49 protein-coding genes (2 of these 49 cut by a window edge) are annotated in these 57,671 nt (G+C 47.3%); 22 read left to right on the top strand and 27 right to left on the bottom strand.

The features are described from left to right. The 3 genes from H608_RS0118335 to H608_RS0118345 all read right to left on the bottom strand — a co-directional run. Nucleotides 1-566, bottom strand: partial view of an MbnP family protein gene (locus tag H608_RS0118335; protein ID WP_028788962.1) — the 5' portion only. Its footprint begins 241 nt before the window's first position; the window shows 566 of its 807 coding nt (coding positions 1-566); the start codon lies at nt 564-566; the stop codon falls past the left edge of the window. An 84-nt stretch (nt 567-650) separates the two neighbouring features. After that, nucleotides 651-1,025: a hypothetical protein gene (locus H608_RS23870; RefSeq protein ID WP_155990247.1), complete on the bottom strand. Its 375-nt coding sequence runs from the start codon at nt 1,023-1,025 to the stop codon at nt 651-653. A 57-nt stretch (nt 1,026-1,082) separates the two neighbouring features. Further along, nucleotides 1,083-3,608 (bottom strand): PAS domain S-box protein, encoded by a 2,526-nt coding sequence (locus tag H608_RS0118345; protein WP_028788963.1) that lies wholly within the window; start codon nt 3,606-3,608, stop codon nt 1,083-1,085. A gap of 310 nt (nt 3,609-3,918) precedes the next feature. Between H608_RS0118345 and H608_RS22960 the strand changes: the two genes are divergently transcribed. The 3 genes from H608_RS22960 to H608_RS0118360 all read left to right on the top strand — a co-directional run bounded on the left by H608_RS22960 (nt 3,919) and on the right by H608_RS0118360 (nt 5,955). Beyond that, complete coding sequence (locus H608_RS22960; protein WP_051268452.1) at nt 3,919-4,740, top strand: helix-turn-helix domain-containing protein; 822 nt, start codon at nt 3,919-3,921, stop codon at nt 4,738-4,740. Between the two features lie 81 nt (nt 4,741-4,821). Further along, the gene (locus H608_RS0118355; RefSeq protein ID WP_028788964.1) at nt 4,822-5,448 is read left to right on the top strand and encodes an NAD(P)-dependent oxidoreductase; all 627 of its coding nucleotides are present in this window, start codon (nt 4,822-4,824) and stop codon (nt 5,446-5,448) included. A 21-nt stretch (nt 5,449-5,469) separates the two neighbouring features. Further along, a complete protein-coding gene (locus H608_RS0118360) occupies nt 5,470-5,955 on the top strand; it encodes an anthrone oxygenase family protein (protein ID WP_038009078.1) in 486 nt (161 codons plus the stop codon). 142 nt (nt 5,956-6,097) lie between these two features. Here the strand turns inward: H608_RS0118360 and H608_RS0118365 are convergent, their stop codons facing one another. From H608_RS0118365 to H608_RS0118385, 5 genes are all read right to left on the bottom strand, one after another. Further along, nucleotides 6,098-6,700, bottom strand: coding sequence for a DUF3575 domain-containing protein (locus H608_RS0118365; protein WP_028788966.1), 603 nt, complete (start codon nt 6,698-6,700; stop codon nt 6,098-6,100). Nucleotides 6,701-7,030: 330 nt separating this feature from the next. Further along, nucleotides 7,031-7,606 (bottom strand): pentapeptide repeat-containing protein, encoded by a 576-nt coding sequence (locus H608_RS0118370; protein WP_028788967.1) that lies wholly within the window; start codon nt 7,604-7,606, stop codon nt 7,031-7,033. 30 nt (nt 7,607-7,636) lie between these two features. After that, entirely contained in the window at nt 7,637-9,748 is a 2,112-nt protein-coding gene (locus H608_RS22965; RefSeq protein ID WP_162142902.1) for a S9 family peptidase, read from the bottom strand. 85 nt (nt 9,749-9,833) lie between these two features. After that, nucleotides 9,834-11,087: an RNA polymerase sigma factor gene (locus tag H608_RS0118380; RefSeq protein ID WP_081658949.1), complete on the bottom strand. Its 1,254-nt coding sequence runs from the start codon at nt 11,085-11,087 to the stop codon at nt 9,834-9,836. Next, a complete protein-coding gene (locus tag H608_RS0118385) occupies nt 11,071-11,424 on the bottom strand; it encodes a YciI family protein (protein ID WP_028788969.1) in 354 nt (117 codons plus the stop codon). Before H608_RS0118385 ends, H608_RS0118380 begins: the two co-directional genes overlap by 17 nt. 161 nt (nt 11,425-11,585) lie before the next feature. On the opposite strand from H608_RS0118385, the gene H608_RS0118390 reads away from it, so the two are divergent. From H608_RS0118390 to H608_RS0118405, 4 genes are all read left to right on the top strand, one after another. Continuing rightward, nucleotides 11,586-13,082: a T9SS type A sorting domain-containing protein gene (locus H608_RS0118390; RefSeq protein ID WP_028788970.1), complete on the top strand. Its 1,497-nt coding sequence runs from the start codon at nt 11,586-11,588 to the stop codon at nt 13,080-13,082. A 44-nt stretch (nt 13,083-13,126) separates the two neighbouring features. Beyond that, nucleotides 13,127-13,582 carry a GNAT family N-acetyltransferase gene (locus H608_RS0118395; protein ID WP_028788971.1) on the top strand — a complete coding sequence of 152 codons (456 nt, stop codon included), beginning with the start codon at nt 13,127-13,129 and terminating at the stop codon, nt 13,580-13,582. 9 nt (nt 13,583-13,591) lie between these two features. Beyond that, nucleotides 13,592-14,095 carry a DinB family protein gene (locus H608_RS0118400; RefSeq protein WP_028788972.1) on the top strand — a complete coding sequence of 168 codons (504 nt, stop codon included), beginning with the start codon at nt 13,592-13,594 and terminating at the stop codon, nt 14,093-14,095. A gap of 101 nt (nt 14,096-14,196) precedes the next feature. Further along, nucleotides 14,197-17,199 (top strand): sensor histidine kinase, encoded by a 3,003-nt coding sequence (locus tag H608_RS0118405; protein ID WP_028788973.1) that lies wholly within the window; start codon nt 14,197-14,199, stop codon nt 17,197-17,199. Here the strand turns inward: H608_RS0118405 and H608_RS0118410 are convergent. Continuing rightward, nucleotides 17,135-17,776, bottom strand: coding sequence for a response regulator (locus H608_RS0118410; RefSeq protein ID WP_028788974.1), 642 nt, complete (start codon nt 17,774-17,776; stop codon nt 17,135-17,137). The two genes, H608_RS0118405 and H608_RS0118410, sit on opposite strands and share 65 nt — an antisense overlap. A 400-nt stretch (nt 17,777-18,176) precedes the next feature. Here H608_RS0118410 and H608_RS0118415 point away from each other — a divergent pair, with 400 nt between their 5' ends. Continuing rightward, complete coding sequence (locus H608_RS0118415; RefSeq protein ID WP_028788975.1) at nt 18,177-20,528, top strand: autotransporter outer membrane beta-barrel domain-containing protein; 2,352 nt, start codon at nt 18,177-18,179, stop codon at nt 20,526-20,528. A 20-nt stretch (nt 20,529-20,548) separates the two neighbouring features. Then, a complete protein-coding gene (locus H608_RS0118420) occupies nt 20,549-23,659 on the top strand; it encodes a T9SS type A sorting domain-containing protein (RefSeq protein ID WP_028788976.1) in 3,111 nt (1,036 codons plus the stop codon). A 152-nt stretch (nt 23,660-23,811) separates the two neighbouring features. Here the strand turns inward: H608_RS0118420 and H608_RS0118425 are convergent, their stop codons facing one another. After that, nucleotides 23,812-24,270, bottom strand: coding sequence for a GyrI-like domain-containing protein (locus H608_RS0118425; RefSeq protein ID WP_051268458.1), 459 nt, complete (start codon nt 24,268-24,270; stop codon nt 23,812-23,814). A 177-nt stretch (nt 24,271-24,447) separates the two neighbouring features. Between H608_RS0118425 and H608_RS0118430 the strand changes: the two genes are divergently transcribed. Continuing rightward, entirely contained in the window at nt 24,448-25,341 is an 894-nt protein-coding gene (locus tag H608_RS0118430) for a phosphate/phosphite/phosphonate ABC transporter substrate-binding protein (protein WP_028788978.1), read from the top strand. A 199-nt stretch (nt 25,342-25,540) separates the two neighbouring features. Here H608_RS0118430 and H608_RS0118435 read toward each other — a convergent pair whose 3' ends face one another. Together H608_RS0118435 and H608_RS0118445 are read right to left on the bottom strand one after the other, a co-directional pair. Continuing rightward, complete coding sequence (locus H608_RS0118435; protein ID WP_028788979.1) at nt 25,541-26,359, bottom strand: hypothetical protein; 819 nt, start codon at nt 26,357-26,359, stop codon at nt 25,541-25,543. Nucleotides 26,360-26,631: 272 nt separating this feature from the next. Further along, the gene (locus H608_RS0118445) at nt 26,632-27,624 is read right to left on the bottom strand and encodes a hypothetical protein (protein ID WP_155990248.1); all 993 of its coding nucleotides are present in this window, start codon (nt 27,622-27,624) and stop codon (nt 26,632-26,634) included. Between the two features lie 244 nt (nt 27,625-27,868). Between H608_RS0118445 and H608_RS0118450 the strand changes: the two genes are divergently transcribed. After that, the gene (locus H608_RS0118450; protein WP_028788981.1) at nt 27,869-29,299 is read left to right on the top strand and encodes a DUF4932 domain-containing protein; all 1,431 of its coding nucleotides are present in this window, start codon (nt 27,869-27,871) and stop codon (nt 29,297-29,299) included. Between the two features lies 1 nt (nt 29,300). Here the strand turns inward: H608_RS0118450 and H608_RS0118455 are convergent, their stop codons facing one another. Continuing rightward, a complete protein-coding gene (locus H608_RS0118455) occupies nt 29,301-29,852 on the bottom strand; it encodes an STM3941 family protein (protein ID WP_028788982.1) in 552 nt (183 codons plus the stop codon). Between the two features lie 76 nt (nt 29,853-29,928). Between H608_RS0118455 and H608_RS0118460 the strand changes: the two genes are divergently transcribed. Then, the gene (locus tag H608_RS0118460) at nt 29,929-30,300 is read left to right on the top strand and encodes a cupin domain-containing protein (RefSeq protein WP_028788983.1); all 372 of its coding nucleotides are present in this window, start codon (nt 29,929-29,931) and stop codon (nt 30,298-30,300) included. Here the strand turns inward: H608_RS0118460 and H608_RS0118465 are convergent, their stop codons facing one another. The 4 genes from H608_RS0118465 to H608_RS0118480 all read right to left on the bottom strand — a co-directional run bounded on the left by H608_RS0118465 (nt 30,301) and on the right by H608_RS0118480 (nt 34,934). Next, a complete protein-coding gene (locus H608_RS0118465) occupies nt 30,301-30,525 on the bottom strand; it encodes a hypothetical protein (protein WP_028788984.1) in 225 nt (74 codons plus the stop codon). A 67-nt stretch (nt 30,526-30,592) separates the two neighbouring features. Next, nucleotides 30,593-31,834: a PorY family sensor histidine kinase gene (gene porY, locus H608_RS0118470; protein ID WP_028788985.1), complete on the bottom strand. Its 1,242-nt coding sequence runs from the start codon at nt 31,832-31,834 to the stop codon at nt 30,593-30,595. Between the two features lie 9 nt (nt 31,835-31,843). Beyond that, on the bottom strand, nt 31,844-32,524 hold the full coding sequence (locus tag H608_RS0118475) for a response regulator transcription factor (protein ID WP_028788986.1): 681 nt from the start codon (nt 32,522-32,524) through the stop codon (nt 31,844-31,846). A 16-nt stretch (nt 32,525-32,540) separates the two neighbouring features. Beyond that, complete coding sequence (locus tag H608_RS0118480) at nt 32,541-34,934, bottom strand: TonB-dependent receptor domain-containing protein (RefSeq protein WP_038009089.1); 2,394 nt, start codon at nt 34,932-34,934, stop codon at nt 32,541-32,543. A gap of 274 nt (nt 34,935-35,208) precedes the next feature. Here H608_RS0118480 and H608_RS0118485 point away from each other — a divergent pair, with 274 nt between their 5' ends. Next, nucleotides 35,209-35,970, top strand: a complete 762-nt coding sequence (locus H608_RS0118485; protein ID WP_028788988.1) for a rhamnogalacturonan acetylesterase — start codon at nt 35,209-35,211, stop codon at nt 35,968-35,970. 10 nt (nt 35,971-35,980) lie between these two features. Here the strand turns inward: H608_RS0118485 and H608_RS0118490 are convergent, their stop codons facing one another. Genes H608_RS0118490 through H608_RS0118500 form a run of 3 tightly spaced genes read right to left on the bottom strand, consistent with a single transcriptional unit; the run spans nt 35,981 to nt 38,964 of the window. After that, nucleotides 35,981-38,230 (bottom strand): TonB-dependent receptor, encoded by a 2,250-nt coding sequence (locus H608_RS0118490; RefSeq protein ID WP_028788989.1) that lies wholly within the window; start codon nt 38,228-38,230, stop codon nt 35,981-35,983. Then, entirely contained in the window at nt 38,227-38,580 is a 354-nt protein-coding gene (locus H608_RS0118495) for a heavy-metal-associated domain-containing protein (protein ID WP_028788990.1), read from the bottom strand. Before H608_RS0118495 ends, H608_RS0118490 begins: the two co-directional genes overlap by 4 nt. Before the next feature lie 48 nt (nt 38,581-38,628). Next, nucleotides 38,629-38,964 carry a hypothetical protein gene (locus H608_RS0118500; protein ID WP_028788991.1) on the bottom strand — a complete coding sequence of 112 codons (336 nt, stop codon included), beginning with the start codon at nt 38,962-38,964 and terminating at the stop codon, nt 38,629-38,631. A 104-nt stretch (nt 38,965-39,068) separates the two neighbouring features. Between H608_RS0118500 and H608_RS22970 the strand changes: the two genes are divergently transcribed. Further along, nucleotides 39,069-39,689 carry an HPP family protein gene (locus H608_RS22970; protein WP_038009091.1) on the top strand — a complete coding sequence of 207 codons (621 nt, stop codon included), beginning with the start codon at nt 39,069-39,071 and terminating at the stop codon, nt 39,687-39,689. A 132-nt stretch (nt 39,690-39,821) separates the two neighbouring features. On the opposite strand, the gene H608_RS0118510 is transcribed toward H608_RS22970, so the two are convergent. Beyond that, nucleotides 39,822-42,260 (bottom strand): T9SS type A sorting domain-containing protein, encoded by a 2,439-nt coding sequence (locus H608_RS0118510; RefSeq protein ID WP_028788992.1) that lies wholly within the window; start codon nt 42,258-42,260, stop codon nt 39,822-39,824. 608 nt (nt 42,261-42,868) lie between these two features. Between H608_RS0118510 and H608_RS0118515 the strand changes: the two genes are divergently transcribed. Beyond that, nucleotides 42,869-43,501, top strand: a complete 633-nt coding sequence (locus H608_RS0118515; RefSeq protein WP_038009095.1) for a response regulator transcription factor — start codon at nt 42,869-42,871, stop codon at nt 43,499-43,501. A 149-nt stretch (nt 43,502-43,650) separates the two neighbouring features. Here the strand turns inward: H608_RS0118515 and H608_RS0118525 are convergent, their stop codons facing one another. Then, nucleotides 43,651-44,826 (bottom strand): zinc-dependent alcohol dehydrogenase, encoded by a 1,176-nt coding sequence (locus H608_RS0118525; RefSeq protein WP_028788994.1) that lies wholly within the window; start codon nt 44,824-44,826, stop codon nt 43,651-43,653. Between the two features lie 190 nt (nt 44,827-45,016). On the opposite strand from H608_RS0118525, the gene H608_RS0118530 reads away from it, so the two are divergent. Continuing rightward, nucleotides 45,017-45,283, top strand: a complete 267-nt coding sequence (locus tag H608_RS0118530; protein ID WP_028788995.1) for a SemiSWEET family sugar transporter — start codon at nt 45,017-45,019, stop codon at nt 45,281-45,283. 2 nt (nt 45,284-45,285) lie between these two features. Here H608_RS0118530 and H608_RS0118535 read toward each other — a convergent pair whose 3' ends face one another. Further along, nucleotides 45,286-47,415 (bottom strand): tetratricopeptide repeat protein, encoded by a 2,130-nt coding sequence (locus H608_RS0118535; protein ID WP_028788996.1) that lies wholly within the window; start codon nt 47,413-47,415, stop codon nt 45,286-45,288. 138 nt (nt 47,416-47,553) lie between these two features. On the opposite strand from H608_RS0118535, the gene H608_RS23875 reads away from it, so the two are divergent. From H608_RS23875 to H608_RS23880, 4 genes are all read left to right on the top strand, one after another. Beyond that, nucleotides 47,554-48,408, top strand: coding sequence for a helix-turn-helix domain-containing protein (locus tag H608_RS23875; protein ID WP_051268461.1), 855 nt, complete (start codon nt 47,554-47,556; stop codon nt 48,406-48,408). 51 nt (nt 48,409-48,459) lie between these two features. Next, on the top strand, nt 48,460-49,785 hold the full coding sequence (locus tag H608_RS0118545; protein WP_155990250.1) for a hypothetical protein: 1,326 nt from the start codon (nt 48,460-48,462) through the stop codon (nt 49,783-49,785). A gap of 54 nt (nt 49,786-49,839) precedes the next feature. Further along, entirely contained in the window at nt 49,840-50,058 is a 219-nt protein-coding gene (locus H608_RS0118550) for a hypothetical protein (RefSeq protein WP_028788998.1), read from the top strand. A gap of 293 nt (nt 50,059-50,351) precedes the next feature. Continuing rightward, entirely contained in the window at nt 50,352-51,488 is a 1,137-nt protein-coding gene (locus H608_RS23880; RefSeq protein WP_162142903.1) for an extracellular catalytic domain type 1 short-chain-length polyhydroxyalkanoate depolymerase, read from the top strand. On the opposite strand, the gene H608_RS22985 is transcribed toward H608_RS23880, so the two are convergent. The 3 genes from H608_RS22985 to H608_RS0118570 all read right to left on the bottom strand — a co-directional run bounded on the left by H608_RS22985 (nt 51,485) and on the right by H608_RS0118570 (nt 53,837). Beyond that, nucleotides 51,485-52,063 (bottom strand): M23 family metallopeptidase, encoded by a 579-nt coding sequence (locus H608_RS22985; protein WP_051268465.1) that lies wholly within the window; start codon nt 52,061-52,063, stop codon nt 51,485-51,487. The genes H608_RS23880 and H608_RS22985 overlap by 4 nt on opposite strands. Nucleotides 52,064-52,100: 37 nt before the next feature. After that, a complete protein-coding gene (locus tag H608_RS0118565; RefSeq protein WP_028788999.1) occupies nt 52,101-52,922 on the bottom strand; it encodes a GLPGLI family protein in 822 nt (273 codons plus the stop codon). 63 nt (nt 52,923-52,985) lie between these two features. Continuing rightward, entirely contained in the window at nt 52,986-53,837 is an 852-nt protein-coding gene (locus H608_RS0118570) for a hypothetical protein (protein WP_155990251.1), read from the bottom strand. Nucleotides 53,838-54,215: 378 nt separating this feature from the next. Here H608_RS0118570 and ppsA point away from each other — a divergent pair, with 378 nt between their 5' ends. Next, a complete protein-coding gene (gene ppsA / locus H608_RS0118575) occupies nt 54,216-56,795 on the top strand; it encodes a phosphoenolpyruvate synthase (RefSeq protein ID WP_028789001.1) in 2,580 nt (859 codons plus the stop codon). Between the two features lie 3 nt (nt 56,796-56,798). Here ppsA and H608_RS0118580 read toward each other — a convergent pair whose 3' ends face one another. Continuing rightward, nucleotides 56,799-57,299 carry a hypothetical protein gene (locus tag H608_RS0118580; protein WP_028789002.1) on the bottom strand — a complete coding sequence of 167 codons (501 nt, stop codon included), beginning with the start codon at nt 57,297-57,299 and terminating at the stop codon, nt 56,799-56,801. A gap of 191 nt (nt 57,300-57,490) precedes the next feature. Between H608_RS0118580 and H608_RS0118585 the strand changes: the two genes are divergently transcribed. Further along, nucleotides 57,491-57,671, top strand: partial view of a type II toxin-antitoxin system HicA family toxin gene (locus H608_RS0118585; RefSeq protein ID WP_028789003.1) — the 5' portion only. 83 nt of this gene lie beyond the right edge of the window; 181 of the gene's 264 nt are visible here — the first part of the coding sequence; it begins with the start codon at nt 57,491-57,493; its stop codon lies off the right edge, out of view.

Below are 57,671 nucleotides of genomic sequence, written 5' to 3' on the forward strand. Positions count from 1 at the left end.
TAGCCTCCGAATCCGCCGATATGATAACGGAACTTTCGCTGCCCGGATGGATCAACGGGGGCAGAGGGGGAAATGCCTTCAAACTTTACGAAAATATATCCGCTGTTCCAGCCCCAGTACATGCCGTCTTCCATACCGCCTGAGGGGTCGAGCACGCCGGTACGTTTGGTAATGTCCATGGTGCTGCGCAGGCTGTCAACACCGAGTATAAAGCTGAGCTGCCTGTAATCGCCTTCCGGTACTTTTACCCTGGCGAAACGCGTAGCGGCATCGCTTTCACGAATGAGAAAATAGCTGCTGTCCTGGTTTACTACATATTCGGTGCCATCGGCACGACGAAGGCTGATATTGCTGATAAAGTATTGGAACATACTTACGTTGAAGTCTTCTCCCGCCCCATTGGTGTAGGTAACGGTGTTGAGAAAGAGATTTTGTCCCCCAACGATATTGTCAAATTCAACGGAAAGAGGAACCAATTCACTTTCATCAGATGTGTCGTTTACATCTTTCTTACAGGATACGATGAAGAGCATGGCCACGCTGGCCATGAAAACATATTTTTTCATGGAAATATTAATTAGTGTTCAGAGATAAATACACGTCGGCATAGCCGGTCGGACAAACCGGATGCACATGGATAAAAATGAACACTAGGCAGCGGGAGGATGAAAGAAAGAAGACGGTTGATCAACAGTAGCCGCTACCTGGAATACAGCATATTCGCCGGTAGTGTTGTTGGTTGTTTTCAATTCGCCGGTGTGATAGAAGGAACGGGAGGAGAGTACGAGTAAAGGAACTTTGAGTTCTGCTTTTTTCTCCTGGTTTTCCTGCTCTTTCTTTTCTTGCGCCTTGATCTTTTGCATCAACTGACATTTACCGTCGCAATGAAGCTGTGGTCTGGCCTTGTTGACGCAATCTTTGGCGTAAGCCATGCGGTTGGTATAATAGTCAAGGAAGTAAACGCCCCGCATGAAGGTCTGGGCGGTGAATGAAAGGAGCAATATGATAGCGACTATCCTGTACAAAGCGGCACAAAGATACAGGTAAATAATCCTCGGAATAATGATAATGACGGAAAATGTTTAACAGGGAATGTCCAGTGACAGTATCTGCAGGTCGCCAGCGCGGCCGAGCTTTTTCACTTTTCCTTTTACCAGTTCCACGCGTGTGATAATATCGTCCTGCAACATAAGCAGTTCCGTATCATGTTCGGAATGGTCTATGCCATCATCGCTTACGCTAATGTGCAGCAGTTGTCCTTTACTGATGATGATCGATACTTTCTGCGCCTGCCGCCTGGCTGCCGATTTCAGTTGGTTTTCCAGGATGCGGAAAAGATGAAAACCTGTTGCCGGATCGGCGGAACTGACATCGGGATCAAAGTCGTAACGGATCTTCATGCCTGCCTGCCCGGTATAGTTTTCCACCAGGTCGCCGATGAGGCTGAAATAGTCTTCGTTGATCAGTGTGGTAGGAGCAATGGTTTGTGTGAGCGCCTGTATCTGTTGTGTAAGCGTCTCGATGTTCTCAAGGCTTTTTTGTAAAAATGTTTGCCTGTCCTGGTTGCCATCCATCGATAACTCGATGAACATGCGTGTGGCGGCTAAAGTTTGTGCAAAGTTTTCATGCAGTTCATGCGCGATAAAACTATAAGCCTGATCTTGAATCGCGAGACGAAGTTGTGCGAGTTTTTTCTCGTCGGTGATATCATTGATCTGCGATACAAAGTGCAGTGGTTGTCCTTCGGCGCTGCGGATGAGTGAGACGGAAAGCAGCGCCCATACGGTATGTCCCTGTTTGTGGATGTACCGTTTTTCCATACGGTAATAATCGCGCTTGCCTGCGAGCAGTTCTTCCAGCAGGTCAAGATCACCATCGAGGTCTTCGGGATGTGTGATGTCCTGGAAACGAATCTGTAACAATTCTTCTGCGCTGTAGCCGATGAATTTGCAAAGGCTGTTATTGACCTTTAGCCAGTCGCCGCGGAGACCAACGAGCGCCATACCGGTAGTGGAGTTCTCAAAGGCGCCGCGCAGTTGTGCTTCGTTGATGCGCAATTGTTGTTGTACCTGTTTGCGTTCGGTAATATCGGCCGTATACATCAGGATGCCGCCGATTTCGCCGTCGCGGATATACCAGGGCCGTACTTCCCATGCGATCCATTGAACGGCGCCGTTCTGCCGTACGAATCTGGCTTCGTCGCATTTATCGATGGCCCCCATCATGCAAAGCTGGTGGATCTTTTTCCAGCTTTCTCCTATTTCGGGGAATATTTCATAATGCGAACGGCCGATGATTGACTGGCCTTTCAGGCTGTAATCCTTCAGCCATTGTTGTGATGCGGCAATGTAGTGCATGTTGCGGTCAAACATGGCGAGCGCATTCGGGGCCTGTTCTACGAAGATCCGGTTCCGCTCGTCGCTTTCCCTTAGCCGCACCTGTATCATTTTACTTTCATGAATGTCCTGGAACGTTCCATAAAGCCATGCACATCTGCCTTCGGACATTTCGGCAACGCCGATCGCTCTTACCCATTTTTCTTTGCCGGTATATGTGGTGATCTTTAATTCCAGATCGTAAGGCGTTCCGGTTTCAATTGCTTTGGCAAAAGCGGTTGTGATGGCTTCCTTGCTTTTGGGGTCTGTATAAAAGCCGAGTGCGGAGTTGAGCTCCGGAACAAATTCGTCTGGCACTTCATGTATTTCGCGGGTCACCTGGTTCCAGGTGAGGCTGAGACTGACGGGATCAATTTCCCAGGTACCGATGCGCGCGGCCTGATTGGTTTGTTCCTGTCTGTTGCGAAGTGTGATGAGTGCGAGTTCGGCGGTCTTGCGGACGGTAATATCCTGCAAGGTGCCGGATACGCGGGAAGACCGCCCGTTCGCATCGCGTTGTGATACGCGGCCGCGTTCAATCACCCATATCCATCCATCGATAGCGCTTTTGATGCGGTACTCGCATTCATAGGCCGCCGATACGGAAAGGTATTTGCGACGGATGTCTTCGCTTTTTGCGCGGTCATCGGGATGTATATACGCGAGCCAGTCGTTTCCTGAAAAAGTATCGCTTGTTTCAATACCTGCAATGATCTTCCACTGTGTATTGACGGTAAGCCGGTCCGTGGATACATCCCATTCCCAGGTACCGGCGTTGCTGCCGGCAAGAATATCGTTGAGCCGTTTGTTTTGCTGGTAAAGTTCGCCGAGTGCGTCAGGGCCGGTCTGTAATAATCTTACAAGCCCGAGTACTTTAACAACGCGGCCATCTGCATCCGCCACAGGCAATAAAGTGGTTTGCATCGGCAGGCGGAAGCCTGTCTGGTGACGGTAATGAAGGATGCGCGTGAAACTTTTTGTGGTGGATGATGCGCGCAGATCGTTGTCCAGCGCTTTGGTTTCTTCCGGATCACTGAGCTGCGACCATTCAGGTATGCCGGGTAATGAAGGGGCATAACCTAATAGTTTCAACAGGCCTGAATTAGCCCAGCACTCCTGACTGTTTTCGAGAGTCCTGTACCAGCAACCATCGGGTCCTGAATCCTGGAAAAAATCGAAAAGTGTAAAGTCAGTCCTTAACCTTTGATATAGTTCGTCTTTAAGCGGATGCATGCGGTTAGCAGCTTCTTCGTTAAGCCTTAGGTGTCTTTCAATGAAATAAAGGTATAATGTAAAATGAGAAGAAAGAATACCACTCACCTTTTTTAGCTATTTTATGACAAGTGTCAATGAACTCCTTACCGCTTACTCAATCTTTTCTACGGTTCGCTAATTGATACCTCAAGAAGTCGATAAGGGTTTTGTCCTATGTCGGTTCCGTTCTATTTTTTTCCGGCCACATCGCCGAGCTTTGTATTTCCGGCGGAAACCGGACCGGTTTGCCGGCGTCTCCTCCCGTTTTCTTTAACTTTATAATCTGAATATGATAACGCCCCTGCCAGATCATGAATTATATGTGCCGGAACCGGCATTGCGCCCGTATGTAAAATACATCCGTGTGCTGCGTTGTGGCGGGCAAGGTCAGTCGTTCCGCTTCTTTGCCGACGGATGTCCCGGTGTTATCTTTCACCGTTCCGGCAAGCCGCTGGAAGCCGGGGAAAGCCGCGAAGTAACGGCTCCGTTCTTCCTTTACGGGCAAACAGTAAGGCCGATCGATCTGGTGACGGAGGGGTCATCAACGCTGCTCGTTTTTTATTTTTATCCGCACGTGCTGCGGGGTGTTTTCGGTTTCAACGCACAGGAGATAACGGATGCCTGTGTGGATCTTTCATTGCTGCCGGTGGCACCGGGTATGCGAATGGCCGAGCGTTTGCAGGAGTCGGATTCGATGCATCATGACATCGGTCTGATATCCGGTTACCTGTTGCAACTGATCGCGCTGCAGAAAAAAGAAGTCGACGGCGTATTGCAATATGCGGTTACCCATTTGCTGCGCTCCAAAGGTGAAAAATCGCTCCGTTCCCTGCATAAAGAACTTTGCATGACCGAAAGAACCTTCGAGCGGCGATTCAGCCAGTACATTGGTGTGTCGCCGAGGATGTTCTCAAAAATATGCCGCTTCCAGGCATCATTGAATCAATTGAAAGAAAGCCGCTACGATAAGCTCTCCGATGTTGCATTTGAAAACGGTTATACCGATCAATCTCATTTTATAAGAACCTTCCGCGAGTTTACCGGTTTTTCCCCGCTTGAATTTACCAAACAGCCTGCCCTGCCATTCCGCGAGCATACATTGATGCCCTGATTACTTTGTCGGAATCTTACTATTTATCCCCTTGTTGCCACGGTAGTTTTGACTTATTAAATCACAACAAAAATAAGTTTTATGGAACTACTGATCATCGGAGCAACAGGCACTACGGGCCGCGAAGTGGTTAAGCAGGCGCTTTCGCTCGGGCATCGTGTAACGGCATTCTCCCGCAACCCCGAACCTCTCCGCCAAATACGTCATCACAATCTGCAATTGATGAGTGGCGATGTGATGGATGCCATTTCGGTAGAGAAGGCCGTAAGAGGCAAAGATGCGGTGCTGTCGACATTGGGAGCAGGCCGCAAAGGAACGATACGCTCAGAAGGCACGCGTCATGTTATCGAAGCAATGCAGAAAAATAAAGTCCGCCGGTTTATCTGCCAGACAACATTGGGCGCCGGAGATAGTCGTGTTCACCTGAATTTTTTCTGGAAACATATAATGTTTGGCCTGATGCTGCGCGAAGCTTACCGCGATCACGAAATACAGGAGCGTTATATCATGAACAGCAACCTGGACTGGACCATCGTACGTCCGGCTGCATTGACTGATGGACCCGCAACGGGGCAATACCGTCACGGATTTGGTGAAGAGGAACGTGGACTCAGGCTTAAAGTGTCCCGGCAGGATGTAGCGTTGTTCATGTTGATGCAATTGTCGTCTGAACAGTACGTGCATCAGGCTCCGGGTCTTTCTTATTAAAAAAGTCTTTAAAAAATCAGTATGTCAATTCAGCAAATCATTGTCTTCATCACTGCATTTTTTCTTGCGCTGATGGCCGGCGTATTTTACGCATACAGTTGCTCGGTGAATCCCGGTCTTAACAAGTTGCAGGCGAGTGAGTACCTGCGTGCGATGCAGGTCATCAATCGTGCGATTCTGAATCCATTTTTCCTCCTGCCATTTGTAACAACGGTGGTGCTGCTGCCACTCAGCGCGTGGCTGGCTTACCGTGGAGGCATGAGTGTGCAGTTTTATTTGTTCCTGGCGGCTGCGTTGGTCTATGCCGTCGGTGCTTTTGGTGTAACGATCATGGGAAATGTACCATTGAATGAAATGTTGGATAAAGCGGATCTGACGGTCGCGGATATGGAGCAACTGCGTGTAAGTTTTGAAATTCCGTGGAACAAACTTCACACGATACGTACGGTGAGTATTGTGGTGTCGCTCGTGCTCGTGTTGGCGGCGCTGGTGAAGCGTCAATCGTGAATGGTGAATAAGTCAATGGTGAATCGTCAATTGTCAATTGTCAATCGTCAATCGTGAATAAAACAGCCATAGATCCCTGAGGTTCTCGAAGGGCTCGAAGGCGGTTCCTGAGGCCGATTCTTCGGCCTCTCGAAGGAAAAGATCAGGAGCGTTTATTCAGCCAGATACCGATCCCTACATCTGCAATAAGTGTAAACCGGCCCTCGGTACGGCGAACAAAATTATAGTTGATGTCTTCCGTTAAAACGGACGCAAACTGGTAGCCGGCGCCGAGGTTGATATCAAGACTGAAACGTTTGGCATAGTTGCGTTGCATTCCCCAAATGGCGCCGATAGTTGTAACCGGACGGCGTTTGGATTCTTCGAGCTGGTCGCTGTCGAGCCTCACTTTTGACAGATAAGTCTGAACGGTTGCGCCAAAATAGTTGCCACTGTTGAGTCTTGTGAATTTTTCTTTACCGGCTCTTTTTTCCAGGTTGTAATAATAGCGGTATTGGACCATGGCCGCCGGGTCGAGGTAAAAATCGAACTCACTGCCGAGACTGCTCGAATATAAGTATTGTATAGTCGGGCTGGCATATAGCTGTCCGTAAAGGGTATGTTTTTTGCCAATCGATTTTTCGTAGCTGACGCCGGGGCTGAGGATGGTTGCTTTGAGAACGTCTGTTGTTGCCGGCGGGGAATCCTGGGCATTGACAGATAAAGTGGCACCCGCGAAAGCGAGAGCGAGGATAAGCTTGTGCATGATTGTTGGTTTGGGCGAAGATAATAGGCCTGTTATCAGAGAAAAGTTAAAGTCGACGGATGGTGTGAATCGTGAATCGTCAATCGTGAATCGTGAAGCGTCATCCCGAAGCCTCGGGAGTGAATAAGTCAATAGGCGAATGGATGCTGTTTTTTTGTTGTTTCATGTCCTCACGAATGTTAGAGGATGAACGGTGGATGCTTACGCGCCCTGAAGCTCCTGAGGGACCTTCCGCCATTGTTGGTATTAATACCAACAATATTAAGCAGTTTCCCTTTTACCGTTTACCTTAGGCCGAAGCTTCGGCCCGGAGTGTCGGGCCTTCTACCTTCAACCTTCTATCTCCAGCTCATACTTATCCAGCAACTGCAATGCACCCCCGGCACTGAACCTTGCTTTTTTCATTTTATTGATCTCGGGATTGATGGAGAACAGCGTCGCTGTGCGGAAATCGGTTTTTTCCAATACCGTATTTTCAAACCGGGCACCGGATAATGTCGTTTGTGAAAAGATGGCCGCAGTGAGGTCCGCCCCCGTAAAATCAACTTCCTGCAATGTGCAGTTGCGCCAGGAGGTCTTTTTCATTTTTCTGTTACTGAACGAGGAGAAGTTCAGCGTGCAATGCTCAAAGTCGACCTCAAATAAAAACTCGCTGCAGGTATCAAACAACAACCCCATTAACTTGCAATCTTTGAATTTGATGTTCTTGAATGCGGTTTGCAGCAGTTTCGCATTGCTCAGGTTGCAGTGGTCGAACCGGCAATCGGCGAAATGAATTTCCGACATATCCGTGTTGTCGAACTGACAATGCACAAAGCGGCAGTTGTCATACTCCGCCCTGGGTAGCCGGTTCTGACGGAAATCCTGTTTTTCGAATACCCTGTCTTCCACATAAGAGCGATCCATAGCCATTTTCTTTGGTATAAAACTACAGACTTACTTTAAAAAATCAGGGATAGGTTTGTTTAACAGGTAGCGGTAATAAAAACGGGCTGTTTCATTTTTATTGTGCAGCCACTTATCCCCCCGGAAACCATGACCCTGGCCGGGATAAAACGACAGCTCAAAGTGTTTTCCGAGGTTCTGTAAGGTATCGGCAACCTGCAATACATGTTGCGGATGAACGTTGTCGTCGGCCGTGCCGTGTACGATACGCAGGAAACCTTTGTAGCGGTGCGCGTAATGTTCCACCGCAGTGATCTTGTACCCTTCGGGGTTTTCCTCCGGCGAATCCATGTAACGTTCGGTGTAATGGGTGTCGTAAAGTTTCCAGTTTGTATTGGGCCAGTGTGAAAGTCCGTAGTTGAATACATCGGCGCCATAGGTCAATGCCATACAGGTCATGTAACCGCCAAAACTATAACCCATAATGGCCAGTTTTGACGTATCGGCCCAGGATTGTTGTTTAAGCCATCGTCCTACTGCCATGAAATCTTCGATTTCCATGATGCCGGTCCGGCGATGAATTTCATCCATTCCTTTTTTTCCAAAATGGCCACTGCTGCGGTTGTCGGCCGTTACCTGTATCATGCCCTCCTGCGCCCACCAGATATCGGCGAGCGGTGTATTCCATTCGTCATATACTTTGCCTGCATTGGGGCCGCCATAGACATACAACATCATCGGATATTTTTTAGCGCTGTCAAACCCGATCGGGTAGGTGATCACAACGGGCAGCTCATATTTGCCATCCGTAGTTTTAACGCGGTTAAAGGTTTTCCCGGGCAACGCATAGTTGTCGAAATCGGCCCCTTTGGCATTGCCAAGTTCCCGTACGGTCTTTCCCTGGAAATCCAGCACTACCAACTGATCGGGTGTATGAATATTAGAACGTTTTACAACGATGTATTTATTGGAAGGAGAAAAATACACATCCTGTAAATTATAGTCACCTTGCGTTACGCGACGGAGATTTTTTCCATCTGATTTCATTTCATAGATGTCAGTGCGGGCAGAGTTTTCTTTGCGGGCAGTGAACCACAACAGGTTCTTCTTCGGGTCTGTTTTGATGACAAATCCGCAACTGTAGTCTCCACTGGTCAGTTGCCTGATCTCACGGCCGTTCATCTCATGTAAATAAAAATGAGGCCATCCCGAACGATAGGAACGCAATATGAAATGTTTGCCGTCTTCCAGGAAGCGAACGTTAACGCCTTCGCCGATGGCCACCCATGTAGGTTGCTTTTCATCATATACTTCGCGTTTACTACCGCTCAGCGGATCTACGGCGTATAGTTTTAAATTGTTCTGCGCACGGTTAAGCCATTTTACCCACAACTGATTATCGGGGGCAAAAAACGGGATACCGAAATACTGATCATCGTTCTCCCTGAAATCGGCCCAGGTTATTTTGGATGTGGCAACTTCCACAATGCCGATGCGAACCCGCGGGTTGTGGTCGCCGGGCTGGGGGAAACGTTGTTTTTGCCAGTTACCTGTTTTGCCTGGTGACTGATAGAGCATGAAAACCGGAACATTTGATTCATCAAAACGCATGAATGCGAGATAACGCCCGTCCTCGCTCCACCATACACAGGCAGTCTTTCTACCCGTGATCTCTTCTTCATAAACCCATGAGGCAACGCCATTCAGCAACGAATCATTGCCGTCCCGCGTAATGCGTTGTTCTGTGCCCGTCTGCTGATTGCGCATATACAGGTCATTTTTTCTTATAACCGCTGCCCGGTCGCCCGATGGCGACGGCACATAGTATTGTGCGTCTTTAGGAGCGCTGACAGAGGATTGGGTAGCCGGCTCATTGTATGCGCTGCGGTTGCCAGAGGCAACGTGCACGATAAACTGTTTGCCTTTTTCTTTGATCAGCATACTATCATCGCCCAACCATTTTACGAAAGATGGAACCTCTTTGTATATGGCATTCGGCTGACTTTTGAAAGTCTGCTCATACGAAAGTCGTTTTGATTGTCCGTATGAAGACAAAATTCCGATAGCCATCAGTGTGAGCGCACACCGGCGGAGTTGTTTTCCTTTCATAAATAAAAGCGAAGTGATGTTTGTCTGAAGATCAGGATCAAAGATAGACTGCAAAGCGAAGCAGTAGTTTACAAAAGGCTTAACGACCATTTATTCCGTCATATTGCCCGGGCAATAAAATTGACAGACCTGCGTACTGTCAACCGCATGCTTTTATTTTCTTTTCGAGGAAGCGCTGATCGACGGGGGACTGGGCCAGCGATTTGGCCAGCAGGTAGGCGTTTGCAGCGTCGGCGTATAAACCCGCGCGCTGAAGGAGATGGCCTCTGGCGGCTTCGAGCAGGAAGCCGGGAATTTGATGGAGAGAAGCTGTGCTGTTCAATTCGTGCAGGCAATCTGTCGGATCCGAATAATAACTTTCCGCAATGATGCGATTGAGGATAAGTGAAGCATCTTCCGGATGCAATTCTTCCAATTGACGGTAAAGCATTACGATGGATGGCCAATCGGTGTCTTGGAACATTTTTGCGCAGCAGTGAATAGAGGAAATCAGCGCTTCGAAATGATAACGGCTGATTTGCCTGCCCTGAGTGGCTTTGCGCAAATAGGAGAATCCTTCGGTGATCATACGCTGATCCCACAAGTCGCGGTTTTGTTCTTCGAGCGATAACCATTCGCCTGCATCTGTTAGCCTTGCCGGAAACCTGGATAACGTGAGAAACTGCAGCGCCAGCAAGGCGGCAGTTTGTTCACGGTTGATGGTGACGGTGTCAAATACAATGCGCGTCAACCGTATCGCTTCGTAACAAAGATCGGGATCGATGCCTTTTGCTTTTCTCGTAGTCTTGTAACCTTCGTTGAAGAGTAAATAAAGAATGGTGAGTACAAGCGGTAAACGGTCGCCGTCGATCGGGGAGGCCTGTGTGAGCTGTTGCAGTGGTTGTTGCCGGAGTAAAGCCTTGCTGCGTGTCAGGCTTTTTTTGACCGCCTCCTGTTGCATGCGCAATGCGTTGGCTATTTCGGGTACCCCGAACCCGCAGAGAATATGCAGGGTGAGGATAATTTGATTTTTTTCCGATATCACGGGCTGGCAGCAGGCGAGTAACAAGCGAAGCTGGCTGTCGAGTATATGCTGCTCATCGATAACGAAGTCAGGTTGTGTTGTGGTTTCCTGCGTCGTGATCGTTTCTTCCAGGTTCATCCGCGCATTTCTTTGCAATGCATTGATGAGTTTATGGCGGCTCACGGTCATCAGCCAGGCTGCGGGATTATCGGGTACGTTGCCGTAGCGCCAACGGACGAGTGCCGCTTCGAATGTGTCCTGGATACAATCGAGAATCGTGTCGAGTTGTTCCAGGCCGAAGCGGCGGCTGAGCACAGCCGCCATCTTTCCCGCATTTTCCCGGAAAAGATGGGCGGTCAGCTTTTCCAGTTGATTATCCCTCTGCTGCATGTGTTTCGATCACTTCACGGATTTCCACCATGCCTCCATTGTTCAACGCGGGACAGCCGGATGCAATGGTTGTGGCTTCTTCGAGTGAAGAGGCAAGCAGAAAATAAAATCCGCTTATGCATTCTTTACTTTCCACATAAGGGCCATCGGTGACCAGGCGGTTCGCGCCCCTGATGTGGCGGCCTTCGGTATCCAGCGGATTACCAGCCTTGAAGTGTCCCTTTTGTACGAGTTCTTCCATCCATTGAAGGTGCGCCTGCATATCGGCCTGCATTTCCTCCGGCGTCATTTGTGTCAGGTCCGTGCTTTCTCGTAATAACAGCAGAAATTCTTTCATGATTTTGTTTTTATAACGAAGTGACAACTTAACAAAGCATAAGGGGACAAAAAAAGATATTTTTTTTAAATCTTTTTGAAGGAGGGGATCGCCATGTACAAAAAAGAACAAACTGATGCGGCAATAAGATTATTTTTGTGGTCACCCTCTAAACCAAATACATGAAAAAACTTTTACCTGCTCTTTTATTCCTTTCCTTTTTCTCTTTGCAACTCCGGGCTCAGGTCTGGTCAACTTTTACGCCGCAACCGGGCGTGAACACGCTTTTTGATGTTTATGCACCTGATGCCAATACGGCTTATGCAACCGGTAACAACGGTTTTGTGCAGGTCTGGAATGGCAGTACCTGGACGCAAATGACCACCGCGGTGTCTGCGCAGCGGTTTGCCGTATGGGCCGCAAATGGTTCTAATATCTGGGCCGGCGGCGCAAGTACCGGTAACCAGCTTACGTACTACAACGGGACATCCTGGTCGAACGTCACGGCTACTACCGGCTGGGCCGGAGGCTCTATCCGCGGCATCTGGGGAACAGCGGCCAACAACGTGTGGTTTTCCGGATCAGCTGCCAGTTCGCCTACGCGTCCACAACTCGTACATTACAATGGGATTGTTTATACATCACGTACGGCAGGTCTGCCGGCAGACTTTGCGGGATTAAAAATCTGGGGAACCGATGCCAACAACGTTTGGGTGGTAGGTACCTCGGGTCTTAATGGTGTGATCGCAAGATGGAATGCGGGCGCTTCTTCCTGGGATGTGCAGTTGAGCGCTGGGTATACGGCAGTTCGGGGTATCTGGGGTTCTGCCCCCAACAATGTATGGGTGGTAGGAGGCAGCGGCAGTGCCGGTAACACTGGCTTCATCCTTCAATGGAACGGTGTAAGCTGGACCGACCGTACTCCTGCCGGTGGTGTTGTTACACTCAACCAGATAGCCGGCAGCAATGCCAACAATATGTGGGCGGTAGGGAATGCCGGAACAATATTAAAATGGGACGGCACAAGCTGGAGCTCCCAGCCATCCGGTACCACACAGGCCCTCAATGGGGTTGCCGTTGGTAAAACCGGCACCGCCAACCGCTTATGGGCGGTAGCTTTCGGAGACGGTACTACCAGTCCGATGTTCACGGCTACTATTTCCATTACACTTCCTGTTAACTGGCTTTCGTTTACTTATAAATGGCTGGGTTCGGATGTGGAACTGAACTGGGCTACCGCTTCGGAAACCAACAACGACTATTTTGTTATCGAACATCAGTTGGAAAATGGTGATTGGGAGGCGTTAGGAAGAAAAGAGGCCAGCGGTAATGAATTAATACAACAGCAATACCGGTTTGTTCATCGCGCGCCGGGTAATGGCCGTCATCAATACCGCATCAAACAGGTGGATAACGATGGACGTTTTACCTACAGCAATGTTATTTCAGTGCGTGCCGGCGCCGGTTCTGCCCTGATCCTGAATAATCCGGTACGTAATAAAAATCTTTCCCTTCGCCTCGATAATACGCAACAGATCAGGGTCGCCGATGTGTCTGGCCGGGTGTGGTTTGATCAACGGAAGAATGCGGGGTTGATTTCGATACCCTTATCATCCTGTCCTGCGGGGATTTATTTCCTGTCAACAGAAAATGGTGTACAGCGGTTTATTCTTGAATAAGAGAAAATTAAATGCAGGGCAGCAATGCCCTGTTTTTTTATACTATGAATATCATCAAGCTTGCCCGGCATGACCGGCCGCGATTGTCCGGCCTGATAAAACTATATGAACAGGTTTTTGAAATGAAGCCTTTCGCTGTTCCTCCGGCAGAATACCTCGATACTTTATTGACAAACCCGGGCATAATTTTTATTGTTGCGGAGGAGGAGGAAAAGATTGTGGGCGGATTGACCGCGCATGTTCTGCACTCGGTCTATTTTACTTCAGCGGAAGTGTATGTATACGACCTGGCTGTATCCGAAGAACTGCAACGAAAGGGCATTGGTACACAACTGATGAAGGCCGTGCAGGAGTATTGCCGTCAACAGGGCTACCGGGAAGTCTTCGTACAGGCAGACCGTCCAGATCAGCATGCGCTGAATTTTTATCAGAAAACAGGCGGCTTACCCGAGGACGTTATTCATTTTACTTATCCGCTGACAGGAACGTCGGCGACATAAACGAGCTGTATGGAAATAACATCTGTTGCATCTTTTCTTCCTTATTTCGATAAAATACGGTTACGTACACGTAAATTAGTGTCAATTATACCTGCCGACAGGCTCGAATGGGCCTATGCATCTGGAAAATTCACGTTAGGCGATCAGGTCCGTCATATCGCCGCGATCTCAAGATATTTATTTGCTGAAGTAGCCGCGGGACGCCCCAATGCCTACAAGGGTTGCGGCCCCGAACTGGCGGCTGATCTGCCATCACTGTTGCTATACTTCGATGAAATGCACCGGCAGACAAAAGAAGTGATCGCGGGAATAGAGGGGGAAGCACTGAAAAAAATGTGCGCGGGTCCTGGTGGGCATGCCTTGCCATCCTGGAAGTGGCTGCGCCTGATGACAGAACACGAAGTGCATCACCGCGGACAACTGTACGTGTATTTAGGATTGTTGGGTATACAAACACCCGCAGTATTGGGAATGACGGCAGAGCAGGTGCAACAGGATGGAACGCAGCACTAGACGAATTACTTTCCGGCAGGCTTAGTTTTTAATGAATGGCTTAATTGACAAACAATCGTGCAACATCCGTTTTTCCCGGAGCAATCCGATGGCATAGCCATATGAAAAGGCTTTGCTGGCCACTTTTATTTTTTTTTCCCTTACTGTCGTTTGCACAAAGCAGAGATCGCCGCATCACTCATTTCAATACAGAAAACGGGCTTCCGCAAAACAGCGTAAGCAATATCAATTTTGATCAACAGGGCTATTGCTGGTTGAGTACGGAGATGGGACTCGTCCGTTTCGACGGAAAAAATTTCAAAACATTCGATGCGCGTAATATACCCGGTCTCACAACCGAACGTATGCGCAATGCCGTTACCGATAGCCAGCAGCGTGTTTTTATTGTTACCGGTGTCGGTCAATTACTTTCGATAAAATCGGATGACCATACCCGGGCGTCCACACCTCGGGTGGTTGCGGATCTGCCACCGGAAGCAAACGCCAAACCACGGCAGAATAATCAGCATTCCTCATTGTCCTATTCGCTGGCATTTTCCGGTTTGTCCGGGCAATCGTACACGGTAATCGACAGGAATCTTTACTACGGGCATGACGGAACCGGAGAACTGATTTATACTGAACCCGAATTCTGGAACAGCCGCTGGCTTATGTTTGGTGAATATTTTATTTCGCTTAAGAATCCCCGTCAATGGAAACTGTGGTACGGCGGAAAAGTGGTACAAAAAAAAATCAGGCTGGAAGGTCCGCTGGCGGCAGATAAAAATTTTCAGCAGGGAAAATTTATCTGTACCAGTAAGAATCAACAGCATTATGTATATGCCGGAACTACTTTATATGCTGTGCGGCTCGAAAACGATACCATCATCAGCAGGATTGCCTTGCAGAAACTGGCGATTCCTGCCATCAATACCGTTTATTATCATCCCCAGCAACGAAAATATTACATCGGTTCGCTGATATCGGGTCTGTATATTATTCCGGCACCGGGATTTCAATATCTGCAAATGGCGGACAATGCACGGGACGAAGGCTTCTTCGCGCAGGCCGTTACACGCAAGGATGAACTGATCTGTGAACGCTATTTGTATAATAGGGAAAGCGAAAGCTATCGCCGGTTACATCTGGCACATCGCCCGGGCGCTTCGGTGTGCCTGCTGAATGACCGGTTTCTTTATTATGGGGAAAATGCGGTGTTGCGACATTATGATATTCATACAGGCAAAGACACAAAGGTTTCCGATCTGGATACGCGGGCTTCCTCTATTTATACAGATAAATATGACACAACAACGCTGCTGGTAACAACCGGTGGTGTATTGCTGAAAATCCGGGAAGATGAAATAGTTGACAGCCGCAACATACCACGGCCAGCTAATATTATGTCTTCGGTCCAATATGGGCGGGATACATTTCTGCTGGCTACGCAATATGGATTGAAATGGTATGACTATACCCGGAACAAAATTTTCCGGACCATATTGGACTCCTTTACTATAAGAGCCGTGGTGCCGGGGCCTGAAGGCGAAGTATGGGTCTCCACTTATGGGGCAGGTTTTTATTTATATGAAAAAGGGAAAGTGCAACCAGTACCGGTTCCGCAATTCACTGCCATGCGGACGGTGCATGCCTTCATTGACGACGGCAAAGGATTTTTCTGGATGCCGACCAATAACGGGCTTTTCAAAGTGGAAAGAAAGGCGCTGCTTGATTATGCACGCGGAAAAAAAGAAGATCCTTATTTCTATTTGTATAATGTTGCCGACGGCCTGCGTACGAATGAATTCAATGGCGGATCAACGCCTTCCTATGTTTGGCTTAACAACGGATGGCTATCGCTTCCATCGATAGAAGGATTAGTACAATTTGATCCGTTGACATTGCCGGCAGACATTCCTTCCAATAAAATTTATATAGATGAAATAAGGCTCGATGATTCGGTTATAGATTTTGCGGCCGATCACAAGCCGGAACTGTCTTCAGGTTATCGCCGTTTTTCGTTGCGGGTGAGCAGTCCTTATTTTGGCAACCGGGAAAATCTTCGCATTGTGTATCGTGTGAAAGACATCGACAATGCGTGGCTGCCATTACCCGATGACGGACAGGTTCAATTAAACCTGCTGCCTGCCGGCAACTACGAGGTGCAGATAAAGAAAATGACAGGAACGACAGCAGTAGATATGTTGACATTTCGTTTTTCTGTTAAGCGTTCTTTCTTTCAGACCTGGTCGTTTTACCTGCTTGTGCTGGCCTTGCTGATCCTGTTGGTGCTGCTTGTGATAAGGATAAGAATACGATTATTGATACGGCGCAATAAACGGCTGGAAGAAGTGATACGGCAGCAGACCCAAAACCTGGCGGATACGGTTTCACGCCTGCAGGTTTCAGAAGCGGAGCTTTTGCAGAGTAACCGTACAAAAGACATGGTGAATACTTTACTGTTGCATGATCTGCGATCGCCGATACGCTTTATGCATACGATGCTGAGTACAATGGCACGCCGCCATACGGAAATGCCAACAGAAGAAATGGCACAATACCTTTCGCTGCTGGAAGTAAGCACGGCCTCATTGAATGATTTTACTCAACGGTTCTTTACGTGGGCGGGTAGTCAGCACAAAGATTTTAAAATAACGGTATCAGAGTTTTCTATTCGCGAGCTTTTCGAAGAGTCAAGCGAACTGTATGGGCCGATAGCTGAGTTGAGTGGCAATAAACTGGAAGTTGCGGACGCTGATTTTTCTGTAAGCACAGATAAAAATATTCTTTCCGCGATTATCCGCAATCTGCTGGACAATGCCTGTAAGCATACGCGGAAAGGAACGATCCGGCTGTCAGCGGAAGAAACTGCTGAAGGGGTTACCATTTGTGTATCGGATACAGGAACCGGGTTTTCCGCAGAAGCGATCAAAGCTTTTCACGATACCGAACGGCTGCCGGGTGACAATGGAAATGGCAGTCTGATCATGCAGGATCTGTTAAACAAAATCGGAGCGGCCATAACGATCAGGTCCAATAATCCGGGAGCAGTTTGTATTGTTAAGCTGAATGTGCTACCAGGCCATGACGGCGTGCCAGACCATCGAGCTCCAACAACGATGTAATACGCAGTTTTTTAAAAATTCGTCCTTTAAATGTGCTGGCCGTAGAAGGGCTGATGGTCAGTGCGGCGGCAATTTCCAATGTGCCTTTTCCCTGTAGTAACAACATGGTCACGTCGAGTTCGCGGGTAGACAACTGTTTCAGCATGTCGTTGCCGGCGGGGGTATTGTTGCCGTCTGTCTGCCTGATGTAACCGGGGAAATAAGGGTGGCCGTTCATGATGGAGAGAATCGCTTTTTTCAACTCTTCGTCTCCGGAATTTTTTGAAATGAATCCATAGGCACCGAGCTGATGACACTTGGGTGCAAAATATTCTTGTGGGTTTACGCTCAGCACCAGGATCTTCAGCAGGGGTTGAAGCTTGATAGCCTTTTCTAATAGCGCGAGACCATTCAATCCGGGCATGTTCATATCCATGATAAGCATGTCGAATTCCTGTTGTTTCAAAAACGAAAAGGCGATATCACCTGAAGTGGCGTGTTCTATTTGTATAGAAAGCTGTGAATTGTTGCGGATCAGCATTTCGAGACCAAGCCGGACTACAACATGGTCATCGGCAATGAGAATTTTAGGGTTCATCGGACGAGAGCAGTTTAGGAATTGGAATAGGATGCAAGGAAATCAGTGCAATAATACTACATGCGGCGTAATGCTGATTAAAAAAAGAAAGCAAGGGTAAACTTGTAGCTGCATTTCTACAAAAAGCCCCATCAAATATCGCGTACTTGCACACGGTCAGTATAGTGAATATCCGGCCTGACCGATACCTGTGAAACCAACCGAAATTATTTATCCGTAATATCTTGTTATGAGCCAAAACCAACTGCTTTTCCTGCAAGCATTCTCCTTGCGACTACACTCTGTTTTTCCTCCTTTGCTATGTAAATAAGGGCTTGCCTTATCAGCCCGTCCATTTATCGGTGACGCTGTTCGTTACCGTCGTTCCTTTTATCCTGTATAAAGACAAAAATCCCTATTGATGAAAAAAAACTACACTCTCTGGAAACGACTGATCGTCGTCTTTCTCCTGTTGCTTGGCGGCTCGGGAATCCTGACAGTTGCGGCACAAGGTTATGTGCACAACAGCCGGACCATTAACCTGGCCGGAGCGGACATTTCGAACGCGCTGGTGACCGACGAAGCCGGCAATAGCTATCAACTGATGGCTACCACGGCCAACAATTTCGCGGTTACTACCGGTGCCGCTCCCACCGGCACAGCACGTAAAGCGCTGCTTATTAAGATGAACATCGATGGTGACATCGTATGGGCGCGTTATATGCCGCAAGGTACGCCCAACACTACTTCGCTGGAATATCGTAAGATGGAATACCGCAATGGTATGTTATACCTGCTCGGTACTACTACGGCCACCAACATTGTGACCACCAACGGATCTGTCGGCGCCGGTGGCGGATCGGATGCGATCTATGCACGCGTGGATGCATCGAATGGTGCGGTGGTTAATACTGCTTACCTCGGTGGCAGCGGCGTTGAAAATGCCGGACTGGATATGAAAGTGTCCAATGGCAATGTGTACGTTACTTATACCACTACTTCTACCGACATAGAAACAACAAATGGAAGCAGTTTCACCGGATCAGGCTTTGATCAGGTGGTACAAAGACTAGATGTTTCGGGTACCATAATATATACCAGCTATACAGGAAGATCTGCTACTGCAACGGAAGCAGTGCTGGCTGCTGACAATAGCAATGCTTACCTGGTAAGAGTGATAGCGGCTGATAACAATTTTACCACCACAAACGGAAGTACCGTAAAAGGAGCGAGTGATTATGGTGTTGTAAAACTAGACAACTCCGGTAATCCTGTGTATCGTTTGCTATATGGTGGCGCTGCGGATGAGTCTATACCCGTAGTGGCCGCACTTAACGGAGAATTATTTTTATATGGTGCCAGCACTTCTGCCGATTATCCGGTTACGGATGGAAGTTCTTTTGCCGGCTCGCCGATTTTGCATGTGCTGACAAAATTTGGTGCCAATGGCGAGGTAATCTATAGCAGTCATCAGGCTGGAGTAGCAGCAGGAACTGATAACCCTTGTATGGTCTATGACAACGGATCACTGTATATGATAACCTCTGGTTTTTTGAGTGAACCCCGTGTGAATGTGACCGATGGGACAACCGGTGGTGCGTATCTTATAAAGATCGATGCTCACAATGGCAGCACACTGTTTGCTACAAGGTTTTTTACCGTCAGAAATTTTCTGAACTCATCAGGATCACAGCTCGCAGTGGACAACGACAAAGTGTATATCGCGATCCCGACACTTAACGTCGCGAATGGTGTAACAACAGACGGCTCTACCAGGCTTGCCAATTCCAGTTCTTATATAGCTGCGTTTACCACTACCGGACGTTTTGTGTTCGGTACTTACCGGTTTACCGGAGCCAGTACGCCCAATGGCGGAACGGCTAACCATTTAGCGGCAAGAAACAATGTGCTTTATGTTTCCGGTGCCCTTACTTCTGCCGGTGCTACGGTAACGATACCGCAAACCGTAGTGGGCAATACGAGTGCAAACTCCGCCGATGTCTCACTGATGCAGTTCCGTTTTTGTCCTCCTATGCCAACAGAGAATACGGTCGGGCCATTAACCCAACCGGTTTGTGCGGAAGGCTTTACGCAACTATTAACCGGTAACAAAGTAGCCGCCTCTTCAGATCAGTTCCCTGTTCTTTACAGAAACGGCGCAGCTATTTACCAGATGGAAATTCCCGCCCGTTATCAGTGGCAGGTTAGTGATAATCCAACTGGTCCGTGGACGAATATCCCTGGTCTGGGAACCCAAAAAGATTATACACCGACTGCTGGTGCTGCAAGCCGCTACTATCGCCGTGTCGTGTTGCCTCCGCTGGGATGCGGCGACGATCCTGTGAGTACTTCTGATGTAGCCGCCGTTATCGTCAGTGCCGATCAGGCGCCGGCTATTGCAAGTGATGTTTACTCCACCTGTGCCGGTACAGCAATTACCATTGCAGCCAACGTTACCGGTGGCGAAGCTCCATATACTTACAATTGGCAAACCGGTCTCGGCACCACCTCATCCATCAGTGTTACTCCCACTGCGAGCAGTGTTTATTCTGTGGTCGTGACCGATAACAAAGGTTGTCAGCAGGTTGGCCAGGCCATCGTGAATGCTTATGCGGCTGATGCAGGTCCTGCCACTACTGCAAGTTGCGGTGGTAAACCGGTGCGTATCGGTACCTTGCCTCCTGCGGGTCTGGCTGGTGTACATATTCATGGAGTCCCGCAACCGGCCTCGACGATCCGACCGTGGCTCAACCACTGGCATCTCCGACCGTAAGCACGGTTTATACCCTGAGCATGACGGTTCCCGTTTCTGGCGGAGGCACCTGTACAACCACCGATCAGATAACCGTAAACGTTGTCGATCCTCCCGTAGTGCCTGACTTTGCAGGAGCCGATCAGGCCGTTTGCAAAGGCGGAACACTTACACTGGGAAGTGCCAATGAAACAGGGTTTACTTTTACCTGGGCTCCGGGTAATTACCTGACTAATATTTCTGCAAGCACTACCACATTTAATGCCGGCAGTGAATTGCCAAATCCTAATTCTTTCACCTACCAGCTCACTGCTACGAAAGGTCAGTGTGCCTTCGTGGATGAAGTAGTTGTGTCTGTACTCGCTGTTGATGCGGGTGAAAATTACTGCGGTCCGCGTACTGTTGGTACTCCCGATCTCATTCCCAATGTTACCGGTAAAGTTTACCTGTGGGAAAAAGTTTCCGGCCCTGGTACGATCACCGGTCCCACCAACCAGGCAATGACCACGGTATCGGCATCTGTTGGCGCACCTACTACTTATCGTCTGAGCGTTTCTTATCTCGGCGCTACCTGCAGCGATGAAGTGGTTGTAGGCGACTGCGGCGCAGAACCCGGTTGCCCCATCGTGCGTATCGATGTGGAAGCCGAACAAGGATGCCCTTCCACCGCATTCGGTGAAGTGAAGCTTCGTGCAGTACCCCGTGGTCTTCCGGCCAACCGCTGGACCTATGCCTGGTCTGCTTCACCCGCTGGTGGTATTTCTGCCAATACCGGCGAAACAATATCTCTTACTGATGGAATCGAAAGAGATATTACGTTAACCATTACAAATGTTGATAACCCGGCGATCACCTGCTCCGAGGTCATTCATGTGAATGGTCCATCCTGGTCACGTCCGGTCTTCAGTGCACAAGATGTTTCTGTTTGTGCGGCCACTCCGGTTTCTATTGGCGCAACAGCCGTAGCCGGTTACAGCTATCTGTGGAATGGTGCGGGAAGTGCGCAACAGACGGTTTCCAATCCGACTGTAACACCAACACAGACTACCAGCTATTTTGTAACGGTAACAGATGATCTCAGCGGATGTACTACGAAAGACACTGCTACTGTTATGATCAAGCCGATCATTAATAATCCGGGCAGTGACTGGACCTCCTGCTCCGCCGCCGTAATACAATTGGGGTCACCTGCACTTGCCGGCTATACTTATTCATGGACACCTGCGGCTGCAGCTTATCAAAACGGTACCTCTGCTACTTCTGCTGAACCACAGGTGCTGGTTGCTGTGTCACAGGATTTCACACTGACTGTTACAGATACTGAAACAGGTTGTACGAAAGATTCAACTGTTCATATCATTATCGATGAGTCTCCGGTCTTACCGGCGATGACCGACAGAACGATCTGCCTCGGATCAAGTGCTGAAATTGGTCTGCCTGCATTGCCGGGTGTTACGTATAGCTGGTCTCCGGCTACCGGACTCAGCAGTACTACCGTTGCACAGCCTGAAGTAAACCCTGTCGCCACAACTACTTACACCGTAGTGGCTACCTACCATGATGCGGGTGGTGCCATAGCCTGTACAAAAACGGGTAGCGTAACGGTAATTGTCAACGCTCCGCAGATCACGATGTCAGATGATGTGATCTGTCCCTCCGGCGCTCTTTACAATCTGGGAACCGGTGTTACCGTAACCGGCGCGAGTACTTATGCATGGTCACCAACTGCGCTCGTTACTACACCAACATCACTGACATCAACTGTGCGCAGTAACCCGACTGTTCCGACAACCTATACACTGACTGCACGAGATGCCAATGGTTGTACCGCTACCGCTTCGAAAACGCTTACTCCGACAATAGTGGCTCCGAAAGCCGGAAGCAACGCAGTGGTATGCGTAGGTAGTTCTATTATACTTGGTGATCCTTCCAATGCCGGAACTGTTACCTGGACCGTAACGCCTGCAATTTCCGCCGGTTCACTGTCCAGTACAACAGCAACACAACCGGTCTTTACTCCTGCTGCTGCTGATGCAGCGAAGAGCTTCACATTTACCATTTCTCAAACAATAGCCGGTTGTACCAGTACGTCTTCTGTTATCATCAATACCAGACAACTGACACTGCCGTCTATGGCTGTGCAAACTGTGTGTGCCAATGCAAGTGCAACCATCGGCGTAACGCCGGTACAGAATATCAGCTATTCCTGGTCGCCGGCAACCGGCCTGGCTAATCCTTTTGCCGCTACAACCACTATTAACCAGGTGACCGGCAACATGACTTATACCCTGACAGCTACGGATCTGAACGGTTGCTTTGCTACCAGCCAGGCAGTGGTAGGTGCATCTGCTACTCCCGCACCAGTAGTAAGTATTCCTCCGATTACTATACCGATCGGTGCAACACCACCGGCATTCCAGCCGCAGGTAAATCCGGGTGCAGGTAACTATACTTATAGCTGGACACCATCCACACGGGTAAACAATCCGTATATCGCGAATGCTACACCTTTGTCATCGGGCATTGGTACCACTACCTATACGCTGACTGTTACCAATGACCAGGGATGTTACTCCACTGCTCAGGTCAATTTCACGGTGACGCCGGTCATCACATTACCGATCACACTCGAACGCTTCGTTGCGCAACAAGTACCTTGCGCTGTTGACCTGGCCTGGGAAATTGCCCATGCGGAGAACTTCTCTCATTTCGACATCGAAAGAAGTGCTGACGGCATCACCTTTGAAAAGATAGGCCGTGCCGGATTCAACAGTTCTGTGCGCATCTATCGCTTTCGCGATGAGAAGGCCAGCGCGGGGAAATGGTTTTACCGGCTGAAAATGACCGACCGTGACGATACACACCGTTACAGCGACGTGGTATCACAGCAGGTTGTCTGTGATAGAACGACTCCATTGAGAGTTTATCCGAATCCCGTACAGGGATTGGTCAACATCGTGAGTGCAACGCCCGTGGAAAGCGTGCAGGTTATTTCTCTTTCCGGTGCGATCGTGATGCGTAAAGATTTCAAGCAACAAACAGCTGCACCGGTTCAGCTTATTTTCAATAAACCACTTGTAAAAGGCATTTACCTCTTACAGGTGATCAGAAAAGATGGAAAATCGGAGTCTGTACGGTTACTCAAAGATTAGTAATCTGCAGACTGGTTTAGAGGCTGCTCCTTCACAGGGGCAGCCTCTTTTTTTTACGAGGCTGCCGCGAGCATGAATCGTCAATAGTGAATCGTGAATAAGGCACTCGTGAATAATCAATTTCCTGTGTTCCCTCTGGTTCCCGGAGAGCCTCACACCGAAAGAAAAATATCTACCTCTACCTGCTGCCAGTCGGCACTTCTTTCGTCATATTGTTCGAAGTCGAAACGATAGGCTCGTTGGAGATCGCTTTGCCAGATATTTTGCCAGGCAGCGCCCACACAATCCGGCATCACACCTTTTGCCGTCAATTTCACAAATTCTCCTCCCGGAATTTCCAACGCATCAAGTCCTTCCGGCACTGCTGTACCTGGTGCAACAGCGCATCCGATAAAGTAGCGGTAAGGTTGCGTATGATCACCGTCGTAATCATAATACACCGCGTATACATTGTTGTTTACCTTGCCGGGAATGCGGTTGAATACATTTTCTTTTTCAAATGCCATCCAATGATTTCCGCAATCAATGGCCGATTGTCCGTTTGCATTGAATGTTTTATGTGGTAATGCAATGCCGATCAATTGCATTCCGTCTCTGCTCATTTTTTCCATAAAGCAAATATAGCCTGCTCAACAGCCAGAAGTCAAGAGAAAAACACCATCATTCGTCGACTTTTTCCTCCTTTAGTCGACGGCACCTAATGGGCACTAAATGTTAAACGTTGTGCCGTTTACCAGCATTGTATTATATTTGTTTACCTGCCATTAGTAACGCTCAACGTTTTATCTGTGAAAATTTCCCTTGCTCTGCTATTCTTTATTGCTGTCACAGCAACGGCACAACCACTCCGGATCGCTACTTACCAGTATTCAACCAATTCACGTGTTCAGAACCTCGAACCACTCGCTGCTTATATCACCCAGCAAACGGGTAGGCCAACGGAGGTGAAAACATACCTCAATGTGCCATCATTGACCGAGGCTATTCAAAAAAGTGAAGTGGATATCGCGTTCATCAATACATTCGGATTTCTTTTACTTGAAACGGGAACAACGCCTTATCCGATGACTGCCGTCGCCGCTTTGTGGGCGCCTGATTCTGCAAAGAACAGCTATAAAACGCTGATCGTTGCGAAGCGTGCTTCGTTGACCGGCAAATGGCAACAACTATCGTCTCATTGCAGTAACCTGAAACTCAGTCTTGTTTTTCCTGCCTCTACATCCGGCAACCTCGTACCGAGGCTGGCTTTTAACAGCATCGGCATTGCAAATGCTGATGCGTCTTTCAGTTCCGTTACTTATGCGGGTACGCACCGGACTGCCTTGTTGCATTTATTGCAGGACTCGGCAGATATTGCGGGCATGGGAAGCGCAGAATGGGACCGGCTGTCGGAGAAAGAACGCGCTGCTTTGGAAATCATCTGGACATCACCCGACATTCCTTTGGGGCCGGCATTGGTAGCTGATCGACTTCCGCCTCAATTGCAAATGCAGATCCGTGCATTATTGCTGGCGCTCCCAAAAGAAAACCCGGCGGTATTTACCGCATTGAAAAGCGCGTGGACCGAAGGCAATGCCGCTGTCGATTTTGTGCCCGTCACGACAGTTTACTATGAACCATTTCTGCAAAAATTCGGATCAAAAGAATCCGTTCACCGGATCATCGACCAATTCGGACGATAAAAGATAAGTACAAGGTTAAACAGCCGGTATGGCAACCAGGATATAGATAAAGTAGCGGTCGACCAGTCGTTAGAGGCTTGTCTCGGAAACGGCTGCGATGTTTGACGTAGGATTTTTCAAAGATCTACTTTACTTTTTATAAAAGAAGCGGTCGCCACAATGGGCGACCGCTCTTATTGTTTCCGTCCGGAAAAAAATATTATTTGTAGCCAACCCACTTGCGCAGTTCCTGGTTGAATATCCAGTAGATGCCATTGGCATAGGAGAAACCAAACATCATTTCAACCGGTGCATTCTCGGGAAAAGCGAGTTTTTTTGTGAGAAAGCCGGTCTTGGCGTCATAAAGTTCCACTTCTTTGTTGGTGACATTGAGGAAGCCGAGTTCCTGTCCTTTGATGCCGGTGAATATCAGGGATACGTTGTTATAGTCTTCCGGAGTTTCCTCGGTGCTCTGGTCTTCGTCGATACCGTCTTTTTTGGTGCGGTTCCAGCGGATGATCACGGAACCGGCTTCTTCTCCCTTGTTGTTATATTTATAAACGGTGCTGCCTGACAGGAAGAGTACGTTTTTGGCGGAAGGATCGTAGGTGCCGACGCATTGCGGGTTAGGCTGGTAAGAACCTTCGAGTACGTTACTTACCTCTGTAATATTGCCTTTGTTATCGGTTGTGTATTTAAACCAGCCGAATTCATCATAGCCGTTGCCCCAGATTTCTTTGGTGGCGGGATTGTACCAGAGTCCGCGGGTATCGGCTTGTGTAACGAGTTCGTCGTCGCTTATTCTTTTACCGGTTGCATCGAAAATACCCATGGGAAAAGCCACGTTGCCAGCGAAAGAAGCATAATATTTTTTATAAACAGGGTGCCAGACCACGGCTGCTCCGCGTGTACCGGGCATATCGTCGTCCGCAGTCTTCGGCATTTTGAGTTCGCTTACTTTCTTGAGATTCTGGGTCTGGGCATCCACGCCTGCTGCGAAAGCGAAAGCAGCAAAAGCGAGGAACAGGAACTTTTTCATTGTGTAGAAATTTTGCTTAAAAATGCGGTAAATGATTGGAGTTTCCAATACCCTCTTAACGGTATTAGTATTTTAATTGAAGAATAGCACCAGGTATCTGCGCTTCCCGGAGGCGCGCTGCGTGAATCGTCAATCGTGAATCGTGAATGGGTTGCCTTGATCCGCCTTTTGCTCCTTTGTTGGTCTTAAGACCAACAAAGGCACTTGATACTCCTTCAATCCCTTGGTTCGTGTATACACGAACCAAGGGGAAGTAAACCCGTATTTAACCATCACAACAGGCTCCTGACAAGCTTCGTCATCAAAGCCATTTTCATTTCACTGGTATTGATAAAACCGGGGTAGACTTCATTTAAAAAACCGGTAATTGCCATGCTCGTGGTCGTGAAACTATAACCGTTGAGATCAATAATCCACGGCGAATAGCTGTTGGATCCTGTACTGTTTGTATACTGAATAGTGATCTTTTGTTTTGCCTGGTTGGTGATAATGATGCTTTTCCAGGTGGAAGAGGTACTGTAAATACCTTCGTCCGCCACCAATGCTTTGGCCAGCGCTTCAGGCTGCATTGTTTTGATCGAGTCTATAAGGAGTAAAACACGGTCGAAATCCTTTTCCTGGAATGGAAAAAAGAACGTCTGTGCCTCACGTTGTTTTTTGATTTCCTTTTTATACGCGCGGTAATCAGCTTCTGTAAACCCGAGATCATTCAGGGTGATGTCGATAGGATGTTGCATGATGCGATTCAGGCTTTCAACAAATTCCTGCACGGTGGCCGGATCGATGGTGCTTTTCCAATCGGGCAGGCGCTGACGCCCGGTTTTTTGTAATTCCGGATTTGCCCATTGCCCGTTTCTGAAAGTATAAGACAAGGCATTTCTTTCGTGATGAAAACAACCCATAGTTCCGTCTTCAAATGAAAGTTGCTGCAACCCGGATTTCAGAAAATCCTGCAGCAGCTGGTTCTTGGCGAGCTGGTTGATTTTCCTTCCCGATAAATCGGTAAAATAAACAGTGTCTGCGACTATAAAAGACACGGATTTCTCGCTGGCAACCCTGGTTGTGCCGGAGTCGGGCGTAAACGGAAGTTCGAAGTACGACTGCCAGGCCGTTGCGTTTTCTTTGTAAATAAATACTTTGTTGTTTTTAACACCCAATACGCTTTTGGCAATCATGCCGATTGCCTGCGGCTCTTCGGGCAGGTTAAGTTGTGCCTCAGCTATTCCGCTGATAAACAATAAACTTGACAACAGGATTGTACGCATACTTTCCAGATGCATAAATTAGCGGTATTACACAAATGTGAACAGGCAATAAATGAATGCTGCTCCCTGAGGCCGATACTTCGGCCTCTCGAAGGGGCATCAATCGTGAGTCGCCAATTCCTGGTTCGTGTATACACGAACCAGGGCTGTTTTACTTACTGTTTAACTCCGACCTTCACCGTTCGCCTTACCATACTATTTTCCTGAATTCGTTCGTTAATAGTGTAATCAAAACCACCGCCAAATGAGAAAGCCGCTTTTGCTGACGGCTTTGCTGTTCGCTTTAACGCCTGTTTTTTCCCAACATATCGAAGACACTCTTTCCGCAGTTTATTGGTGCCCGAATGATACCTTCAAAATAAGATTCAAGGATGAGCCTAAGTTGTCCGTTTTCACGGCCAGTCGTAAAGACAAGATCAGCCCGGGTACGGATGCCTATCCCGGTGAGTATGTCGTTTTTTATTTTGGCAATGACAGTCTGAAAGTTAACTACCACAACAATTTACCGTACGCGCATAACATTTACCTGAACTTTGCTTCCCCGAAAGGAAAGACTACTCTTCGCTTTCATTTTAATTACCGGACGGCACATTTTTCCAACGAGTACATAGTAAAACATAAAGACCAGGTGCGCTATGATATCCCCGAGGTGTATGAACTGGCTAACATTATCTGGACACTTTCTCCCTCAGGCCAACGTTCGGAGGACCCTTACAAGACAGGTGATTATTACCAGCGTGTTGTCAACTATTTTAAGCCTTGGATGAATCATCCGGTATTTAAACAGTTGAACTTTCCGGATAGTGTGGTGGCAATGGAATACTACAATTTCAGAGAAAATAGTTTTGCTTTTAACATAGATGAAAAAGCCGCCAGGGGCAAAGTGAAATTATTATACAATGGTCCTTACTATTATGTGTTTGGCGATGAACTGGCCGACAGCAGTCTGTTTGGCAGGCTCAAACCACTGGTGGAAGATTTTGCCAATAAGTCCAATTTCAGAAAATTCTATCGAGAGAATAAATCCTGGTATGATCAGCAGGCAGCACGCGCTGAAAAGTTGTTGCCGATGCGCGCTATGTGGCAATGGCTGGAGAAAAACTTTCCTAACAATAAATACCAGTCATATCGCGTGGTGTTCTCACCCCTGATCGGTGGCTCGCACAGCACGCAGCGTTACAGCACCTGGCAGGGCGACGTAAGGTTTGGTGAAAATGTAATGTTTGTTTGCGGTCCTGAGCGGTATGATTCCAATAGAGTATTGAGTGAGAAGCAAAAGGAAGGACTTTATTCAGGCGTGGTGTTTACAGAGATCGATCATAATTATGTTAATCCTGCCACTAACAGGTATGCGAAAAAGGTCGACAGTCTTTTTTCAAAAAGAGACATTTGGACAACCCGGACTTCAAGTACAGATTTTTATGGAAATGCCGTAAGCGTGTTCAATGAATACATGACGCATGCCGCGTTCTGCGTATATGTGGAAGATGTATACGACGCTGCCACAGCGGCATTTGTCATCGGCAAACGGGAGGACATGATGGTTGACCGGCGTGGATTTATCCGCTTCCGCGAATTCAACCAGGAGTTACTAAGACTTTACCGGGAAAATAAAGATAAACCGCTTGCCTCCTTTTATCCGCAGCTATTAGAATGGTGCGCCCGCCAGCAGTGAGTTAATGCGCGTGACGGTTTTTGAATTGATAATGCTGCTCCTGCAAAAGCCGTTTGAGGTCTTCGAATTTACTGGTCAGCGAGGTGGCGGAAATGATTACCGGTGAACCGTACATTTTGAAATTGGATTGGGCAGATTTACGCTTGAAAAAATTACCCTGCCGGTCGATGTATTCCTGCGGATTATGTACCACTACCACAATGAATTGCTGGTTGAAAACCCTGGTATCTCTTATTCCTCTTACATCCGTCCAGGGAACAAACCCGGCAGCCGTGACGCTTGAATGATCTTCTATGCCTTCAGTAGTAATGATCAACCCTTTCAGCGGTTTATTCAGACGGTTAATCAGGATGATCGCCATCAGGCCAAAAAAGGCAACACAGGTGGCACCCGTAACCAGCACAAACGTCGGGTTGCCGAAGATGATATTATCGGTTAAAGGTTCGGCCACCAGCATCCAGGCGCCGATGGCTACAAATACGATGGAGGTAATCAATGCAAAAACCAACTTCTTTCTGCTGGATTTTATTTCGATAGGAGCTGTAAGGGTCATGGATTATGATTTTCTGTGGCAACTAATTTACCGATTTTATCGCTACAGATTACCTTTGCTTTCTTAACCAACGCTTATGCTTCCTCAACCGATCAACATCGCTGAAAAATTTTCGTTATTCGACAGTACCTGGACGCCACATATCATTGGCGAACTCAATGGTCAGTACGTCAAGCTTTGCAAACTGACAGACGAGTTTGTGTGGCATAGCCATGAGCACGAAGATGAATTATTCATGGTCTTCAGGGGAACGCTGATCATGGATTTTCGCGATGATCATACGGTGGAAGTGAAAGAAGGCGAGATCCTTATTGTACCGAAAGGAGTAGAGCACCGGCCGCGTACGAACGGCGAGATTGTTTTCAATATGCTGTTTGAGCCGAAGCAGACACAGCATACCGGTGAGGTAGAAAGCGAACTGACAGTGAAGGAGCAGCAATGGATTTAGTCATAATTTATGTGCATACAAAGTTCTTACATGTTGGTTGATGTAAGTGCCAAGTCCGCGTCCGCTCATGGCTAACTGTTTCATGTTTTCGACATGTATACGACCTGGTCTGCTGTGATTGTAAATGTAGATGTCAGCACCGCGGAACTGCACGCGGATATAGTCGGTACCAATTTCATAAGCGACTACGCCGGATGATCCTGAAAGATTAAGATAAGGTGTCATAAAATTTAATTGTACACCAAAGTAAAAACAGTTTCTTCAAGTAAAAGGCGGGGAAAAACCCCCTTTTTTAGTTTCCGAAAATCACCTCAAACTCGTGTTGTCCACCAACATATGTGTAATCAATTTTCCAGCTTTCGAGTTTGCATATCTGTTGAACAATTGCCAATCCAAGGCCTGCGCCACTGGCGTTCGGATTACCCTTAATAAAACGTTGAAATATTTTGGAATTGTCGATGGTCAACGGTTTGCCTGGATTGCTGATTCGTAGTTTGTGTTCGTTGAGCTGAATAGAAATAGTACTTCCGGTCTCTGCATATTTGAATGCATTCGATAAAAGATTTGAGAGAAGTACCTCACACAGATAGGCGCTGGCATTGACCGTTACTGGCGTTGTATTTTTTTTCACGACTAGTTTTTTCGATTCAAACAATTCGGTTAATTGTTCGGTAAGCTGTTCGAGTGCAGTGTCCAGTCGCAACTTTATTTTATCAGCAAAAGCATTGTTATCGATTCGCGCGAGTAGAAGAAGGTTCTTATTGAGTTTTGACAAGCGATCAATGCCTGCGTTTGCCTGTTCTATATAGCTGGCCATTTCCTCCGGAATATCCATCTGGCTCATCTTATCGAGCTTTACACGGACAATACTCAGTGGTGTTTGAATTTCATGGGAGGCATTTTCGGTGAATTCACGAAGCGCAATGTATTCTTGCTGGCTGCGGTCTGCCAGTTCTTTCAATGAGTGCTGCATGTCGGAAAACTCCTGTACATCCGACCGCTGAAGATGGATGGGATTGGGTTGACTCACCGAAAACGAACGTAATTGCTCCAGGTTATAAAAGAACGGTTTCCACAGACGTCTGTTCAGGTAATAACTGACGACAATTCCTGCAGCAGCAAGCAATACAGCCGTTAGGATAAATACAAGCAGAATGTTTTTAAAATAATTTCCCCAGCCAATGTAAGTAGTCATCACCTTGACGCGGTAATGCTGGTTGCCGATCGTTTTGTGGCTAGCGAGGTAATGATAACCTTCCTGTTTCTTTTGAAGAAAATCATAGATCAAAGTGTCGCCGGTATAACTTTTTCGTGCAGGCAATGCTGCTATTTTGTCGATCTGGATGGAGGGATGATGCACCGGGCGTCCGGCTGTTAACTCTTCAAATACCAGCTCCGCTTCCAACTCCAACTGTTCGTTCATTTCGCTGGTAACTTCCTTGCGCAAGCCAAAATACAATACTGTTCCAGTAATGCACAGGATCAGCAGGATTACGGGTAATTGTATGGCAATGCTCCGGTGAAGTAGTTTCATAATAATTTATCAGGATGCACGCATCCATTTATAGCCAACACCATATACAGATTTGATCAGGTCCTTTCCTGTGGCGATCTGTATTTTTTTGCGCAGGTTATTTACGTGGACGTAAACACTGTCGTAGTTATCTGCCAGGTCAAAATGATCTCCCCATATGTGCTCAGCGATCGACTGACGGCTTACCACCCGGTTTTGATTGATAACAAAATACAGCAGCAACTGGTATTCTTTCCGGGTAACGTTGATAAGCCTGTCCTCATAATATACTTCCTGTGCTTCTGTTAAAATGCAAAGCCCGTCAACATCAATGCGTGCGTTGCCTTTGAATACTTTTCTTCTGATCAAGGCATTGACACGTGCATTTAGTTCTTCCAAGTGAAAAGGCTTGGTGATGTAGTCGTCGGCACCAAGATTCAGGCCTTCCAGTTTATCACGCAAGGAATCCTTTGCCGACACGATCAATATTCCTGTGGAGGGATGGTGTTTTCGTATCAGGTCAAGCAGACGAAGTCCGTTGCCATCGGGCAGGCTGATGTCGAGCACAATGCATTCGTAGTCATAAAGACTGATCTTTTCTTCGGCGGTGGCAAAGGTCGAGGCTTTCTCACAACGGTAATCCTGCTGAGAAAGATACTCTTCCATTTCGGTCAGCAGATCCGTTTCATCTTCTACGAGAAGTAATTTCATGCACTGATAAAATTAATCAGAATTTGTAGTTATAACCAATGCGGAAAACCTGCGTTTCATAATAATCCGTACTTGTTAGCCTGAATCCGTCGCCGGTTATTCTTTTCTTTATCCGGTAGGTGTTCAGGATATCGGTAATATTGGCAAATATCTCTACTTTTTTCCATTGTTTTCTGAAACCGGCATCAATCGAAAACCTGCTTTGGATTTTTCCCTGGGGAATGATATCCGGCGCCAGGTATATCGCCGACAGTTGCAACTCTGAAAATTCCGACAGTTTCATCAGCAGGTTCATTTTAATATTGCCGGAAACAAAATCCTGTTTACCGGCAGCATAACCAGTCGGTACCGGATATTTATTTTCAACCGTAAAGGCATCGATCACATTTTTATAAATATTGCCGTTAAAGTTTAAAGCAATTTTTTTGCTTAGTTGCTGCTGCCAGCTTGTTTCGATTCCATAGTTATAACTTTTACCTGCATTCTGGAAAATATTGTAAACGATCGGATCTCCGGGCACCAGTGTTCCGATTCTTGTAATGGTATTTTTGATCGAGCGGAAATACAAGGCGGTATAGAAAGATGATCGGTCGCGCGTCATTTTATATCCGGCTTCCATGGTTTGAGTGAATTGCGGCCGCAACCCGGGGTTGCCCACTTTCAGTATTTCCGGATCATCATATTTGGGGAAAATGCGTATATCGCCTTCGTCCGGGCGGTCAACGCGACGGTTGTAATATAGAGAAAGCTTATCGCGATCACTCACCTTGTAAGCAATGCGCACATTGGGAAATGGTTGCAGGTAATTATAGCCATCACTTGAATAAGTATTGTGATCAGGGTTAACGAGGTAACGCAAACGGACATATTCCAGTCTTAAGCCCGCTTCGGCTTCCCAGCTGTTACTTTCATAAATATAATTGCTATATAGGGCGGGAATGATTTCACGGTATTCTGCCCATCCGCCTGCATTTACGTCGAGCGGAGAGTTGATACCAGGCAGGAAGCGCATATTAGTTGGAATGTTGCGGTTACGGAATTTGGCGCCGGCTTCGATGCGTCCATGTTTCAACGGTCGTACATAATCGATGAATGCATCAAGGACATGTTGATCGGCGATGAGTTTAAATGTATCCCGGCCTGTGTAGGCAGGCATGGTATTCGTAAGAAAGTATTTTTCATTTTCCCGGTCGTAGGTATAGTTAACACCCGCGTTTAGTAAGTGTCCGGGTTGCCTGAATTTATGTTGCCACGATCCGGAGACCGTAACGGCGGTGACCAGCTCGTCTTCAAAGAATTGCCATAATCTTCGTTGTTGGGAATTGTCTTTGTTGAAATAGGGAATATCACCATAGTCTTTTATTTGCTCACGGCTTGCCAGCGCTGACAGGCTGAAATTGTTTTTTTGTGAGGCCGTCCAGTCGATGCCTGTCTTGGCGGTTGCAACGGTGGTGATGCGGTTGCGTTTAATCTGATGACGGATAAAATCGCCGCTGTCGTATTCGCGCTCGACAAATTCATTTTTGTTCAATGTTTTGGTATAGAGCCAGTCTCCCTGTAAAAAGAAGTTGAGATCGTTTTTGCGATAGTTAAGTGAAAGTGTCGGATTATATTTTGGCGTGCGTTGATACTGTGGTCTTATACCGGGGAGGTTTTCTTTTTTCTGCCATAAAGCACCAAGGCCTGTGGTCAGTCCGATCTTTCCGTTCCAGCCTGCTTGCCGGTTTTTTTTATAAATAATATTGATGATACCTGCGGCGCCGTTCGCATCATATTTAGCCGACGGATTGTTGATGATTTCTATTCTTTCGATCGCGGAAGCAGGAATATTATCGAGCCCCGCCTGGTTACCGAATCCCGTGAGTGCGGTTTGTTTTCCATCGATGAGAATAGTCACTTTATCGCTGCCTCTCAATTGGAGTTTACCATCCGGGTCGATGGTGATGCCGGGAAGGTTTTTCATGGCCTGCAATAATGAGCCGCCGGCTTGGGTCACGTTATTGGTGACCGAATAAGTCTGTTTTTCAATTTTTGTATTGCCGGATCCGCTGGAATTGACAACAACTTCGGCCATTGTTGAAGGCTGAATAATCAGCTCGATGTTGCCGAGGTCCAGAAATGCATTGAGCGTGCCGGCTAGTACTTTTTGTGTCGAAGGTTCGTAACCTGTTGCCGATATTGCCAGTAAATAGTTACCGGGTGTAAGATCGTTCAACACGAATCGGCCATCTTCTCCGCTTATTGTTGCCTGTACAACGGCGCTGTCTTTTTTCAGCAGGACGTTTGCCAGCGGAATCCCTTTCTTTGAAGAGTTCTCACGAATTTGCCCGGAAACCGTTACTTTTTCTGTTTGCGCCTTGATGGATATTGAGCAGAGAAGGAAAATAAAAGCCGTAACGAAATGTTTCATCCGAATGATGTTTAGGATGCAAACCTCCCGGAGAATTCTAAATAAAATTTAAAGAAGGAGCTCTTTTAAGAGATCGTTAATAGGCGGGTTTGAAGCGCCAGTAGCTTTTGACCGTTTTTATAATAGAATATTATAAGTTATGCGCTAAATTTACTTTAAACGCTTAAAGTAAACTTAACAGTTTTTAATTTTACTTTCATAAAACGATAGGTTAAGTTTTTAACAGGCCGGCATATACCTTAATTCAGGTTCCTCATCAAACATAACTTTCATCATGATGCGCAGATTGAATTATCTCTCACTTATTCTCATCGCCGTTTTCTCCATTTCATTTATGCTACCCGACCGCAATATCCGCATCTGGCTCGCCGGCGACTCAACCCTATGCGAATATCCGCGCTCACGCTATCCGCTCACCGGCTGGGGAATGCCTTTTGCAGATTTCTTTGATTCAACAGCGACCGTCGAAAACAAAGCGCGCGGCGGCCGCAGTACCCGCACTTTCATCAGTGAAGGCCGCTGGAAAGAAATAACCGATAACCTGCACGCGGGCGATTTCGTACTTATTCAATTCGGCCACAACGATGAAGTCAAAGAAAAAACAGATCGCTATACCCCTGTTGCCGATTATAAAACCAACCTTACCCGTTTTATCAACGACACTAAGAAGGCACAAGCCACACCGATCCTGATCACGCCGGTAACCAGAATGCGTTTCGACTCGTTGGGAAATGTGCCGGAAACCCACAAAGATTATTCCGCCGCTATGCGCGAGGTGGCCAAACTTACCCAAGTAAGCCTGATCGATCTCGATAGCCTCAGCCGCCAGCTACTGCAACGATACGGCCCCGAACGATCCAAAGACCTTTACATGTACCTCGATAGTCTGCAACATCCTTTTTACCCGGCCGGACAAAAAGACGGCACGCACTTCAACGAGTTCGGTGCGCGCCGTATGGCAGAATTAGTATTGTCAGAAATCAGAAGGCAGCATCTGCCGCTGGAAAGCAGGATCACCAGAAACACGGCTAAATAAGTCCGGAAGATTATTTTTTCTTTCCCAGACTATATCGCACTCCCGCATAAAATTCTCTTCCCCTCGTCGGTCCCCATACCGAGGATAAATCAAAGTAAGGCCCGAATGGATTATCCGCACTGATGATCGGCGAACGCTGCAGGTAGTGGCCAATGTTCTCACAGCCGGCATAAAACTCAAACGATTTTATCCGGAAAGTTCCCTGCATGTTCACCGTAATATAGGCTTCCGATTCAGCCGGTCGCCGGTATTGCTCCGGATTGTTACGGGTATCGGGCAGCCGCATTTTATCAAACCAGTGAGCATTGATGTCGGCCTGCCAGCGGTTATTGACTGTGCGATACGATACGGCACTCATCACCCGGTTCCGCGGATTGAAAGGCAACAACAGTTTTTCTTTTCCTTCTTTGCGGTAAGCATAGAGATAATTATAAGCTGCCCTTACCTCGAGCTGGCGGAACAGTACCAGCGAAGCATCTATCTGCATGGCGTTGGAACGTGATGCGTTTTCCAGGTTGCGGATCACGATGCCCGCCGGGTCGGCATCATAGTCGGGAAAGATCTGCCGCTGAAATAGCGTCTGGTAAAAGTCGGCGCTGATCGTACCCGAAGAATTGGCTCCGAGATTAAAACGCCAGGTATGACTGATTCCCCAGTTGAACGCTTCTTCGGGCTTCAGTGTTGCGGGTAAGATGATATTGCGCGAACTCGTCAGCATCACAGGTTGTTCGCTGAACAAATTAACCTGCCGCCATCCCGTACCTGCCGAAGCACGGAAGGTATGCCGGTGATTGATCGCATATTTCAACATCGTGCGCGGTGTGAAGTAATAGCCTTCGGTCTGGTGTTTGTCCAGCCTTGCGCCGGCAATTAGAATCATTTTGTCGCCGGCCCAGTGAAAGGTGTTTTCTGCAAACACACCCGGCACACGCAGTTGTGTGAGATGTTTGCCCATATAGGTTTTCGCAGGATCAGGCACCGAAAGACCTAAATCCTCCGTTGTGTTCAGGTAGCGATAACTGATGCCGGCTTTCAGGGAGTGCTGTTTCCACAATAGTTCATGTTGCAGGTTCAGGTATCCCAGTGTTTGACGTCCGCGATAGCTCAGGGTGCCAAACCATGAATCCTGTTGATGAAGCGAACCGGCCGCGGAAAACGATGTCAGGTGTTTTTCAGAAAAACGGAAACCCATTTTGCTGTATAGCTCCGGTTGATTGTATTGTACAAATTGGCCGTATATATTTCCGCTGCCTTTATCATTGTCTTCGCGGTAGTTGTTTTGTCCGCCGATACGTTTTTCATTGACAAACCGTACGCCGAGTTGCCAATGAAAACCGGGCTCTTTTTCGCTGCCGTATTTCCATTTGTTATAGGCCATGTATCGCGTAAGCAGGGGAAGATCGAGAAACCCATCGTGGTTGCGATCTGTTCTGGCAGCGCGTTGTACCGAATGTAAAGCCAACAGGCTGTGCCATTTTTTATTTTTGCCAACGGCTCCCGCAAGGTTCGCATTGAAATGTTTTTCGCCAAAACTATTGATGTAAGCATTGAAATGAAACTTATCGCTTTCATCAGGATGACGCGTGTCTACATTGATCTGGCCGCTGATGCTTTCAAAACCCTGCAGCACGGAGGTTGTGCCTTTTGCCACATAAATATTCTCGACAGCCGTACCGGGATAAGTGCTGATACCATAAGTATAGGTGAGGCCCTGCACGAGTGGCATGCCATCGACCAACACCTGGTTGTAAACACCGGACAATCCGAGTATGCGCAGTTCCTGCGAATTGGTAACCACATTGGTTGTCTGCGGCTGCACGGAGGCCTGCGTACCAAAACAACCTGCCAGGTCGCAGCAGGCGGCTTTACTCAGTTCGCGCTGGTTGATCAGCTCCATTTGAACGACGGAAGTGGTTGGGAATAGATTACCGGACTTGCTGGTAACGGTTACGCCGCTCATGGCTACCGGTGCTCTTTTCAACAGGATGCTTACATAGCCGCCACCGTCCCACTGTATCGTGTCGGTAAGATAACCAGTGCAACGGGCGATGATGCGTTTGTCCGTTAATCCTTCAACTGTTAATTGAAAGACACCATTTTCATTTACGATCACGGGCGCACCTTCTGCTATCCATTGCACGGTTGCTCCGGGGAGAATTTCTTTTCCCTGCTCATTTTCACCAAAGAGTTTTCCTTTGATGAGTTGCGCATGTAATGAACCGGTAAACAGCAGGAGGACAAATACAAATGTCCGCCTCATTGTTTTTCCGTTTTAGCCGGTTTCTCCTTTTTGACGCGGTAAGGTTTTGAACTTTTGTCGTCGCAGCCGGGTGTGTCTTCGATCGTTTTACGGATCTGTTCGATCGAGATCACCTGTCCATTATACAAAATCGTGAAATCGGATGCACCGCCAGCACGTTTGGTGAAAGCGACCGATTCAACACCGTCCTGGTTGAGCAATTGTTTTTTGATAGTGGGCATGTCGCCGTCGCAGGTAAGGTTGACGACGGAAACAACGGCTTTGGCAGCGGACGTATCGGTCTGCGCGGAAGCGGAATTGGATATACACAACGAGGCAATAACGAACAGGAATGAAAATATACTTTTCATGTCGAAATAATTTTTGATAAGAAATGATGTAAAGGGAGAATGATCAGATCATGAAAAGCGGGGAGGCTGCCAGAAGTCAGGGCGGTAGGCGTTGGATAGAATTTCCTGCGGATGTTGAAGAAAACTGATGGCGGGAGGATAGGAAGCTGATTGAAAAGCAACCGGCTGCGAAGGTATCAGTGCGTGTAAGCAACAGCCACAGGACTGAAAAGGATTGCCGCTGTTGCTGCAGTCCTGGTCTCCCTCGTCGTCACAGTCATCGGTTATTGTAACCGCGGCATGGCAGCAATCATCTTCTGCTGCTGTAAAAAATGCGTTGCCTGTGGAAATACACATGACAATAAGCATCAGCGTGGTGGCAATATATTTTGTGAGCCGTGACATTTGGAATTGCGGTCAAAGATACTGATTTAAGGCAATTGGGCCATGTTGTTGGCTGGTCGTAGTTTTGAATGGAAAAGCATTGTGTTGACTATAAAGGGTTTGTCATGATAAAGCGCATCAGACGGAGTTATCGCATCAGCAAATACATTATCTATAAAGAAACGCTTGTTGATTACAGGGAGAAGTTCTGGTCTTTCCTGGGGTCGTTTATTGGCATTGGTGTTATCGCCTTTATTCAGTCGTCCTACCTCACAGAAATGGAGAATGTATTCCTGATCGGATCGTTTGGTGCGAGCAGCGTGCTTATCTATGGTGCCATTCAAAGCCCGTTGGCCCAGCCGCGCAACCTGATCGGCGGACATCTCGTAAGCGCCGTGATTGGTGTAACCATCGCGCAGTTGCTGCCCGATATTCTCTGGATCACCGCGCCGCTGGCAGTATCGCTGTCGATTGTTGCGATGCAGTATACCAAAACCCTGCATCCGCCCGGCGGTGCCACGGCATTGATCGCCGTAACAGGCGGTGCGAAAATAACAGCATTGGGTTATTGGTATGTCTTGTCGCCGGTGTTGTCGGGTGTACTGATCCTTTTATTTGTGGCGCTTATTTTCAACAACATTACTTCGCAGCGCAAATACCCTACTGACGGAAGATTCTCGCGCACCATCAAATGGATGGTAAGTCCTGCGGCACAGCGCTTGAAAAATATCAGGAAGAAAAAATAAAAAGCCCAGGCAATGCCTGGGCTAACGGGTTCTTGTCCTGCAGGATGAGTCAAACGTCCCGGTTCGTCATCCATCCACCCCCCGTTAAAAAGATGATTCCTGCATTTCACAGGAACCATGACGGTGTACTGGTTATTTCACTTTCACTATTTTGGAACGAGTGCCATCGGCCAACTCCAGTACATAAGTACCTGCCGGTAAATGACCGATGTTCACCTGTTGTGTTTGTTCAGTAATTGTAAATGTTATCAGTTGTGCACCATTGATACCAATGATGCGTGCGGTGGTATTCAGCAGCTTTCTGTCAGGAATACGTACGTATACTTCTTTTGCTACGGGATTAGGGAAAATGTCGACCGAGGTTGTGTAAAAATGGTTCATCGTCACGATATTGCTGAAAGTGTAAGTTTCATCGATATCGATCATGCGCAACCGGTAATGCACTTTGCCTACAGGTGGATTGCAGTCGTCGAACTTATATTGATGATTGCCGGAGCCGTTGGCGCTTACCGTTCCGATCTGCTGGAAGTTTTGCGCATCGGAACTGCGTTCGATTTCAAAACGGCGGGTATTGGTTTCATTTTCCGTTTTCCATTGGAAAGTGTTGCACTCAAATCTTTTGGTGCCGGTAAAGCTGATGAGATTGAGTGGTAAGAGGATGGGAGATGTCTTTACAAAAAATCCGCTGAAGCCGGTAACATCGAATGTTACTTCCCATCTTGAGCTGCCTGCATTCCAGATGATGTCCGCGTCAACGGGGTTGATATTGGAACGGCCTCCGGAATAAGTGTTGGGCAAACCGGTGTTGTTGCTGCTGGTGCCTGCTTTTTTTTCAATGAGGAGATTGGCTTTTCCTGTTGCATCGCCGGAGTTTTGGGGCAGACGCAGTGCGGGGGCAGGCACCTGGTTATTGAAGGCATCAAAGTCCGCTTGTGTGAAATAAAGCGTCACACGTCCTGTTGCGGTAGCTGCATTGGTTCCGGGAGTTATTTCGTAATTTCTTCTTACGTATCCAACAGGTTGTGAACCTTGTATCCAGGTTTTTACGGTCAGGTTTCCCGACACCGTATAAGCTCCTCCCGATTGAAGTGAAGCGACAAGATTTGAGCAGGTAGCAAGGTGATTGATGCCTGCTGCCACTGGTACCTGTAAATTGGTGATGCTCGATGTGGGCAGTGAGCCGGTATTGGCATTGGTATAACCACCTTTATAAGCGCCCAAGTCCAGGGGCGTGATTCTGGTAAGTCCGAGGAAGTCGGTAGCAGGTGTGCTGCCGGTGCCGCCGCCGATGGCGGAAGAGGCACATTGCAGACGCAATCCATCGTCACCCGTTCCCCATCTGTCGTCGCCACCATCACCGTCTGATACATTCACAAAAGACGGACTTCCTGTTGTTACACCAGTGCAGGAAGTATTGGTAACGGTTGAGCCGGCAGCATCACGGATAATGCAATTGATGAATCGGGGCTGAAATTGTGTGCGGGTTTCCTGGCTGTATATTTCGTTTCTGTTGGCCACACTACTGGTGACAGGGTTATTGTTGGAGAAAATACAGTTGGTAAAAGTGGCAAAGGCAAATCCGATAAAAGCAGTGCCTGCAAAACTCGAGGTGTTATTGGCAAAGGTACAGTTGGAGAAAGTTGAGGTATTGTATTGGTCACCACCTGCTGAAATGGCGCCGCCATTCATAGCCTGGTTATTGTAGAAGATGCAATTGGTTACAACAGTAGTACCGTTGAGATCCAGCGCGCCTCCTCTGGACCCGTCGGTGAAACCGATGCGCCCAAGGTTATTGGCAAAGACACATCGTGTAAGTGTGTTGTTGCCTCCGAGTATGCTCATGCCTGCTCCGAATACACCGAAACTTGCACCACCGGCGATAAAAGAATTACTGTCGAAAATGCAATCGGTCAGTACGGAGTTGCCCAATTCTATTACCATCCCGGCGCCTAAAGAATCGTCATCGCCATTGTTACAATCTGCACTATTGTTCCTGATAGTGCAGTTGGTAAAAGTGGTGGCTGAGTAGGCATTGTAAATGCCCCCACCTTTATACCGGTCAATAGCCCGGGTATTGACGGTAATGCGTGATCCGCCCGCAGCCGTTGCATAACCTCCTGTGATGGTGACACCGTCGAGTACGGAAGCATTGGTAAGGTTGACAGTCATGACCACATGATAGGCGTTGTCGGTTAATGTCCCGACGGTTCCCAGATCACCGCTGAGGGTAGTGACATTGGTGATCCAGTTACGTTGACTCAACAGCGTTTCGGTACCGGCAAAACCGCCATAGATTCTCACACCCTCTTTCAGCATAAAGGTTTTGTCGCGGTTATTGGCGGGAGTGGCACTACCGAAAGGATCGTGCGTAGGAAGATAATTGCCGGCTTTTATCCATATTTCATCACCGGTGGTGGCGGCAATGATGGCGGCTTGTACATCACGCTTGGCCGTGCCCCAGCTCGTGCCTGCGCCCGTGTTATCAGCACGTGCCGCGTCAACATAATAAATGGTGGCTTGTACGGAATTAAAGAAAAGGATAGTGGTAAGAACGAGTATAATTCGTTTCATGGCAGAAGTTGGTTTACAGTGGGCATTTACGATCGACAAACGAAGGTAACACTGCGGGGAACCAGGGGACGATAGCATTGGATAACGCACATGCTATAGCCCATATAAAGCATTTATCTACACATGAACGACAGTTTAGAATGTATATAAGTTTGAGTGAGGTGAATTTTGCATAAAATCTAATCCCTGGTGGTCTGAGGAACACAAATGTTCGGAATGTTTATCCTCAAGAGTTGCTTTTTATTTTTTAAACGTAATGGCAACATAAGGAATAAGTCAGCGCTCTTTCGTTCTCCCGCGTCAGGTTGCTTTGATAGGGTAAGCTCAGCTGCGAACAGACTCCAGGAATGAGCAGGCCCGTTGGCCTGGAGAACAAAGGTGGTGTGATATCGGATTGAAGGTCTTAATCTTTCGTACAGTTGAAGCAATGTGGATGTAAAAGTGCCATTAAGCGGTAAGGCAGACAATCCTCTGAAAAAGTGGAAGCGGAGACAGCACAGAATCCCCCAAACAGGGGATAACGGGAGGTGCAGGGGAAACGTTATTTGTAAAATGCCGGAAGCGGCTTAATTTAAAGCTTTAATTGACCGGCATATCAACTGCACTTCATGAAAGACGAGGACAAAATAAAAGTACTGGTAGTGGATGATCACCCGATGGTACTGGAAGGTATGCGTTCCATGCTGGCGCAAATAGCGTTTGCCAACCTGACCGGTGTGGCCAGCAACGCCTGGGAAGCGATTGAAAAGATCAAGGAACAATTACCGGATATTGTTCTTACTGATATTAACATGCCGGACGTATCAGGCATCGAGCTTGCCGAGAAGATCAGGAAAGAATTTCCTTCCGTAAAAATTGTGGCCATGAGCACCTTCAAGGAACGCAGCTACATTTCCAAAATGGTATTGAACGGGGCAACCGGTTACCTGGTGAAAAGTGCTTCCAAAGAAGAAATAGAAGAAGCGCTGCTTTCTGTACATGAAGGTCGTTTGTATATGAGCTTCGACCTAGAGATGTCGGCATCCGAACAACGGGAAATGAAGAATGTACCCGTTCTCAGCACACGCGAGAAAGAAGTACTCAACCTCATTGCCGACGGACTCACCAACGCACAGATCGCCGGGGCATTATTCATCAGCATGCACACTGTCGATAGTCACCGCAAAAATCTTCTCACCAAATTCGGCGTGAAGAATACGGCGCTACTGATTCGCACGGCCACGCAATACGGACTTTTATAATTCAAAATTCAAAAGTCAAAATTCAAAAAGGGATATGCCAGATAGCCTTCCCGTCTTTGCGTGATATCGGTACATTTTTTTTCACGCAAAGGCGCTTAAGGAGCAAAGCCGCAAAGATTTACTTAAAACTTATTACTTACAACTTACCACTATTCCGCCCAGGGATCGAGTACCACTTTTACACAATTATCTTCCTTGTTTTTAAACATGGAGTAGCCATCTGCAATTTTACTGAGCGGCAACCGGTGCGTAATGATATCATCGAGGCGTACTTTTCCCTCCTGCACATAACCCAGCAGTTTATCGATATGCTTGTGAGCCGGTGCCTGACCACCTCTCATAATAATACCTTTATCGAAGAACTGGCCAAGGGGAAAATTATCGTAGGTAGTTGGATACACGCCTAAAACAGATACGATACCTCCGCGGCGTACCGCACTCATGCAGGCTTCAATTACTTTGGGTGAACCTTTTTCTAAATTGATGACAGCCTTTGCCCTGTCCAGGAAACTGCGGTCCGGCTCAAAACCTACCGCTTCTACGCAAACGTCCGCACCACGACCCTCTGTTACTGCGCGAATTTGTTCTATTACATCTTTCGGGCTGCTGCCTTCCCATAGCAGTGTTTCAGCATTAGCCGCCTTTGCCGCCATATCCAGCCTGTATTGTTGCGTGTCTACAATGATTACCCTGCCCGCGCCCCGCAGCCAGGCAGATTTTGCCGCCATGATGCCAACAGGGCCGGCACCAAAAATGGCTACCGTTTCACCTCCCGAAACATTACCCCAATCAATGCCCGTATAACCGGTAGGAAAAATGTCTGTGAGAAATAAAACCTGTTCATCGGTAAGATTATCGGGTACGATGCGTGGCCCTACATCGCCGTAAGGCACGCGAACGTATTGCGCCTGCCCTCCGTCGTAGCCGCCATACAGATCGGTGTAACCAAATAAGGCACCGCCTTTTTCGGTTAACAATCCGCCTTCGGGACCATAATGATCCGGGTTGCTGTTTTCGCAATGGCCGGGTAAATGATGCGAACAGAAAAAGCAATGACCGCATGCGATCGGAAACGGCACCACCACGCGATCACCAACCTTCAGATTTTTCACCTCTTTCCCTATTTCTTCCACAATGCCCATGAACTCATGACCGAGTACCATCGGACGGGGCTGGGGGATGCCCCCGGAGTAAATATGCAGATCTGAACCGCAGATAGCCGTAGCGGTCACTTTCAATAGTATGTCTGTGGAATCTTTGAGTACCGGATCGTCTACCGTATCACAAGAGATTTTGCCCGGGGCATGGATCACTGCTGCTTTCATCTTTAGAAATTTAAAGTGTATAAAGTCTGAAAATGAAACTCAAATGACGTGCCTGCCATTTTCCCGGAATTGCCGCTTTTAATTCCCTACAGCCAGGATTAAACAAGGGAAGAATTTACTCAACCGAAGTCCGGTAACGCTACAAATGTCACCTTTAAAGGACTGGCATAGAATTTAGACCTTTGCAGTTATGCCATCAATCGAATCAATAGTAGGAATCGCGGCAGGTGTGCTGACCTCGGCTTCCCTGCTGCCCCAACTGATCAAAACTTTCAGGGAAAAGAAAAGTGCGGATATTTCATTGATCTATCTCATCACCCTTTTCTGCGGGCTTGCCTGCTGGATCTGGTATGGGCTGCTTAAGGAGGATTATCCTATTATCATTACCAATAGTTTTTCCCTGATCGTTAATTCGATACTGATTGTGCTCTCACGTATTTATAAGGGCAACAAATAAAATCACCATTGAGTCATTGTGATGCCGGCGAGGCTGCCTGTTCCTTTCACCGAGCCGTGTCCGCTGATAATGCTCACGCGGTCTTCCACCCCGATCTCTACTTTCTGCCCCGCCGCACCGGCAGATACTTCCCCACGTGTAACGAAGTTTGCATCATTGACACCATTGGGACCAAACTCTATTTCCACCGCGCCTGATACAGAAGCTTCGGCTTTCACGGGACCCGCATTGCCGCCCACGCCGGCCGACACACCTACTGTTGTTACGGCATTCCAATCCACGATACTGTTGTCTTTGTCCAGTTCATAAACATAGTCGGTGCCGGCAAATGCTTCAACGGCAATCGGACCTGCTTTGCCACCAACCGAAACCTTGGGCGAATACTTCAATGTGCCGCCCACATATTCACTGCCTATTTCTCTTGAGGTGAAACTAACCAGCTTGGCATCATAGGTACTAGTGGTATGGCTGCAATTGATCTCCTGTTTGATCACCCACATATTAATGGAGCTTTTGTATTGACAGGCGATGTCGTCGAATTCTGCCAGCTTGCCGGCTTTTCCCGATTCTTTTTCCACGCAATCTTTGTAAGCGCCTTTATAAGTACTCATTTCCAGCGGTTGATATTCGCGGTTCTTCTGCAGCCAGGTGAGTTCAAACTCTATTTTAATCAGTTGGAATGCATTTTCATCCACGCTGGTGTACTGCGACCAGAAGACCATGTCATTGCAATAATGGCGAAACAGTTTCAACGCTTCATCATCAAATAATTTTTTCCGATCGTTCAGTTTCTTCAGCAGCTCGTTGATGCGGTCGCGATGGGCGGAACAAGGCGCTTCTGGTGCGGCTGGTTTATGATTTTTACGGATGGCCTGCAGATCGGTTTGCAGGTCCATGTAGAGATCGTTCAGCTTCTTGAAACGTTGCTGGTAATAAGTTTTACGTTCCTCCAGTTGCAGTGAAGCCTTGCGCATGAAAGGCGGTTCGATATTACCACCTGTCGACATAAATTTTGCTGCCATTGCTTGTGCAGATTTAGCGTACGCAGCCGTTACTTCCTTCATCTCGTTCTGCAATTTTTTGGTACGGGCTTCTATGTCGGCGTTGAATTGGTTCCATTGCGGCAGCAGTGCATCGATCTGCGCAATGGTGGTCGGATAATCGGGGCGCTTGGTTTTTTCAAGGCCCAGCGGATCGGCCGAAGGTTTGATCGGCATGCTGATGTCCTTGCGTGTAAGCTTGTGGCCGAGTTTGGCCAGCTTCTCTTCTTTTTCTTTCGTATAAGCGTGACGTATGGATTTCTTCAGGCATTCAATCGCTTTGGTCTTGTTGCCTTTGTTTTCTTCGATGGCGGCTTTGGTAAGATTAGCCTGCGGATGATACGGGTAAATGGCAACCACGCTGTCGAGGTATTTCTCTGATTTGGCGATATCGCCGAGGCCGAACCAGGCCTGACCGAGGTTGTTGAGAATGGTGGTGTTGCGACGGAATTTTGCATTAAGGTTTTCTAAAATGGGAATCGCCAGGTGCTGACCGCCATTCATGGAGAGCATGGCGGCATAGTTGCAGAGATTGTCTGTATTGGTCGCGTCTTCCGAGCAAACACGCCCCATGAGATAAAGACTTAACGAAGGCTTTCCACTCATCCAGAAAGCGGCGGCCATGTTGCCCGCCTGTAATTTTGATTTTGCGGTCTTCTGAATTTCTGCATAAATGGTATTGCCGGCTTTGAGCGTATTGGCATCCATTTTATTCATCATTTTTTTCTGAATACCGGCGATATAAGTGAGCATGCGCGCGTCCGTTACACCTTTGGGAATAGCAGCGATACGTGCAGCATCTTTCTTTGGCACGATCCGGTTTTCATCTTCCCAGGCATCTGCTAATTGTTTGTCGGACACAGCAGGCACTTTCACGTTTTTCGTTGACGGCACTTTGATGCCCATGCTGTCCATCATCTTCCTGTCTTCGGGACTCATTTCCTTCATCATTTCATCCATCATGCCCTGGGCTTCCTTCATCATGTCCTGCATCTCCTTTTGCGTGGGCGCTTTCTCTTTTGGTTTTTTTGTTTGGGAGAATGCGATTTGACTGAGGAGCAGGAATGCTAAAAGGGATAAAACAGGTTTCATGGCGAATGATTTACGCTGGTAAAAATGACGGATATAGCAAGGGCAGCCAATCACCTGAAGCGGTCATTTCGGTAAAAAGGCTTATCCCCTGAAAAGGTGAGTGCGGTGTTGGATTTTAATATCTTTATAGCAGTTGTCATGCAATCTCTTTTTGAAACATACCTGCCCGCTTCACCCATACTCCGGCAATACATTGCTTATTTTTATGTGGATGTGCAGGAGGATAAAAAATTTTACCGCAAGTTTTCTTTTTTTCCGCACATCAATACCACGCTTAGTTTTTACAAACATGCTTCGTTAAAAACAGGAGAAGTAAGCCAGGTAGAAAGCGCAGCAGGTAAGCCTTTGCTCAAACTGCTGACCCGGCAGCATCGGGTAACTACGGTGGTGCAGACAGGACCGGTATATAAAATCGGCATCGTATTTCTGCCTTTGGGGCTCAACCATTTTATCCGGCAAACATATGGCGATCTTGCACCGGAAGAAGTACAGGAGTTCAATCCGGCCAATGCAAAGGAATGGACTGATCAGATCAATAGCTCTTTTGCCTGCAGGGATCCGCGCGAAGGCATACAACAACTGGAGGTGTTCCTGTTATCAGTTTATCAGCGAAGGGAATACGGGGTGCTTGAAAAAATACTGCGTGATCTCAACGATCCGCACAATGCGAACACGATCCGTGAAGTAGCGGAAAGTCATTATATCAATCACCGCAAACTCAACCGCGACTTTAAAAAAGAACTGGGCATTACACCAGAATATTACAAAATGATCGCACGGTTCCGTCATGCCGTTGATCTGCGGATAATGCACGACAAACAAGGGCCGCTGACAACCATTGCTTACGAGAGCGGTTACCTCGACCAATCCTACATGATCCGGTCATTTAAAAAACTGACAGGCTTATCTCCGTCAGCTTTCTTTCGCGAAGGAAAACACCTTGGCATCGGGGATACTTTCTGGAAATTCCATAATACGAAAAATGTCGTATAAGTCCAATTCTGAGCAAAGCTGATAAGTTAGTTTTGGGTAAAACTATCTGTCATGCGAATACTTTGTCTGTCGTTTTTTCTTTTGGTGAGCCCACTCTCAAATGCGCAGGACTGGACCAGACTTGATTCGGCCAGATTCATCAAAGCTGTAGCAGCTTCATCAGCAAAGTTGGATACCAGACGATCACTGCAAAAAGTCAATATGTATGCAGCCGATCCTGCTATCAACGGCGATTCACTTTACCGGTTATTGACTCAATGGCACGAATATCCGCGGCTCTCCAAAACCGGAATCATCGGTGAATTTTATGTGGAGCTTGATACAAATTATAAAGTACCGGTGTTGGTTTATGTACCCAAAAACTACAATCCGGCGTACAAGACATCCGTGCTGGTTTATTTTCGGGGAGGATGGTTATCGCGCAAGCAGGCGCCGGTTGATTATGCACGTGAAATAGTGAAAGACAATCCCAGCTTTGCCTACCTCGATCAGCAAAATGTAATCGAGGTATTTCCCGTGCTGGACAGCAAACTTGCAATCTACGGGTACTATGGATACAAACATCTCAACGCCATAGTGGCTGAAACGAAAAAGCTATTCAATGTGGACGATAATAAAGTGTACCTGGCAGGGTTCTCCGACGGAGGTAAAACAATATACAATGCTGCTGGTTATGTATCGACTCCTTTTGCGTGCTTTTATGCGATCAATGGGATGTTTGTGAGCCCGCCGGAATATTATAATATGATCAATCGTCCGTTGGTATCGTTTGTGGCGGAAAAAGATCAACTGACCGACAGCCGCAGTATTCAAAGTAAAGCTGCTTTTGTAACAAAACTCGGCGGCGACTGGAACTACCGGTTTATGCCGGGTAAGAAGCATTTTTATCATCCTTATCAGGCAGAAATTCTGCCGTGGATGTTTGCACACATGCAAACAAAGACGCGCAATCCGTTTCCTTCTTCACTAACTTATGTATCACAGGAAAATTATAAAGACTTCCACGGCATAGACTGGTTGCAGATAAAAGTGGATACGAAGAAAAAACCGGAAGCATGGCATCGTACCGATTCTGTTGAAACCTTCGGCTCGGACGGATCCGAAAGGAATTACCGCTATGGCAACAAGCTTGGGCAGGCTAAGGCTGAATATTTCGATAACACATTCACCTTAACCACATCGCAGGTGGCGGAGGTGACATTGTATATTTCTCCGATGATGGTAGATATATCGCGCCCGGTGCGGGTTATCGTGAACGGGAAGGAATTGTTTAACGGCAGGGTCGGTTATTCAAAAGAATTTATGGCGGAAAGGTTTCTGCAGTTCTTTGACCGTCAGCAGGTGTGGGTGAATAAAATAACGGTGGCGGTGGAATGAGTGGTTCCGGCATCATTTTTTGAGTGTAGGTTTGTACCGTTTAAATGAACCAGTATGAGCCAGGCGTTTGTAAAGGAGGAAGACGGGCAATGGCTGCATGATCTGCCGCCCACATTAGCCGCGTTGATCAATTATCTCACCCGTGAGAACAACGGCGTGAGGGTGTATGCTTCTAAGACAACGATCCGCAAAGATGGTAAGGAGTTGCAACACATGAGTAATGGGCTCAATTATTTTGTGAATGATAAGAGCCAGTGGGAGATTGAGTGGTAAAAGGATTAAGGTATAGGGCTTAAGGTATAAGGCATAGGGCCCGACACTTCGGGCCGACACTTCGGGCCGAAGCTTCGGCCTAAGGTTTTGGGTATTGCGGTTTATTTGCCCTGGTTCGTGTATACACGAACCAGGGTGTTTAGCTGGTTGTGACGTTTCTACGAATGTTCCGCATGCTTACGTCCATTGCACGCCAGGTAAAAATCAATTTAAACATTGCCGTACAATATCGCAAATGGCAAAATATTTGCTGCACAGGTATCGTTAGAAGATACACCTGTAAAACTACTTCTATGCCCTTGCTGATCCTGCTTATTTATGTATTGATCACCTGCGAAGCAGGCGCACAGACAACAGTGAACGGTTCCTTTGTTCACGGGGGTATTACCAGAACTTATTCCTTTTATGTACCGGCGTCTTATAATCCTTCACGTCCGGCTCCCCTGGTGTTTAACCTGCATGGTTTGGGAAAGGATGGAGCCGATCAGGCCGAGAACCGCGACTTCCGGCCTATTGCGGATACCGCGGGTTTTATTGTCGTTCATCCCGACGGCAGCATACAGCCTTTATTGCAACAACGGTTTTGGAACTATGGAAGTGTTGCCGGTTCAACGGTTGATGATGTCGGATTCATTGAGAGGGTCATCGATACCATCTCAGCCCGTTATAGTATCAATCAAAAACGTATCTACAGTGCGGGAATGTCTAATGGTGGGTTCATGAGTTATTACCTCGCCTGCAAGAGCAACCGATTTGCTGCAGTTGGTTCAGTCACGGGCTCCATGTCTACTGACATGTACGAGTCGTGCAACCCGTCACACCCTACGCCAACGATCCATATTCATGGCACAAGTGATCCGCTCAATCCTTACAACGGTAATTCATCTTCCAAATCTATTCAGGCAGTAACACAGTTTTGGATAAACCAGAACGGGTGTAATACTACGCCTTTGGTTACGGCCGTGCCTAATAGCAATACAGCCGACAATGTGACCGCCGACCGGTTTGTATATAGTGGCGGCGTTAATGGACACACAGTGGAACATTGGCGGGTAAACGGCGGTGGTCATACATGGCCGGGTATCAAAATCTTTACGCTTTTGGGCAGAACATGTATGGACTTCAACGCGGGGCAGGAGATGTGGCGTTTCTTCCGTCAATATGAGCTTAGTTCAATTACAGTCCCGGTCAATCCCAGCACAGCCAGCCTGAACCTGTGGCCCAATCCTTCATCCGGCGCCATTGCGTTGGAGGCGGGCGATCGCGTAGTAAACGATGTTATCATTACGGATGTGCATGGCCGCGTGCGCGAACGAAGAACCGGCAGTGCCATCCTGCGTCTCAACCTGACCCATCTGGGGCCGGGTGTATATATGGGAAGATTTTCGGGAGACGGATTTCTGGTAATGAAGAAAATTGTGATCCTTTAAGGCTTCTTATAACTGTTCCAGGTCTTAAGCAATTTAACACCCTCACTCGTTCTGAATTTCGTTTTCACAAACGAATCGCTGTCATAGGTCAGTTTTCTTTTGACGGAAAAATGAAGGTGTGGTTGAATGACCTGCCCCGTAGCTCCGCTCAGCGCTATTTTTTGGCCTTTTGTTACACGGCCTTTTTTTACCAGTACACCATTTTGTTGGAGGTGCCAGTAGCAACCATAGCTTCCGTCGTCGTGCCGGATGATCAGGTAATTGGCTTTTCCTTTGTTATCGCTGAACATGCCGCCTTCATCCGACTTGTCTTTATAACTGTAAACAACGCCTTCTCTCGCTGCGCAAACCGTATTGCCTTCGGACATTTCAAAATCCAATGCGGCAATATGGGAATGAGAAAACAGTCCTCCGTAACCCTGTACGATTCGATGTTGCTTGTTTTCGGGGAAAGGGAGTTCATAAATATAGTCATCAGTATTATCCGTTACGTTCGTCGAATAAAGCAGGAAAAACGCAAGCGACGAAGCCGCGGCGAGAAGAAGAAACAAAAACAATTTGAAAGATTTGCGCATGTAATGGGTCTGATGTATAAAAATACAACAATGACTATTACGGCAATTCAAGTGGATTGGTAAAGCGTGCGATGGCGTTTTTAGTATTTTCTACCACCTGGTCTGTCATTTCCTGCGAAACCTTGATTAAATCCTGCTCGTACATCTGGGCCGGATCCTCTTTTAACTTATCAGCGTAAGCATTGAATGCTTCTTTGGTGGGGAAATTCTGCATATACATGCCTTTCCATTTGGCCAGCATGGCAACCCTTGGTTTTTTTTCAATGGAAGTGACGGTGAATTTGTGTTGTTGCCGGTTGTCGTAAATAGCAAGAATAAGACCTGGTAATCCATAAAATTTGTAAGGCCCGTCGGCGATGGCAATGTCGGGCGTGTACCAGGCAATATAATCTCTGCCCGCAAAGGAGGTGGTTGCTTTTTTACATGCATAACCGGCAATCGAGTCCTCACCCTCTTCCAATTGCCAGTTGAATACGGGAAGGGTTTCATGGTAACTCGCGCGCTTGACACCGAAAGCCGTTGCATAGTGCATTTGCCTTTCCGGATGTTCTTTGAATATTTTGTACTGGATTTGTGGCCGTGGCATTCTTGGCATCATCGGCGGGGAGGAACTCTTCTTCATCAATTCATCCATAACATAGATGACCGAGTCACGTTGGAAAAGTTTGTAGCTGCAAAAGTTTGAGTACAACGGCCCGGCCTCCAGTAGCATGTCTTCGGTAACGACAATGGTGGAATCCTTTTTGTCGGGTTGAAAAGTATAATCGTAGGTAACTCTGTAGTCGTATTGCACCAGTTGCTCTATCTGGGCATGCAGCTTTGCGCAAATGAAGAGTGGCAGCAGTAAAAAGAATTTCATAAGCAGAGATTGTGGTGGCAATAAAACTATTGGTCTTTGCGCGTAAAGCAAGGTTAATTATGGTTAAAAAATGGCGGAAGGTTCAAAGGTTAGAATGTCAATATTTCCTTCGTTAATGACAATAAGTGCCGATTTTTGTTGAGTTTTTAAAGCGTCTTTGGAAGCAATAGAACTCATTAATCCAGACCATAAGATCTGCTTTTTTGTATCCGTCTTTACCGGGTGCCTGTCGAAGAAACGAAGGCCTTTGGTTGATAGCACCTGACGTTTATATAAGCGGTTGTTTTTATGGACGACAATATAGTTTATACTATCATCGTTTAAAAGTGAGTAAAGACTATCGTCTTTAACAAAGGAGGCAAGGGGTAATGTACCATCCGGACCTTCATACTTAACGACACCTTTTCTGCTGGAGGGTCCATTTTTCAGACTGTCAACAGACAGATACCAGTTATTGGATGTTTTTAGTTCCTCGTCTGTTATTTTATATAATTGAGAAGGGTCATCGATAACGAGATAACTCATACGCCTCCCCATGTGTTGTAGGCTGATGCCTGCAACATATCTGCCTTTGTATAACAATACCTGATCGGGACATGTTGCCGGATAAGAATAGACAATGTCTGTGTTTTTGTTGCGGAAGAAAATAGCGCCGCCAAATTCTCCTGCACAACTACCGTCCACTTCGTACAAACTATCGGTATAAAGAGGATGGTAATAGTTGTGCCTCCGGGGTAAATATGACAGGAGGTTGAAGGCCGTGTCGATAATGAAGACTTTGTTTTTGATGAAGGCGAAAAGGGTATCGTTATAAGTGAACAGGCTTGTTAATGCATAACTGTTCAGGCGGTTTTCTATAGATGTATTACGCTGATAGTTTGAGTCAAGTACAACCATTTTTTTATTTTCCTGCAAGCAGAGAAGGTAGTTGTTCAGATAACCCACACTGGATATAGTAGCGTCTGTTTTGATAAAAAAATTACGAGAATGGAGAACTGATGTATTTAATGACACCTTTTCAGGATTGTTACACGAATAAAAGCAAATAAGCAAAAAGGGAATAACTAATCGGCAATGCATGTTGATTGTGGCTTGAATGATTAACGACTCCTCCAGGAGTTTATTATGTATAACGGCAAAATATTCATGCAAATCCGAACAATCCATCTAGCCAATTTGTATTCTTACAAAGGCCCGGCTTTCAATCTTTTCTTTCAAAAATTTATTGGCATCATAAGTACAATGAGGCACGGCAATTGGTGTACTTTTCTTCCTCATCAGCCAATAAATTTTATGTCTTCATTTGTTTCAACGTTTGCACAACTCGACAAAACTCAGCTCGCTTTAGCCGGTGGTAAAGCAGCCAATCTGGGCGAACTCTCTGCCATCAAAGGAATCAAAGTACCCGAAGGGTTTTGCGTAACAACGGAAGCGTATCGAAAAGTTATAGACACACCGCAAGTGCAACAATTATTGCATGAACTCAGTTCTGCCGACGATCATCAACAACTCAAAGGGATTAGTAAACAAATACGCGACACAGTCGAAGCGATCGTTATTCCGGATGAAATCGTCGCAGCGATTAACGAACAACTGACGGTGGGGAAAGCTTATGCCATCCGCTCAAGCGCCACGGCCGAGGACCTGCCCTCCGCCTCTTTTGCCGGACAACAGGATACTTATTTGAATATCATTGGTAAAGATGAGATCATCAAACATGTCAGCCGATGCTGGGCTTCGTTGTTTACGGAGCGGGCTGTCATCTACCGCAACCAAAACGGATTCGATCATCGTAAAGTGCAATTGGCTGTCATCGTTCAACAAATGGTAATGCCGCAGGTAGCAGGAACCATGTTTACGGCTGATCCGGTTACGGGTAACAGGAAGGTTTTGTCCATCGATGCAAGTTTCGGATTGGGAGAAGCATTGGTGTCCGGATTGGTAAACGCTGATAACTTTAAAGTCCGTGAAGGCCGGATCATCGATAAAAAGATTTCGAAGAAAACAATGGCTGTTAATCCATTGAAAGACGGCGGAACCGCAGTAAATCAAATCCCGGCACAGCAACAAAATCTTCCGTCGCTTTCAGACGGACAGGTATTGCAACTTGAGCAGGCCGGCAGAACGATTGAAGCGCATTTTGGTAGTCCGCAGGATATCGAGTGGTGCATACAAGATGATCAACTTTATATTGTGCAAAGCCGTCCCATCACCACCCTGTTTCCCATTCCAATAGTGAAAGATGATCAAAAACATGTGTATATATCTGTTGGTCATCAGCAGATGATGACGGATGTGATGCTGCCATTGGGCATTTCCTTCCGGCAACTCATTACGCCCCGTCCGATGTATGCAGCGGGCGGAAGAATGTTCGTGGATATTGCGCAGGCACTGGCCATACCCGCTCTGCATAAAACGATGATCGACACGATGGGGCAATTTGATTTGTTGATAAAAGATGCCCTGGTGACATTGCTGGACCGAAACGATTTTATTCAGGTAAAACAAGAAGATCCCGGAGAGGAGAAAGTCATCTCAACCGAAGGCTATCGCAATAAACTAAAGAATGAGCCGGTCATTGCCAGGCAACTGATTAAAAAAGCTGAGGCGGAAGTTGCTGCATTGAAACAAAAACTAAACGGCCAATCCGGAACCACAATGCTTGATATCATCCGGGAAGACCTGCATCTGCTGGTAAAGACAATCGGTGATCCGCAAAGTATGACATTGATCCTGTCAGCGATGGATGCAAGTGTGTGGCTTAATGAAAAGATGAAAGAGTGGCTGGGAGAAAAAAATGTCGCCGATATTCTTACACAGTCCGCACCGAACAATATCACATCAGAAATGGGACTTGAACTTTTACAGGTGGCAGACTTGATACGTCCGCATGCCGCAGTAATCACTTATCTGCAGGAAATCAAAGACGACAATTTTTTAGCCGGACTACCGGCTATCGAAGGGGGTGTTGCTGCGCGGGAGGCAATAGAAGGTTACCTGGATAAATACGGCATGCGCTGCACGGGCGAGATCGACATCACGCGGACGCGCTGGAGCGAGAAGCCACTGACATTGGTACCGCTTATCCTGAGTAATATCCGCAACCTGCCGCCGGGGGAAGGTTACCGGAGGTTTGAGCAGGGACTGAAGCAGTCACGCAATAAAGAACGGGAAATACTCTCCCGGTTGGCAGACCTGCCGGATGCTGAACAAAAGATCGAAGAAACGAAACGCATGATCGGGCTGGTGCGCACCTTTGCCGGATACCGCGAGTATCCCAAGTATCACCTGGTACACTGTTATTTCATTTACAAACAGGCTTTATTGCAGGAAGCGGACCGGTTGATAAAAGCCGGTGTGTTGAAGGATAAACGGGATATTTATTACCTAAACTATGAAGAATTATACGAAGTGGTGCGTACGCAACAACTGAATTATCAACTCATCGATGAACGAAAGCAGGAGTATAAAAACTATGAAAAGCTTACGTCGCCACGCATTATGACGTCGGAGGGTGAGGTGATCAATGGCCGGTATAACCGCGAAGGCGTTCCGCCGGATGCGTTGGCGGGACTGGCCGTTTCATCGGGTATTATCGAAGGAAGAGCGCGAGTGATCATGAACATGGAGGAAGCCGGTCTGGAAGAAGGGGATATTCTTGTAACAGCCTTTACCGATCCGAGCTGGACGCCTTTGTTTGTGCTGATAAAAGGCCTCGTGACCGAAGTGGGTGGATTAATGACACACGGGTCGGTGATCGCGCGTGAATATGGATTGCCCGCTGTTGTGGGCGTGGAGCACGCAACGCAATTGATCAAAGATGGTCAGCGGATACGCGTGAATGGAACGGAAGGATGGGTAGAGTTGTTGTAAGTGTTAGTGGTCCTTCAACAACTCCTGCAATGCTTTCTTACTTTCACCATACTGTCTGCTCACGCCAAGAAGGATCAGTAAGCCGACACCTGTGCCCACACCGATTATCGGCCATCCCCAGGAATAATAGCTGATCGTGTTCCAGGCCTTACGTGCAATAAAAAAGCACAGTACTATCGGTATGGCCATAAAGAAAAGGATACCGAACATTTCGCTGAAGGAGGCAACAGCTTTCAGCGATCCCCGTTCGCCGGTGGTATGATTAACGGAGGCTATCACGTTCCAGTTTTCATCTACGGCAATCGATACAACATGCTCCTCATAGATAAGATTTTTGAAATCGCCTATCGTGCATTCATAAGGCACGCCCGAAAATTTAGCTACGGTAACATGATGATTATTTCGTGTACGCGCAGGATCGGCAATTTCCTGCGGACGCCTCGTGCGGGCTTGTTTTTGTTGTTGTACGGAAATAACCTGAACGTTGCGGTAGATGGTATACATGATTGCATCTGAATGGGATGACTAAATTACGAAAAGGGACCACGAATACCTCGTGATGCCAGAATTGATCAAAAAAGAAAATATCTTTCGCAAAATCGAAATTTCAAATATATTTGCAACTGATATTTAGTTGCAGTTTATATTTTTGGAACGGTATCTAAGCGACTGAGAGGGAATAAATACCGTTTTTAATGGCAAAAATTGACAAGCTAATAGCAAGACTATTGGTAAAACCTGCTGATTTTACCTGGAACGAATTGTTGAAAGTTTTAAATCATTTTGGATATAAAGAAATGACAACAGGTAAAACCAGTGGTTCAAGGAGGAAGTTCGTCGATGAGAATAACTTCATTATTAATATTCACAAACCCC

It is taken from the genome of Terrimonas ferruginea DSM 30193, assembly GCF_000425585.1.
GTDB classification, from domain to species: domain Bacteria; phylum Bacteroidota; class Bacteroidia; order Chitinophagales; family Chitinophagaceae; genus Terrimonas; species Terrimonas ferruginea.

What these genes read in the sequence shown, in the direction of transcription:
- H608_RS0118420 (WP_028788976.1), top strand. Translation starts at nt 20,549, where the DNA reads ATGACGGTTCCCGTTTCTGGCGGAGGCACCTGTACAACCACCGATCAG.
- H608_RS0118545 (WP_155990250.1), top strand. Translation starts at nt 48,460, where the DNA reads ATGCGAATACTTTGTCTGTCGTTTTTTCTTTTGGTGAGCCCACTCTCA.
- H608_RS0118565 (WP_028788999.1), bottom strand. Translation starts at nt 52,922, where the DNA reads ATGAAATTCTTTTTACTGCTGCCACTCTTCATTTGCGCAAAGCTGCAT.
- H608_RS0118515 (WP_038009095.1), top strand. Translation starts at nt 42,869, where the DNA reads ATGAAAGACGAGGACAAAATAAAAGTACTGGTAGTGGATGATCACCCG.
- H608_RS0118380 (WP_081658949.1), bottom strand. Translation starts at nt 11,087, where the DNA reads ATGCAGCAGAGGGATAATCAACTGGAAAAGCTGACCGCCCATCTTTTC.
- ppsA (WP_028789001.1), top strand. Translation starts at nt 54,216, where the DNA reads ATGTCTTCATTTGTTTCAACGTTTGCACAACTCGACAAAACTCAGCTC.
- H608_RS0118395 (WP_028788971.1), top strand. Translation starts at nt 13,127, where the DNA reads ATGAATATCATCAAGCTTGCCCGGCATGACCGGCCGCGATTGTCCGGC.
- H608_RS0118530 (WP_028788995.1), top strand. Translation starts at nt 45,017, where the DNA reads ATGCCATCAATCGAATCAATAGTAGGAATCGCGGCAGGTGTGCTGACC.
- H608_RS0118480 (WP_038009089.1), bottom strand. Translation starts at nt 34,934, where the DNA reads ATGAAACATTTCGTTACGGCTTTTATTTTCCTTCTCTGCTCAATATCC.
- H608_RS0118460 (WP_028788983.1), top strand. Translation starts at nt 29,929, where the DNA reads ATGCTTCCTCAACCGATCAACATCGCTGAAAAATTTTCGTTATTCGAC.
- H608_RS0118415 (WP_028788975.1), top strand. Translation starts at nt 18,177, where the DNA reads ATGAAAAAAAACTACACTCTCTGGAAACGACTGATCGTCGTCTTTCTC.
- H608_RS0118365 (WP_028788966.1), bottom strand. Translation starts at nt 6,700, where the DNA reads ATGCACAAGCTTATCCTCGCTCTCGCTTTCGCGGGTGCCACTTTATCT.
- H608_RS0118370 (WP_028788967.1), bottom strand. Translation starts at nt 7,606, where the DNA reads ATGGATCGCTCTTATGTGGAAGACAGGGTATTCGAAAAACAGGATTTC.
- H608_RS0118525 (WP_028788994.1), bottom strand. Translation starts at nt 44,826, where the DNA reads ATGAAAGCAGCAGTGATCCATGCCCCGGGCAAAATCTCTTGTGATACG.
- H608_RS0118355 (WP_028788964.1), top strand. Translation starts at nt 4,822, where the DNA reads ATGGAACTACTGATCATCGGAGCAACAGGCACTACGGGCCGCGAAGTG.
- H608_RS0118445 (WP_155990248.1), bottom strand. Translation starts at nt 27,624, where the DNA reads ATGCGTACAATCCTGTTGTCAAGTTTATTGTTTATCAGCGGAATAGCT.
- H608_RS23880 (WP_162142903.1), top strand. Translation starts at nt 50,352, where the DNA reads ATGCCCTTGCTGATCCTGCTTATTTATGTATTGATCACCTGCGAAGCA.
- H608_RS0118510 (WP_028788992.1), bottom strand. Translation starts at nt 42,260, where the DNA reads ATGAAACGAATTATACTCGTTCTTACCACTATCCTTTTCTTTAATTCC.
- H608_RS22960 (WP_051268452.1), top strand. Translation starts at nt 3,919, where the DNA reads ATGATAACGCCCCTGCCAGATCATGAATTATATGTGCCGGAACCGGCA.
- H608_RS0118465 (WP_028788984.1), bottom strand. Translation starts at nt 30,525, where the DNA reads ATGACACCTTATCTTAATCTTTCAGGATCATCCGGCGTAGTCGCTTAT.
- H608_RS0118385 (WP_028788969.1), bottom strand. Translation starts at nt 11,424, where the DNA reads ATGAAAGAATTTCTGCTGTTATTACGAGAAAGCACGGACCTGACACAA.
- H608_RS0118580 (WP_028789002.1), bottom strand. Translation starts at nt 57,299, where the DNA reads ATGTATACCATCTACCGCAACGTTCAGGTTATTTCCGTACAACAACAA.
- H608_RS22970 (WP_038009091.1), top strand. Translation starts at nt 39,069, where the DNA reads ATGATAAAGCGCATCAGACGGAGTTATCGCATCAGCAAATACATTATC.
- H608_RS0118550 (WP_028788998.1), top strand. Translation starts at nt 49,840, where the DNA reads ATGAGCCAGGCGTTTGTAAAGGAGGAAGACGGGCAATGGCTGCATGAT.
- H608_RS0118345 (WP_028788963.1), bottom strand. Translation starts at nt 3,608, where the DNA reads ATGCATCCGCTTAAAGACGAACTATATCAAAGGTTAAGGACTGACTTT.
- H608_RS0118360 (WP_038009078.1), top strand. Translation starts at nt 5,470, where the DNA reads ATGTCAATTCAGCAAATCATTGTCTTCATCACTGCATTTTTTCTTGCG.
- H608_RS0118455 (WP_028788982.1), bottom strand. Translation starts at nt 29,852, where the DNA reads ATGACCCTTACAGCTCCTATCGAAATAAAATCCAGCAGAAAGAAGTTG.
- porY (WP_028788985.1), bottom strand. Translation starts at nt 31,834, where the DNA reads ATGAAACTACTTCACCGGAGCATTGCCATACAATTACCCGTAATCCTG.
- H608_RS0118495 (WP_028788990.1), bottom strand. Translation starts at nt 38,580, where the DNA reads ATGAAAAGTATATTTTCATTCCTGTTCGTTATTGCCTCGTTGTGTATA.
- H608_RS0118490 (WP_028788989.1), bottom strand. Translation starts at nt 38,230, where the DNA reads ATGAGGCGGACATTTGTATTTGTCCTCCTGCTGTTTACCGGTTCATTA.
- H608_RS0118410 (WP_028788974.1), bottom strand. Translation starts at nt 17,776, where the DNA reads ATGAACCCTAAAATTCTCATTGCCGATGACCATGTTGTAGTCCGGCTT.
- H608_RS0118435 (WP_028788979.1), bottom strand. Translation starts at nt 26,359, where the DNA reads ATGAAAAAGTTCCTGTTCCTCGCTTTTGCTGCTTTCGCTTTCGCAGCA.
- H608_RS0118535 (WP_028788996.1), bottom strand. Translation starts at nt 47,415, where the DNA reads ATGAAACCTGTTTTATCCCTTTTAGCATTCCTGCTCCTCAGTCAAATC.
- H608_RS0118475 (WP_028788986.1), bottom strand. Translation starts at nt 32,524, where the DNA reads ATGAAATTACTTCTCGTAGAAGATGAAACGGATCTGCTGACCGAAATG.
- H608_RS0118390 (WP_028788970.1), top strand. Translation starts at nt 11,586, where the DNA reads ATGAAAAAACTTTTACCTGCTCTTTTATTCCTTTCCTTTTTCTCTTTG.
- H608_RS0118425 (WP_051268458.1), bottom strand. Translation starts at nt 24,270, where the DNA reads ATGGAAAAAATGAGCAGAGACGGAATGCAATTGATCGGCATTGCATTA.
- H608_RS0118450 (WP_028788981.1), top strand. Translation starts at nt 27,869, where the DNA reads ATGAGAAAGCCGCTTTTGCTGACGGCTTTGCTGTTCGCTTTAACGCCT.
- H608_RS0118405 (WP_028788973.1), top strand. Translation starts at nt 14,197, where the DNA reads ATGAAAAGGCTTTGCTGGCCACTTTTATTTTTTTTTCCCTTACTGTCG.
- H608_RS0118400 (WP_028788972.1), top strand. Translation starts at nt 13,592, where the DNA reads ATGGAAATAACATCTGTTGCATCTTTTCTTCCTTATTTCGATAAAATA.
- H608_RS0118485 (WP_028788988.1), top strand. Translation starts at nt 35,209, where the DNA reads ATGATGCGCAGATTGAATTATCTCTCACTTATTCTCATCGCCGTTTTC.
- H608_RS22985 (WP_051268465.1), bottom strand. Translation starts at nt 52,063, where the DNA reads ATGCGCAAATCTTTCAAATTGTTTTTGTTTCTTCTTCTCGCCGCGGCT.
- H608_RS23875 (WP_051268461.1), top strand. Translation starts at nt 47,554, where the DNA reads ATGCAATCTCTTTTTGAAACATACCTGCCCGCTTCACCCATACTCCGG.
- H608_RS0118500 (WP_028788991.1), bottom strand. Translation starts at nt 38,964, where the DNA reads ATGTCACGGCTCACAAAATATATTGCCACCACGCTGATGCTTATTGTC.